The organism is Candidatus Nitrotoga sp. BS, from assembly GCF_927797785.1.
In the GTDB taxonomy this organism is placed as follows: Bacteria; Pseudomonadota; Gammaproteobacteria; order Burkholderiales; family Gallionellaceae; genus Nitrotoga.
Genome location: NZ_CAKMLL010000049.1, coordinates 1 through 44,008, shown reverse-complemented (window position 1 = coordinate 44,008; position 44,008 = coordinate 1). Strand labels below are relative to the sequence as shown.

Sequence of the window (44,008 nt, the reverse complement as noted above, 5' to 3'; positions counted from 1 at the left end):
ATGAGACAGGCACCATTGTTATTAGTTCCGTTAATTACGGTTCACTACACTAGTGTAGTACGTCATAAATACGGCTACTTATGGGCGCCTCTAAAAATTCAATTTTCTAGACAAGACAAGGCGCGAGTAAAAAATTTGAGCGCGGCATATATTTGATATGTAGCGATAATTTTTTTCTCGTAACGCAGTATTGTGACGAATTGGGGTAAGCAGGCAAGCCGCAAAGCGGCTGCTCGCAAAATTGGATTTTTAGAGGTGCCTTTATGAGAGTAACGAGACCTCCAGCCTTACTGAGGTCAGTGCTATGGGTGTTCCTTTACCTGTTCAACTGAGTGCCGATGATGATCGGCGTCTGCGGATTCTTTGCAAGCGCAAGTGAATCGAAGTACGTGTTCAGATGCATAGCAGAATCGATTTGCTGACTGCAGAAGGTATGCAAGGATATTGCGCAGAAGATTGATGCTGACCGTCGAGTTGCGGCGTGTTTGCGAGCCCGCTTTCGAGCAGCAGGCGTGGGCGGTTTGATGCAAGATGCTGCGCGCATTGAGTGCCACGCACGGCGCGCCAAGCGGCCAACGTGAACGAGCTGGTGCGTGTCACGCTTGAAAAGACTCCCAAGAGTGCGATGAAGGACTCAAACCGCATCGGACCGAGTCCTTCAAGCTTTCTAACGCCCCGCGTTTTACCGAGAAGCTCAATGGCAAAGTGCTGTCTGTACCGATTAACTCCATCGCCATCAAGAGCGGTTGCAGTTTCTCAAAATGGTCGAACGCCTTTTACACGATACCACCGACAAGTGCATCCGCCGCGAAGAGTTCGCCAGTGCGACTGACTTGGAGGCTGCTAGTTGCTGAGCGAGTGGATTCTGGAATCACTTTTACATAGAGTCCATACAGAAGCGGGTTCCTGGTTTTAGCTCTTCGTATATCCGGTAATCCGTTTCTATCATGCCAAGAGCTTCATACGTATTTTGGGCAAGAATATTTTCTTTCGCCACATAAAGGCGAAATCCGCAAACACCAGGATTATTATTCGCAGATTCTTTAATAAACTTGTAAAGTTTAGTATAAGCCCCTTTTCGGCGTTCATTTGGCTCGACGTAGACACTTTGAATCCACCAAAACATACCATTTCGCCAATCGCTCCATTCCGTAGTCACCATGAGTGATCCAATAACTTCATTGTCACTTTCTGCAACCACATAAAAACCAAGGTTGGGATTATTTAAAAGTTTATCGACGCCCTTTGATACTACTTCCGGTATTAATTCTTTCTGTTCTGTTTCTAGAGCCATGGCTCGATTAAATTTAGTTATAACTAAAGCATCACGAATTTCAGCAAAGCGAATCAGTATTTTTTTAGGCATTTTATTAATTATTCTCATGTTAAAACATCGTGCTAACAAATGGGCATTCATAACTACCCGAATTTTCAGGACTTACCGCTGCATATTTTTGACGAGTCGCTATAAATCAACCACTTGTTTTTGTTATAAACATACGAATATGCCACCTTGGTTCTTCCATCCTGTTTGACCGGATTTGGCGCGAGCTTCCACGCGCAATGAATGCCATTTTTAAACGCACCTTCCCACTTTGATGCGCTATAAACCTTGTCGCGAAAGCCTGGCGAATAGCTTGCAGTTATCTGCCACCACGCTCTCTGCAGAAGTGTCGAAGTTCCTGATCCGCCATTGTCGGAAAAGGATCCATGCATGCAGGATTTGAGCCGCCTTATTACAGAAGGGAGTCCCCACCACCTGATTAATGGCTATATCATCATAGATCAGGGGAAATATCTTGGCATCAGTACCGGACACGACCTGATGCGTGAGATCACGCAAATACAGATCAATGCAGCGCGTTATGCCAATCCGTTCACACAGCTTCCTGGCAATGTGCCCATCAATGAGCAAATAGGCCGATTGCTGTAAAATGATACGCTGCCTTGAACGTGCTTTTGCGATTTGGACTATTTCAAGCCAGCGATCCATAATTATTATAGTATCGAAGATCAAGATCTGTCCGGGACAGTTCATTCACGCCACTAGATTGCCATAGCAGCAGCTGAAGCTGTGGCAATCAAAGAAAACTAACGGCAACAGCCTGGTAACTATAAATGAACCCTACAACAGGTAAAGATTTTCGTTCGCCGCATTTTATTAATCGTGAGCTAGGTCAACTTGAGTTCAATCAGCGCGTGTTGGCGCAAGCAGAAAATGTCAACATCCCGATTTTGGAACGACTGAAATATCTGTGTATTGTCAGTAGCAACTTGGATGAGTTTTTTGAAATTCGTGTCGCCGGGTTAAAGGAACAAGTTAAACTTAAAAGTGTTACAGCTGGGCCAGATGGCATGGATGCACGCCAGACACTCAAGCAAGTACGGGAGCAGGTGCATCGTCTAATCGAGCGACAATATCGCATACTGAACTGCGATATTTTGCCTGTGTTGGATATGCATGGCATCCGTTTCCTGCGCCGCACTAGTTGGAGCGATGCTCAACGTGCCTGGATCAAACATTTCTTTTTGTGTGAAGTCATGCCTGTTCTTACTCCAATCGGCCTTGATCCATCGCACCCTTTTCCTCGTGTATTAAACAAAAGTTTGAATTTTGCTGTCGAGCTGGTAGGCAAAGATGCTTTCGGGCGCAACTCTGCCAAGGCTATTGTGCAGGCACCACGCGTGTTGCCGCGCACCATCTTGTTGCCGCATGAAATTAGCGGCTGCGCGCAAGGCTTTGTATTTCTTTCATCTATCTTGCACGCTCATGTCGGCGAGCTGTTTGGAGGAATGGAAGTATTGAGCTGCCACCAGTTCCGCGTTACGCGCAACAGCAATCTGTTTGTGGACGAAGAAGAGGTGAAAAATCTACGTATCAGTTTGCAGGGGGAATTGCCGCAACGGCATTTCGGTAATGCTGTGCGTTTGGAAGTTACAGACAATTGCTCGCCGCAGGTAGCCGCGTATTTGTTGCAGCACTTCGAGCTGGGACAAGATGATCTGTATCGCGTAGATGGCCCGGTAAATTTAGTACGCCTGATGGGAATTCCAGATCAGGTCGCGCGCGATGACCTGAAGTTTCCTGCTTTTGATCCTGGCATACCTAGCGATTTACTGAAGAAGGGCGCGGATATGTTCAAAGTCATTCGCAAGAGGGATATATTACTGCATCACCCTTTTCAGTCGTTCAAACCTGTTATCGATCTTATCCAGCAGGCCGCTGCCGATCCAAGTGTGGTTGCCATCAAACAGACCGTGTACCGCACCGGCGTGGATTCAGCATTAATGGAAGCACTTGTTGCCGCTGCCCAACATGGCAAAGAAGTGACAGTAGTGGTTGAATTGATGGCGCGTTTTGATGAGGAAGCCAACATCAACTGGGCAAGCCGTTTGGAAGAGGTCGGGGCACATGTGGTGTATGGCGTTGTTGGGCACAAGACACATGCCAAGATACTGATGGTGATCCGGCGCGAGGATGGCAAGTTGCGCCGCTATGTACATCTGGGCACCGGAAATTACCATCCGCGTACTGCCCGACTTTATACGGACTTCGGTCTGTTCACGTGCGACGAGCAAATATGTGCAGACGTAAACGAGGTGTTTACACAACTAACCGGTTTGGGTAAAGCCGGCAAATTAAATTATTTGTGGCAATCTCCTTTTTCATTGCACAGCCAGATTTTGCGCGCCATACAGAATGAAATCAAACTCACCAAGGCAGGAAAACGCGCACACATTATCGCCAAAATGAACGCGTTACTTGAACCGGAAATCATCAGGGCGCTATACGAAGCATCGCAGGCCGGCGTGAAGGTGGATCTTATTGTACGCGGGGTATGCGCGCTGCGTCCGGGTGTGCCGGGACTATCCGAAAATATTCGTGTACGTTCGATAATTGGTCGCTTTTTGGAACACACACGCATATTCTATTTTCGCGATAATCTGGCACACAACGTTTATCTGAGTAGTGCCGACTGGATGGATCGCAATTTCTTTCGTCGCATAGAGGTGTGTTTTCCCGTGCTCGACAAGAAACTGAAACAACGTGTGATCGATGAAGGACTGAAAGCTTATATGCAGGACAACGTTCAAGCTTGGGAAATGGATTCGAATGGCCATTATCGCGCTAAGCGCCCCCGCCGTGCTGTACTGAAATGCGCGCAATCTATATTACTGCAACAACTCGCCAACTCGGAGCCGGAGCCGTTATAAACCATCTTTAAACACCGCCCTCACTAAAAACCCTAAATTCGGCCAATTTTTACAAAATATCATTAATAATCAATGGCTGTATTTCCGGAACCGTTTTCTTGTTCCATAATATTTATATTTAATTTATCTTATTGATTTTTTTGTAATTTATTGGATGAGGGGGTTGTCACCGAAGGGTAGAACACGGTTACCGCGATCAGCTGATGCGGCGCGATAATTTGACGAACGCACCTCAACCCTTGGCTATGCGCGTCGCCAAGTGGTGCCAGATGCAGAGTCTTCCAGCACAATTCCCGCTTCTAATAGCTCCTTACGGATGCGGTCGGATTCAGCGAAATTTTTTGATTGTTTCGCAGCAGTTCGTTCGGCAATTAGAGCTTGGACACTCTTGGACATACCCGATGGAATAAAGCCAGTTGTAGCTGTGCCCCCCATTGTTGCAGAACCCGCAATCAGTACACCGGAGGCCACATGAGTTTTTACATCACGATGCCTTCCTTGCAGATAAGCGTCAGGATTCCACTGCAGTAGGCCAAGCACTTCACCTAACACCTTAAGTGTTTTTGCCGTTTCTAACGAATTACTGCGATTAACCTCACTTGCCAGATCGAACAGGACAGCCATCGCTTCCGGCGTATTGAAATCATCATCCATTGCCGTTTTAAAACGTTTTGAGTACGGCTCGTTCCAATCGATTGAATTCGTTTCGATAGGTACAGAAATTTTACTTAATGCCGTGTATAGGCGGTTCAATGACTGCTTTGCATCGTCCAGATGCGCATCGGAATAATTCAGCTGGCTACGGTAGTGTGCGCGCAGGATAAAAAAGCGCACGACTTCCGCATCATATTTGTCCAGCACCTCGCGGATGGTGAAAAAATTACCGAGGCTTTTCGACATTTTCTCATTGTCTACGCGCACAAAACCATTGTGCATCCAGACATTCACAGATTTGCATTGATGTGCGCCCTCACTTTGAGCAATCTCATTTTCGTGGTGCGGAAACTGCAAGTCGGCACCCCCTCCGTGAATGTCGAAATGCTTACCCAGCGTTGCCAGACTCATTGCCGAACATTCAATATGCCAACCAGGCCGACCTTTCCCCCACGGAGAATCCAGTTTTACTTCTTCGGGCTCACTTTCTTTGGCATGTTTCCACAGCACGAAATCGAGCGGATCAAGCTTGCCATCATTTACCTCCACACGTTCACCGGCACGCAAATCCTCCAGCGTTTTGCCAGATAATTTGCCGTAATTGGTAAATTTGCGCACCGCATAGTTCATGTCCCCGTCAGCGGCTTGATAGGCTAATCCATTAGCTTCCAGCTTGGCGATCATGTCCAGCATTTGCGGTATGTACTGAGTGGCTCGTGGTTCAAAATCCGGTGGCAAAACGCTTAGCTCACGTTCATCCACATGCATTGCATCAATGAAACGCTGCGTGAGCGCATGGATAGATTCAGCATTCTCCGCCGCACGCTTGATAATCTTGTCGTCAATGTCGGTGATGTTACGCACATAGATTACGTCCAGCCCGCTGGCCTTAAGCCAGCGATATACCATATCGAATACCACCATCACCCGCGCATGACCGAGATGACAATAGTCATAAACCGTCATGCCGCATACATACATTCGAACCTTGCCGGGTTCGATGGGAATAAAGTCCTGCTTGTCGCGGGTTAACGTATTGTAAATTTTCAGCATCAAAAACCCTTAGAGCAAACTTTGTTTAACTATTTCGCACCAGCAAAACAGGCATGGATGCGCTACGAGCCACAGCTTCTGCCACACTGCCCATCAGCAGATGCGCAATACCCTTGCGGCCGTGCGTGCCCACTACCAGCAAATCGGCATTCCATTTCTGTGCCTCATCTGAGATGACGCTACCAATGCGGCCATCATAGGTCTCAATCAGTTTCGTTTCGACCTTTATGTCTTGCTCCGTAAGCATTTTTCTATGCGCTTCCAGCAATTCTTTACCTGTATCAATAACAGCTATCAAGCTATCCTGCATCAGAACCATATTCATACCGTCGGGCTCCCACATGATGGGGATTTCCTCACGCACATGTAGCAGCAAAATTATGGAGCTCATTTCTCGAGCCAGCTTGGATGCTTCTTTCAAAGCCTTACTGGATGTATCGCTACCATCCATCGCCACTACAATGCGCTGATACATTGCTGTCTCCTGCTTAACTTCGTTCTTTTGTCCACGAATCTTTGAGAGTCACGGTGCGATTGAACGTCAGTTTGCCGCCGGGCTGGTGCTCATAACGATCGGTACAGAAATATCCGAGACGCTCAAACTGGTAATGTGTTTCAGGTGCTGCATCACGTACGGCAGGCTCGACCCAGCCCTGCACCACAGTCAGCGACTCAGGGTTGATAAATTCGCAGAAATTGCGCGTCTTGTCGTTGTCCGGTTCCGGTACAGTGAACAGACGGTCATACAAACGAATCTCAGCGGGCAGTGCGTGTTCAGCGGACAGCCAGTGGATCACACCCTTTACTTTGCGCCCTGCCGGGTTTTTGCCCAGCGTATCTTGATCAATAGAGCAGCGAAGTTCGATTACGTTACCGACGTCATCTTTTATGACTTCGTCACAGCGCATCACATAACTGTAGCGCAAGCGCACTTCACCGCCGGGTGTCAAACGCTGCCAGCCCGCGGGCGGGTTCTCGCTAAAGTCGTCAATCTCAACCCATATCTCTTTGCTGAACGGCACCATGCGGCTACCGAATTCTGGGTGCTCTGGATGAAAGCCAGCTTCGCGTGATTGGCTCTCACCCGCCACAAAATTGCTGATGATGACTTTCAGCGGTTTGACCACCGCCATCACGCGCGCCGCACGCGCCTCTAAATCTTCGCGGATACAGGCCTCCAGCACAGTCATATCAACCACGTTTTCACTCTTGGAAATACCAATCCTGCGCGTAAATTCGCGGATGCCTTGCGGTGTGTATCCACGTCTGCGCATACCAATGATGGTCGGCATACGGGGATCATCCCAGCCGGATACGTGTTGCTCGGTGACAAGTTGCAACAGCTTGCGTTTGCTGGTTATGGTGTAGCGTAATTCCAGGCGCGAGAATTCAATTTGTCGGGGATGAGACGGTACAGTCAGCTGATCCAAAACCCAGTCATACAAAGGCCGATGGTCTTCAAATTCAAGGGTGCATAGCGAATGCGTAATACCTTCCAGTGCATCGGAAATACAGTGAGTGTAGTCATACATCGGATAGATGCACCAAATATCACCCGTGCGAATGTGATGCGCGCGACGAATGCGGTAAATCGCCGGGTCGCGCAAGTTGATGTTGCCAGAAGCCATGTCGATCTTGGCGCGCAGCACCTTGGCGCCATCGACAAACTCACCTGCGCGCATGCGCTGAAACAGATCAAGGTTTTCAGCTACAGAGCGTTCGCGGTAAGGACTGGGTTTGCCCGGATGAGTGAGCGTGCCGCGATACTCGCGCATTTCCTCAGCTGTGAGATCATCCACATAAGCCTTGCCCTGCTTGATCAACTCGACCGCAAAACCGTAAAGCTGTTCGAAGTAATCAGACGCCCATCGCACCTCACTTTGCCATTGAAAGCCCAACCATTGAACGTCTTCCTGAATAGCGCGTGCATATTCATTGCTTTCTTTTTCTGGATTCGTGTCGTCAAAGCGCAAATTACAGTGGCCCTGATAGTCGAGCGCCAAACCAAAATTCAGGCAAATAGACTTGGCATGGCCGATATGCAGATATCCATTCGGCTCCGGTGGAAAGCGTGTGACTATCTCTGAATGTTTACCACTCGCCAGATCGGCCTCAATAATATTGCGGATGAAATGGGGGGCGGATGCTAGTGTGTGGCTGATCATTATTCGATGGATCTTTCAAGACAAGAGCAATGATTTTACCCGAAAATCACCTTGCTCAAACAGATGAAGCACGGATGACCTTGTCAGCTGATACGATAAGCTGTGAAAAAAATGGGCAGATTTGATAGAATCCGGTTCACTTGGGCAATCCATTTATTCTGAATGCTTCATAAATTTCGCGTGGTGATCACGCAGGATTGACTGATAGAGAAATTTTGGTAAAGACGTGGCGTAATTATTTATACGCCCAAGCGAACAAAATCTTTCATATCTAATGACCACATAATGGACAATTTCCACCGTTTTTGCTTACGCGCAACACTATACGGAGGTGCGCTGTTACTGTGCTTTAGCCTCACCGCAGGCGCGAATGAAATCCAGGATATCAATAAGCTGTTCAAGCAAAATCAGTACGCGCAAGCGCTGAAGCGGGTCGACTCCTATCTCACCGACAAGCCTAAGAATGCACAGGCACGCTTCCTGAAAGGGCTAATTCTCACCGCACAGCAAAAAAATGCTGATGCTATCAGCATATTCTTATCGCTGACCGAGGATTACCCGGAGCTGCCGGAGCCGTATAACAACCTTGCCGTGCTCTACGCCGGGCAAGGTCAATACGACAAGGCCAAGGTTGCACTGGAAATGGCTATCCGCAATCATCCGAACTATGCTACCGCACATGATAATTTGGGCGATATCCACGCTAAAATGGCAAGCCAAGCATATGAGCGTGCGTTACAACTGGACAGAAACAATGCCACCACACAGACTAAACTGGCTCTGATTAATAATCTGTTTGCAGAGAGTAAACCCAATGCCGCTATTGTTAATGCAGTCAAGCCGCAGGCAGCTTCTTCCGGGACTGCTCCTTTACCGTCCAAAGCAGTTATTGCCGTGCCTGAAGTTACTTCGCCCACCAAACCTCCAGTAATTAAAAAGCTGGCTACCAGCAGTAGCGCTGAAGTGTTAAAGGCACTGCAAGAGTGGATCGGGGTATGGTCGTCCCAAAATACCAGAAAATATTTGGATCTCTATGCTGCAGACTTCAGGACCCCGAACGGAGAAAGTCGCGACCAGTGGGAAACCGACAGTAAGGTGCGTATCACCGCGCCCAAATATATTGAGATCAATATCAGCAATGAGAAGGTCAGTTTCCCGGATGAAAATCATGCCATCGTTACTTTTCATCAGTTCTATCGTTCCGACTATCTAAACACATCCTTCGACAAAGTCATGCTTCTGGTAAAATCAAATAATAAATGGCTAATCCAAGCAGAGCGTGCTGCAAAATGATTTAACATGCTCAACAGTCTAGCTGTCGGCGCCGCTCAGTCACTGATCTTGGCTTCTGCACTTATGTCCGTATTTACTCCCTATTCTCATACATACCGGAAAATGAAACGCTATGTCGCTAAATATCATAAGCATATAAGGGATCGCGTTACGAAACTCCACATATATCATCTGCTCAGGTGCTTAGTTGCGTGCGCTGGTGCGCCGCATCAGCTGGCAATCGTCCCAACTTTCAATAATCAATGGAGCATTCTGCATGGTCATGGTTAAGCTACACACAAATTATGGAATAATCACCCTCGAACTGGATGCTGAAAAAGCACCCATCACTGTTAGAAACTTCCTCGAATATGTTAACAGTGGCTATTACTACAAGACTATTTTCCATCGCGTGATCGACGGCTTCGTAATCCAAGGGGGTGGCTATAACTTCTCGTGGGGAACAGTCGCGATGAGCAGCATTGCAAAAATGGCACCCAAAACGCCCAATTCGCCAATAAAGAATGAGGCCGCAAACGGCCTGAAAAACGACAAATATACTATTGCCATGGCGCGTCACTCCGCCCCTCACTCCGCCACGTCTCAATTTTTCATTAACCTGAAGAATAATGACTCCCTGAATTACACCTCATCCGATAAGCAAGGTTTTGGCTATTGCGTGTTTGGCAAGGTAGTGGGTGGCAAGGAAGTTGTGGACACTATCAGCAAGGTGCCGTCTGGTGATCGCTTCGGGCTCGAAAACGTCCCATTAGAAGATGTTGTTCTCAAAAAAGCGGAAGAAGTACAATAACGAAAATTGGCAAAGTGCAAAAGCCAATTTCAGATCATTTACGAGGAAACTACAAAATGAAATTTCAAGGATTATTAGCTACACTGATGCTCAGCTGCCTGCTATTGTGCACGGCACAAGCAGCGCCCACTTCTAAACAACATTCTGCTCAAAAAGGAAAAATTAATATGGTCAAACTGCACACTAACCACGGTAATATCACCATCGAACTGGATGCTGAAAGAGCGCCAGCCACCGTCAAAAATTTTCTCGACTACGTAACCAGTGGATTTTATGATAATACGTTGTTCCATCGCGTAATTGATGGCTTCATGATCCAAGGCGGTGGCTTCGAGGCCGGCATGAAAGAAAAAGACACCAAGAAGCCAATTCGAAACGAGGCAGCTAATGGTTTGACGAACGATAAATATACAATCGCCATGGCGCGTACCTCCGATCCACACTCTGCTTCAGCGCAGTTTTTCATTAACTTAAAGGACAACCTCTTTCTCGATTACACGGCACCCAATGCACAAGGATATGGATATTGCGTATTCGGGAAAGTGGTTTCAGGCACAGAGGTGGTGGATGCTATCCGTAAAGTCAAAACAGGCAATAATGGCGGGCACCAAAACGTACCGCTGGAGGATGTAATCCTCACCAAAGCGGAAGTAGTGGAATAACTTAAAGAATGGCGGGCGTCTCTAAAGATTCAAGCTTTCAGACATAACACGACAAGCGCCAAAAATTTTTGAGCGACATATGCGATATTTTTTTGGTAGCACCGTGTTGTGACAAAACGAGATAAGCAGGCACGCCGCATAGCGGCTGCTCGCAAAATTGAATTTTTTGAGGAGCCCTCAAGTCCTTGAGGGCTCCTCTCATTCCGTGGCCTACAGTTTAATTATCTCTGACCTGCACCTTTGCGCGGAGCAACCGCGCAGCATGCAGGTATTTCTGCACTTTATGCAACAGATTGCGCCTGGAGCCGAGGTACTCTATATCCTCGGTGATTTGTTCGAATACTGGGCAGGCGATGATGACATCGACGACCCATTTAATTGCCAGATTACCGATGCTTTACACGCACTTTCCGTTTGTGGCACTGCCGTCAACATCATGCATGGCAACCGCGATCTGTTAATGGGCCAAAAACTCGCACAGGCGTGCGACGCCTCGCTGCTAACCGACCCCACGCTGCTTAACCTATATGGCACGCCGACATTGCTCACCCATGGCGACCTCCTGTGCACTGACGATATTGCTTATCAGGATTTCCGTAAACAAGTACATGAACCCGCATGGCAGCAAAAATTTCTTGCCCAGCCGCTGGCGCAGCGCAAGGCCATCATTATGCAACTGCGCGCACGTAGCGAGAATGAAAAAAAATACAAGAATAAAGATATCATGGACGTCAATCTGGATGCAGTTGCAAGCATGCTGCGGCAGTATCATTATCCGCGCATGATTCATGGGCACACGCATCGGCTAAAGCGCCACCTGCATGCGGTGGACGGCCATAGTTGCGAGCGCTGGGTACTGGGAGATTGGCACGATACAGGAAACGCCTTGCGCTGCGATGCAATGGGGTGCAGCCGGGAAACGATTACTTTTTAGCACGGCATAAACTCTCGCACGGCACGCCATCGTTATTCTTATCCAAAGACTTCACATTACAATGTGACAGATAAAAATTCGCTTCGTCGCAAGAATTCATTTGTGAACAATATCGCTTACTACCGCAGGTATTGTTCTTCACAGCATATTGCGGCCTAGACACTGCATGTGTTTTGCGCCATTTTCTCGGTGGGATTGGATCGATCTGCGCCCATAACCCGCGCTTGGCTTCGATAGCACCATTCTGCAATACGAGCAATGTTTTACCCCTGTTAGAACGAGAAGAAGCCCACGCCATTCCGCGCTGCACTTGTTCGTAGTTAACATTCAATTCATCTACTTTGATTAATGCTACCAACCGGCCATAATCATCTATTGCCTGGCTATCCACACGTACCTGTTTATTTAGCACCAACTCGGCTAGCGATTGCTTGGACTCTTCACCGAACGCCTGCGCTTTTTCTGGCGCATCGATCTCAGCCAGCCTCACTTTAATCGGCATATTGTCGCGCAATATGAGCACTGTATCGCCATCTATTACGCCGATTACCTTGGCTGAAAATTCTTCAGCGTAAGCTACGTTGAGCGTACACAGTAGAAATAGAATAGCGACAAATCTATTGTTAAGGACGCGCTTCACAGCAACACACTTTTCACCAGCGCCAAGCACAATAGAGCGTAGCCAGCCGCGAGAATGTCGTCGAACATGACGCCTAGACCACCGTGCCATGTCTGGTCAAAGTAACGGATGGGCGGTGGCTTGACGATGTCGAAAAATCGGAACAGCAAAAATGCCAATAGCTGCCAAAAAAATCCTGCTGGTGTAAAAAACAACACCAGCAGGAAAGCGACAATTTCATCCCACACCATCCCGCCGTGGTCTGGCACACCCAGTGCCTGGCCGGTTTTTTCGCACACCCACACACCCACAACGAAGGCCCCGATCAACCCTAAGATAAATTGCACATCAGTCAGATGCGCTGCAAGAACCCAATACATCGGGAAAGCAACCAATGTGCCCGCCGTGCCGGGTGCTTTGGGAAAAAGGCCACTGCCGAAACCGAAGGAAAGGAAATGTGCGGGGTGACTTAAGATAAAGCGCCACGAAGGTTGCACGCGGCAATCAGCGGAAGTGGTCATAGCCGAATTCCTCAATGTTAACAACACTGCCATCCGCAGCGCGCACTATGCATTTTTTTTCCGCCGTGATGGTGCCTATGCGTGTCAGCCGCAACTCGAGATTAACAGCAATTTTCTCCACTTCGGAACGATGCGCAACGGATACGGTAAAACAAAGCTCATAATCATCGCCCCCGGCCAGTACACAATGCTTGCCCAGTGGTTGCTCAAGGTATAGTTGCATTGCGCTGGAAGCTGGCAAAGCGGCGAATACAATCTCGGCGCCAGCATTAGAGCATTCCAGGATGTGACCAAGATCGGCCAGCAGGCCATCTGAAATGTCGATTGCACAGTGCGCCACGCCGCGCAGTGCCAACCCAAGTGCCACACGTGGCATGGGTTGGTGCAACGCCGAAGTACAGGCTGCAATATCCTTCGCCGTCAATTGCACATGCCCTTGCATATGGGCCAAAGCCAGCGCAGCATCACCCAATACACCGGACACCCAGACATCGTCACCAACCTGCGCACCCGAACGACGCAGCGCCGCGCCGCGCGGTACTTCACCCATGATCGTGACGCACAAATTTAGCGGCCCACGGGTGGTGTCACCGCCTATCAGCTCAACGTGATGTTCATCTGCCAACGCAAACAACCCCGCGCTGAATTTTTCCAGCCATATCTCATCAACCTCGGGCAGCGACAAAGCCAAAGTCGCCCAACGCGGCTGCGCTGCCATCGCCGCCATGTCAGACAGGTTGACTGCCAGTGCCTTGTAACCCAGAGAAAAAGGATCCGTATCAGGAAAGAAATGCGTTCCGCTCACCAGCATGTCGGTTGACACTGCCAGCTCCATACCACTCCCAACATGCAGAAGCGCAGCATCATCGCCCACGCCCAACACTGCCCCGGGCGTGGCGCGGGTGAAGAATCGACGGATTAAATCAAATTCAGAAGCCATGAGCTGATTTTACCGCAAACTTGCTGCCAACCCTGGCAGCAATACGCCTGCATACACAAGCCAGATGCGGTCAGCTCTATGCCATGATCATGGCAAGCTATCAATAAACTTTTTCATGGAAAGTTTAAGCGTTGAAAAATTCGGGTTAACCATTAAACGGCGTAACGTACCGGCTTTAAGGTTTTCCTCTGTTAACTCGCCCTGCAAATCTTGTGCTGGGTTTTTATTACACGCATCATATTTTTTAATATCATCCGGATAATAGTGAGTGCAATTTGAATACTCTCCCATCATTCCGTAGTACGCATCATCTAAAGGCAAGGTAGTCGACGTGTGTGCAGCACTTAAGATTTTTTGTTCAGGAAAAACGCTGTTTACCAACTCCACTTGTTCTACTGGAATATCGGGAGGAAATTTAGTGGTGTCAACCGTATAAAGTACCAACTTATTGGAGGTGTGGCGAGCATGGGCCATAAAATCTACAGTGGCCGAAGTATAAACGGTCGTGTCGTCCTGACTGGTAGCAGTAAACACGGGAATATCTACCGCATGCTCATGCAGCTGGGCTTGCACTTCCTGCGTCAATGCATATATCTGGGCAGCGGCATTTTTAGGGAACGATTCGTATCGGTAAAGAGCCTTGTCAGGCATGATGCTGAGCCATTTTGCTGAGGGCATCAACCAACTATAAATTTTATGTACATTGGCCAAGGCAGCTAATGGCGTAACTTTGAATGCAGGGGAAAACAGGAACAATCCGCGTACACGATTATCCCTCGATGCCTGGTAAACACTTAGCGTGCCGCCGGTAGAAAACCCTGACAGATAGATTTCATCAACCTCGGCAGCGAGTTTATCGGTACCATAGGCTTCCGCCTTTGCCCACTCTTGCCACCTTACATCCAGCAAGTCCCCCGGTTGCGTGCCGTGTCCAGGCAACAACACCGCCATGACACGGAAACAATTTTCCTGAAAAAAAGTTGCCAGTGCGTGCATGGAATAAGGTGCATCGGTCAAACCATGGGTAAGCAGAACACCGCGTCGATAGGGTTTTTCATGTCCTTTTGGGCAACTCTCTGCCGGCTTTAATTCAAAAGGCGCATTGCCATCGAGCACTTTTTCCATCTCGGCCCCATTACTGCCAGAACGTACTTTTGTAATCATGGCGCGGCTATCTGCCACATAATCCGAAAACGACAATTGGCCGCTATTGAACTGAGTATTTAAGCCAGAGGGCTGATGCCTCGCCTCCAGTGGCGGAGTTGTTCCGCACGCTTGCAACAGCAGAAGCGGAATCCCTAAAAAAATAGTTTTAAGTCGTTTCATCGCTGCACCTCCTCATGGTCTCATTGCTCTTCGCATAGTATAACTGCGTTACAAATTTTATCTGTGACTTGACCCATCGCAGCGTGGCAGGCTGGGCTGAATGAAGTGAGACTTAACAGTTAGCGCTTAAAAATCATCAGAACAACCATACTATTGCAATCCAAGGTAATTACATTATAATTATTTTTTGGCTCAATTATTTAATAAAATTTTGTTATGGCTCATTTAATTAAAATCGGTAATTCTCAAGGCATCAGGATTCCTAAATCGCTTATACAGCAAGCCCACCTTGAAGGAAAAGAACTTGATATACAGGTTGTAAATCAAGGGATTCTGGTTACTCCAAGTAAAAAACCAAGAGAAAATTGGCAAAAAGCCATAGAAACAATCCTTGCAACAAATGGCTTAGATGCAACAGACAGTGAATGGCTAGATGCCTCATTAACATCAGATGATGACCTGGAGTGGTAATGACATCCATCAACCGATTTCAGGTTTGGCTTGTCAGTTTAAATCCAACCAAAGGCACAGAAATAAACAAAACAAGACCTTGTGTTGTCATTTCCCCGAATGAAATGGCAGCATTATCAACTGCTCTAGTAGCCCCAATGACCACTAAAGGTTTTGATTTTCCATGCAGAATTAAATGTAAATTCAAAAATAAAAACGGGTTAATACTTTTAGATCAAATTAGGGCTGTTGATAAAACACGATTCATAAAAAAATTAGGCTCAATAGATGAAAACACTCAAATAGAGTTATGCAATACTCTGCAAGAGTTGTTCGCTCATTAAAATTGAGCTAACGAGCAAGGTTAGAATGTGATCCAAAGCGAGCCACGAACTAAACCGTTTAGGCATTCGGGTCTAGATGTATAGGTAATAAATCTAAACCCTGATGGGTTATTGCTTCTATGCAAAGATCGAAGCCATGACTGGAGAAAAGCGGGAGGCCACGCGGCAGGCCGCGAAAGAATCATGACGAATCCCCAGCGAGTAACGTAGGACAAGGGGAATTGGGATTATGATGACAAACGCCTTGAATAATCCTGGCCCCTTTAATTCCTTTAATTCCCTTAAGTATTAGAAGCGTCCTTCACTTATAATCGAGTCCCCATCACCTATCCAACGGACTTATCACACCCTTGCCGCCTTTGTTCAACACATGGGTGTAGATCATTGTGGTGGATACATCCGAGTGACCGAGCAGCTCCTGCACGGTGCGGATGTCATAACCCGCTTGCAGCAAATGCGTGGCGAACGAATGACGCAAAGTGTGTGGCGTTGCGGGTTTAACCAGCTCAGCGTCGCGCACCGCTTGTTTCATTGCACGCTGAACACCCTTTTCATCCAGATGATGACGGCGTGTTTTGCCAGAGCGCGGGTCAACCGATAAATTTTTGGACGGAAAAATATATTGCCAGCCCCACTCACGTCCCGCATTGGGATATTTTTTGTCCAGTGCGAAAGGCAAATATACCTCGCCAAACCCCGCTACCCGATCTTCTTCATGCAAAGCTTTAACCTTAACCAAATGTGCTTGCAAAGTTGCCACAATCGATTCGGGCAACATCGTCACCCTATCTTTAAAGCCTTTGCCCTCACGCACAATAATCTCATGCCGCGCAAACTCCACATCCTTCACCCGTAGCCGCATCGCCTCCATCAAGCGCATCCCGCCACCATACAACAACGAAGCGATCAACAAATGCGAACCACGCAACCGCAACAACACTGCCTGCACCTCGCTCACCGTTAAGACGACGGGTAATTTTTTCGGGGCTTTGGCTTGTGTGACGTTATCCAACCAAGGCAATTTAATTTCCAACACTTCACGGTATAAAAACAACAATGCTGATTTCGCTTGGTTTTGGGTTGAAGCGGAGACCTTGCCCGCGACGGCAAGATGCGTCAGAAACGCCTCGACATCCTGTGCAGCCAAATCTTTCGGGTGGGTCTTGCCGTGGAAGTAAATATAACGTTTAATCCAGTCCACATAGCTTTGCTCAGTTCGGATAGCATAGTGCTTCACCCGCAACTTATCGCGTACTTGATCAAGCAACTTGGGGGATGTATCCATGTCGTTTTTATCAAAAAAATTAGGGTGTGCGAAATTTGCACACCCAATTAAAACAGTGTATTACATGGGTAATTCCGGATTATACACCTCGAAGGTGTCTTTGCCGGCGCGTTTTAGGGTGTCTACTTTACGTTAAGCTCAGATAGACGTGCGCCACACTCACAGGTAGTAGTGAAGATTAAAACCGCATGGAATTATTTGAAGGCGCAGGAACATTGGCAAGGAAATTGCGGAATTTACAGGTGGTAAAAAACATGATATTGAGCGAAGCGTAGTTCACGCTGCCGCATAACTGAATTCGTTGATGCGGACATCGTGAACTACGCTTCGCGCCATATGACAAGTTTTCGGGTCTGATTTTTTCAATCGTCGTGCATGGGGGCAGCCGGAATGGGGAGGCATCACGCGGCAAAAACTGGGGGTTGCGGGGCACGTCTATCTGCGCCTAACGCCTCGTTCGAGGGGACAAATTGCCCAAAGAAGCGCGGCGATTTTTTCCACATTCATAGTGGGCAATTCGCCCCTCAACTCGAACCACGTTAGGCGCCTGAATCCCGCACCAGCACAACCATGACGTTACCTTACGTCTTTATCTCCTACGCCCGGGCCGACAGGCCATTCGTAGACCGCCTCTCAGCAGAACTCCAGCTCGCAGGTGTTAAAACCTGGGTTGACACTCAGGATATCTCACCTGGCGAAAACTGGGACAAAGAAATTGAGAAGGGCCTGTTTGAAGCGGGACTGCTTCTACACGTAGCGAGTGAGCATTCGGGTTCGTCCGAATGGCTCAGTGCCGAGTTGGAAGGTTTCTTGCGCTCAAAAGGTCGAGCGATACCTTTAATCATTGACGATGCTGGCCCTAGCGCTTTGCCTGAAGCGCTCAAGCGCGTCCAGTGGGTCGACTTCAGGGCCAGTTTTGAGCAAGGCTTAGCGATTCTTTTAAAGGGAATAGGAGCGCTTCGCAGTGACCAACCTGTACAGCCAAAGGCTGCAAAATCTAAAGGGTACGCATTTATCAGCTATTCAACTGATGATTCACGCTTTGTGAAGGAACTAAAAGTGTTTCTTACAGAACGCGGGTATAGCTTTTGGGATTTTCACACAAGCAAGCGCAACTACCAAGTTGATTTCACCCTTGAGCTTGAAGAGCGAATTCAGAACGCAGAAGCAACCTTGTGCGTAATTTCACCCGATTGGAAGAAATCGAAAACAGCTCTTCAGGAGATGCATTTTTCCTATGAGATGAATAAACCCGTCTTTCTACTGCGAGTTAGAAACCCTGGTCCAACGCTTGCCATCTCTGGTCGAACATTTATTGATTTCTCGAAGAACAGAGAAGATGGTTTTGTGCGATTGGCAGAGGAAATGCAGGATGTTGGACTATAAACAGGCGCCTAACCATTCGCTCAACCGGACATTTTGCTGCGGTCGGCCTTTGGCCATCATTTCATTCTTGGCCAAAATCCAACCTCCACAAAATGCCGGTTAGCTCAAACGTTAGGCCGCACAATCGCAACCCAGCCGGAGACAGACAGTGTTTGGACTTAGTAAACCGGAACGCTTCAGTAAGGCAGTGGCGAAGCTTCTGCAGACTGACTACTACCTAAGCAAGCTGCAAGCGGAGGCGCTAGCCGCCGAGCTAATCACCCATGTCAAACCCCACATCGAATTGCCAGAACAGGCAGCCCTACCAATAGCGGCAGTAGGTGCAAAAATGCTCTATGACGCAAAGCATCTTGATCGAGCCGAGCAGTTGAATCGACGGGTCCGCATAGTGGGGGCCGAGCTACTTCGACAAGGAAAAATTCACAAAGGACAACTCGCTGAATTGCTCTCACATCTCCCTTCGCTCCAAGAGGCGAGTGACGATGAATTAGACCAGTGCCCGAGCAATACCCCGCCGACGCGCGTGCAATGTGTCCGCGCTGGATGGGCTTTTACGTTCTACTGGCAGATCTACAGCACAGATCCGGCACTAAAAGCGAAGGCCTCACCAGCCGAAGACAGTAGTATCACGACGCCCCTGCTATCAGCATTCGCTAATTCACGAACCAATTTAGAATGGGTGAGCGCGCAATATCAGCGGGGCAATGGCTCGAATGATGTGCTTCGCCGAGCCCTTGGTGGTTCGCCAGAATACACCCTTTATTGGTTTCGTATGGGTCAAGTGGTAAACACCCTATTGGACACTGGCATTAGTCCAGAAGAGAAGCCTTACTTGCTGGGCGAGCTAGCTGTCCGCGGGAACGTTTCCGCAGCTGGCGTATCCACGATTGACTGCGACCGGCTGCTCGACACCGCCAGACAGGCGCGCGACTGTCATCGGAAGGTTGACTCACAGGAACGGCTCATGCGATTGGTATCGGGTCTTCATGAGTGCCTGATAGAGATCGCCGCCAAGCATGACAATCTTGAAGAATTTGAACGGAAATCAAAGGCGCATGGCGGCGTCTTCATTAGCTACTCTCATGCCGATACGCCTCTTGTACAGACATTGACCAAGCGACTGGGTGATAAGGAGATTGCATATTGGCTTGATGAGAACGAAGTGACGCCAGGTAACTATGTATCGAGTACGCTAAGCGAGGGCATTGACAGCAACTGCGTGTTCCTACTCGTAGTTTCACAAGCCTCTCTTCGTAGCGAGTGGGTCGCGTTTGAAATAGATAGGGCACTTGGGAGAGCAAAGGACGGCGCACAAATTTGCATTCCGGTGCTTGCGAACGGGGTGACGCACGGTGACCTACCAGCGAAGTTGCAAGGGGTAGTCTCTTTCCAACTTGGTGAGTCAATAGAAGGTACGCTCCCAAAGCTGATTGAGGCCGTTCAAGAGCACCTAGTTCAGGGAGAATACACGAGGCGATCGCGGTCGCGAGCTGATCGCAGTGCGGCCTAACCCCTTGCTCAAGCGGAGCGCCAACGGCATGTCACGCTGGCCATCAAGCGCTGGGCCTGCGGCCCATTTTGGAATAAAAGGGGTCAAATAAAAGAAATAAAAGGGGCCAAATAAAAGGGGTCAAGTCTTGCAAATAAAAGGGGTCAAGTCTTGCATTAATACATTTCTTCATGCTAACCTACTTACATGGCACGTCCTCTTAGAATCGAATTAGCCGGTGGGGTTTATCATGTAACGTCACGCGGAGACAGGCGCGAGGATATTTTCCTTGATGATGCTGATCGCCTGGCGTGGCTGGCGTTGTTTGGTCAGGTATGCCAGCGTTTCAATTGGGTGTGCCATGCCTGGTGTCTGATGGATAACCATTACCATGTCGTCGTGGAAACGGTCGAGGGCAACCTTGCCCAAGGCATGCGCCATCTCAATGGGGTTTATACACAAACATTTAACCGCAACCATGACCGTGTGGGCCATGTGTTTCAGGGGCGTTACAAGGCAGTCATTGTCGAAAAATAAAAGGCAAAATAAAAGCAAAATAAAAGGGGTCAAGTCTTGCATTCATACATCGCCTCATGCTACATTGCCTCATGCTAACCTACTTACATGGCACGTCCTCTTAGAATCGAATTAGCCGGTGGGGTTTATCATGTAACGTCACGCGGAGACAGGCGCGAGGATATTTTCCTTGATGATGCTGATCGCCTGGCGTGGCTGGCGTTGTTTGGTCAGGTATGCCAGCGTTTCAATTGGGTGTGCCATGCCTGGTGTCTGATGGATAACCATTACCATGTCGTCGTGGAAACGGTCGAGGGCAACCTTGCCCAAGGCATGCGCCATCTCAATGGGGTTTATACACAAACATTTAACCGCAACCATGACCGTGTGGGCCATGTGTTTCAGGGGCGTTACAAGGCAGTCATTGTCGAAAAGGACAGGTATTTGCTGGAGTTGGCGCGCTATGTTGTACTCAATCCGCTGCGGGCGCGCATGGTGAAGGATGTTGTCAACTGGCCATGGAGTTCGTATGCGGCCATGACGGGCACGCAGGCCGCGCCGGAGTGGTTGCAAACCGACTGGATACTTGGTCAATTTGCCGAAGAGCGTAGTCGCGCTATCAATCTATATGTTGATTTTGTCCGGGCGGGCGTGGGGTTGCCAAGTGTGTGGGATCAACTCAGCGGGCAGGTGTTTCTGGGATCGGAGACGTTTATAAAGCGCATGCAACAATTGACTGATAAAACAACGATAGGTGAAATACCGCGCGCGCAACGCCGCCCATTGGCAAAACCACTGGACTATTACCAGAACAAACATAGTGACGTAAAAGCCGCGATGGTTGCTGCCTACGCCACTGGCGACTACTCTATGCAAGCGATAGCAGATTTTTTTGGGGTGCATTATGCTACGGTGAGTAGAGCGGTCAATCAGAGGAAGAAAGTGGATGTATGAGTGCAAAACCTGCCCCAACATTTGTGTTAATTTCGAGGAGAGGTAAGAGATGACATTAAAAATAATTGGCGCTGGTATGGGTAGAACCGGAACTGCATCATTGAAAGTGGCTCTTGAAACGCTGGGTATTAGTCTCTGCTACCATATGAGTGAGATTCTAAAGAATCCTGATTGTATTCCAGATTGGATCAATGCAGCTGAAGGCAAAGCTAATTGGGACAAAATATTCAAACGATACTCTGCCACCGTTGATAACCCGGGATGTAACTTTTGGAAAGAGCTTGCAGACTACTATCCTGAAGCGAAAGTAATCCTGACCGTTCGTGATGCAAACAAATGGTTCGACTCTACCAATGAAACGATTCATTCCGCAGAGTTTGCCAGTTTCATTAAAAACAGTCCGTTTGGAACAATGGCGCAAAAAACGATTTGGGATAAGATGGAAAATCGTATGCAAGACAGACAATATATGGTCAATTTTTTCAAAAATCGTACCGCAGAAATAATTGACTATATCGCACCAGAAAGATTGCTTGTCTATCAGGTTGGTGACGGCTGGGAACCGCTTTGTACTTTCCTCAATATTCCAGTGCCAGACACGGAATTTCCTCGTATCAACAGTCGAGATGAGACCAAAGAGATGCTGGCAAACTTGATTGCCAGCAGTGGGGAGCAACTTAAAGAGGCTATGGCTGCGGCTGGTAATCAGTTGCACGGACACTGATCCAAAGTGGCTAACAAGACACTCCAGGGCGTTCGGCCTAGCGGCGTCAATGTACCAATTTTTCCAACGTGTCACTATCAACGGAGGTAACAGATGGCTATTCAATCACTTTCCAAGCCCGTTTATGTCCTGCTCTTTGCCCTTGGTTCGCCGTGGGCATTAGCTTCCCAAACAATCGATGTGACCAGGATGAAGGCATGCGCGCTTACGCCCGCCGAAATCAAGGCCGCGCTCCGTTTAGACGTGAGGCCCGGCGTACCCCACAACGTCGTAGAGGAGATGCCGTCCCCCGGGGGCAAGAGTTTCTATTGCGAATATGCTTACACCTCCCCAAACTATATAGGGTTTATCGGCCTACGTCAGGACTGGCTCCCTCTCGACTCTCTGGCGAAGTCGCTTGCAGAGCTGGACAAGTTTGTCGTTGGCAAGAATGAAGCCGTTTCGAACGATCCGGACAAGGCGCACATAATCCTAAACCCGAACACGCCGAACCAGATGACGCTGTACTATGTGCGCAAGAACGTGCGCACCGATGTGCTTGTGTTCTTCAACGAACTCAAGGCCAAGGAGATGCGGCCCAAACTGTTGAAACTGAAACGGGTGCCCTGAGAAGCCGAGTGGCTGGCGTGACCTCGGATGAACAAGAATCTACGGGGCTCACCATTGAAATGTGGATGCCCCCTCAATGTGCTTGAAGCGTGCGCTATATGCATTCGCTAGTATTAGGCACCGAATGTACAAATTTATTATTAGAAGAAGGTAGATTTGAAAGCATTTAGATTGGTTAGTCTGTTAGAGGGTACCTCTTATTTACTTATACTAAGTATTACGCTTGGTATGATTAGTCGGGATTATGTTTTCCCTGTAGGTGCCGCGCATGGAGTTTTATTCATCGCATATCTGATGTTATCTACTCATGCTTCGCATAAACGAAATTGGCCTTTAATTGTTTGGCTTCTTGTTTCTATGGCATCTATTGTTCCTTTTGCCTTTATAGCCGTCGAAATCTTTCTTCGTAAAGAGTTGGGCAAAGTTGAGATATCGAGCCAAGCTTAGAGCAAATAACACATAACAAGCCAATCAAACGGGACTGACAACAGTTTGCTATTTTCGTACCTCAACCTTTTAGCAAACAGTTTCTAGTCGCTTGTTGGGGCAATGTAATGTAAAAGCCGCGATGGTTGCGGCCTATGCCACTGGCGATTACTCTGTGCAAGCGAAAGTGGATTTTTCAGGGTGCATTGCGCTACGGTAAGTAGAGCTGTAAATCAGGGAAAGGAAGGGAATATATGCATGCAAGACCTGCTCCTCTAGCCATATGTGCTCAGAAATCGACGGGACTAAGATGCATCATAAAGCGTGGCATCGCAGTTTGAGTTTCCTCCGCGTAGCGGCTTCGTCCAACTAGTCATCCAAGCGGACGGCTGCGCTACCACTTAATTCCAGCGTTAATGTTCTTGTCGGAGATATGAGTATTGTTTGAAAATGACGATATAGACAAATACCCTTTTGAAGAAATTCCTCTGGATAGGGATTGCTTACTTATGAGCGAAATCTACATGGAGGAGTTTGATGAAGCGCTTAGAAAGATGCTTCGGAGAGAAGAATGTAACCCTTATGAGGTCGGCTATGTAAGCCCGGTTGCAGTCAGAAAAATAAACAGCAATTCTCTTGATCTATCTTGGTATCCCAATACGTTCACGCGGTTTCATGAGGTTTCAATAACCCTACCAAGAGACATAATCAAGATATGTGTGAGCTGCTGGCAGTATGATATTAAGCCCTATATATTTGTTGATCACGAATGGCTGGAGCATCTTCACCTGCGAGAATATTCTGTCTTTGCGTTGGTAGACGCTATCGGTGTTAAAAATGCGATAAGAGACAACGCCCTTAATAAAGATAAGCTGATAGAGTTAAGAGACAGAATAGATGAGCTGGCAGATAAGGAAAGCGAAATTTCCTTCATTTCGTTTGCTGACAGCCTGATACTCAAAACCAATTGGGACGTTGGATATTTTCATAAAGGTATCCAATGCTCATACAAGCCCGAAAAAATACTCCATGTAATAAAAGAACTTGATCGCATTTACCAGGAAGTACTTGGTCTGCCGATTTATGCAGTTCTTACCCAGGGCTACAATGAGTACTATGGCGAACCATTGCTTCATATATCAAAAAATAAAAATCATGTTTGTTTGAATAGCTTGGGCGTGCCTTTTGCTGAACTTCTTGCTATCGAACGTTCTGCGAAAGCGGCAATTAAATCAGGTGTCCATTCACCCATGCAGCTGTATTTGGATGAGCAGCTTTATCACTCATTGCGACTCAAGGTCGAATTCAAGAAAAACGAAAAGCCTAAGAACGCCTACTCATCTATTATGAAATCTAGTCAGCCAAGCTATTTTTATTCATCCTGCGAATTGCTAATAGAGAACCTTGATGATCGAGAAAACGAACATTAACAAAACGCCGTATGGGACAAACCTACGCTACGCTTCGGTTTGTCCCATAGCACGAAGTTAGAACTAGCACTCGTAGTCGAGTGCTAGTAGAGTAGAACGAGCGACGTGTGTCGCATTTACGAACCAAAAGGAAATGACATGAATACAATGGAGATTGCCAAGAAGCTAGTGGAGCTTTGCAAACAAGGGAAAAACTTGGAAGCACTGAGCACGCTCTTCGCGGATGACGTCGTCAGTGTGGAAGCGGTTGAAATGCCGGGCGCGCAGCAGGAAGTGAAAGGACTCGCGGCTGTAAAAGGGAAAGGCGAGTGGTGGGTTGCTAATCACGAGATCCATTCCGCCGCGGTCACCGGCCCTTGGCCGCATGGAGACCGGTTTGTGGTCGGATTCCAGTATGACGTGACGAACAAGCCCTCGGGAATGAGAATGAAGTTGGACGAAGTGGGCCTCTATTCCGTTCATAACGGAAAGATCGTACGCGAGGAGTTTTTCTACGATGCGGGTATGTAGCCGACCATTCCATAAGCTGCCCAACAAGGCGCTGCACCGGATGTAATTGCACTGCCTATGGATAACTTAGCAGCAGAGGCCGAAGCACATGTATGATTTTGAACTCCCAACTCTCATATTAACAAGGCAAGCTACGGCGACGTTAGTGCGCGCGTGCTTGCGGCGTTAACAATCTAAAGGAGAGCAGCGATGAATCACAGTCCAAAAGCCCTATTCATCTCTCATGGCGGGGGACCGCTGCCGTTACTTGGAGACACTGAATAAAGGGGTCAAGCATTGATAAAATATTTTTACTATAGTCGCCTATCAATATGCCAAGACCCATTCGAAAGCTTCAGGGTGATGTGAATAGCGTTGGTAAACGCTTACATGCTTTGATATCCACTAAGACCGTGCTGTACTGTAGACTACTGCTTCAATGCTGGCTTATGAAAATGTTTCCTGATGTTATGTTGGGCAGCGTGAATATTTCCTTTTCAGGAGGATTAGGTATGAAAGTGCAAGCGATAATACGTGCGGTTACATTAATTGTAGGAATACTATTTAGCTCAATATCCTATGCAGATCCGGTTTGGATTGACGTTAGGAGTGTACTTGAAAATAAAATTGACAATATTGAAGGTGATATCCGCATATCACACTCGGATATAGTGGCAGGAGTAAGCAAGCTCTATCCTGATCAAAGATACAGATATTCGATTGTATTGTCGTGGTGGTGTAAGGGCGGGTAAAGCATTGTCTGCTTTAAGGAATGCCGGCTATACCAATGTACAGAATGTGGGCGGCATTAATGATGCTCGCAAGCTAAGGACGACTATTAATTAAGTGAAGCAGTGTCTTCGTTAGGCGTTAATGAGCAAATGCATCTAGCTCATTACAGCTTGATATTCCGGTAAGTTGGGCTGAAGAAATGAAGTCCAACATTACATGAGAATGGGTGAATAGATGCGTTACCGATGTGCCGATGTGGCGGAGCACATAAGGCCGGGTTCTCGTAGCGACTAAAAAGGCAAGCACCTTCGTACCTGCCACGTGAGTGAGAGGTTGGGCTTCATTTCATTCAGCCCAACCGGGCAAATGAGAAAGTCATATATGAACCTTCGCCCCATACAAGTTCGACTGTATCAAATACTCGAAAGCGAGGTTAAGCAGGATCTTGCCGCGAAGTTATGCACCATTCTGGTCTCCACGGTAGTCTTGCTTAACATCGTTGCTGTCGTGCTTGAATCCGTAAATACCCTATATCAACAGTGGCGTATCTATTTCGAACTTTTCGAGTTATTCAGCATCATCTTGTTTTCTATCGAGTACCTGCTACGAATCTGGGCGAACGGAGCCAGCCTTCCATCGGGCCAAGGTAATTCGTGGCGTGGCCGCAAAGCCTATATCCTGAGTTTTTATGGTTTGATCGATCTAGTAGCTTTGGCACCCTACTTTTTGCAAATGCTCATGCCCGGTCTGGATTTGCGTGTTATCCGTGCGGTTCGACTGCTTCGTGTGTTCAAGATCTCACATTACAGCACCGCAATAGAAGACCTGGTGCAGGCTATTTATGAAGAGCGGCGCTCATTTGCCGCAACTTTGTACCTGTTGCTGATTACAGTCTTAATTACTTCTTCACTTATGTATTATGCTGAACATGAAGCACAACCAGAGATATTCGCTTCCATTCCCGACGCAATTTACTGGGCAATAATCACGCTGACCACGGTTGGGTATGGTGATTTTACGCCAGTGACATGGTTTGGCCGTGTCATATCGCTTTTTACCGCATTTCTCGGCGTATGCACTGTTGCCATCCTAACCGGTATCGTGGCTTCGGCATTTGCAAACCAGATGGCAAGACGTAGAGTTATTTTTGAAACGGAGCTTCGCAAGGCTTTTGTCGACGGCGTAATCTCCCCCCAAGAAGATCAAATCCTTGACCAGCTTGGTAGAGCATTCAATCTTTCCACAGAGGAAAAAGAAAAGATGATGGATAAAGTTCGCCAAGAATTAAGCAAACGCGAAACATAAACATTCATCGAACACCACACGGCAATGCCCAAAATTCAATTCAGTCCAAGCGGGCTAGCCTTATTTGTTATGGTTATGGGTGCGCCCATTTTCTAATGATTAGACAATAATCGGACTTCGATTTTCCGGCACGCAGTAGGCAACAGAGTCAGGCATTGCAAAACTGGCACTTATGGCAAAATCACTTAGAATAAATTTAGCCGGCGGGTTGCGTCATGTGACTTCGAGAGGCAAAGCAAAATGCAATATTTCAAGACTTAACCCACCTGTAATGTTGGGCTTCATTTCATTCAGCACAACCTACCGCGCTTGGTGTTACCCGTTACTCTCCTGAGCGCTTACTGCCTGTTCAAGGTCTTCAGCCACTACCACTCGGTTGCGTCCCTCTTGTTTAGCCTCGTACAAAGCTACATCAGCACGCTCCAGTATAGCTTCCCTGGTTTCGCCCGGCCTCAACATCGCCACCCCGATACTGATGGTCAACTCGATAAGGTGCCCCTTTGCATGGAATGGGGATTCCGCGACATCCTGACGAATCCTTTCGGCGATGATCATGGCCAATGCCATATCAGCATTCGCCAGAATGACTGTGAATTCCTCTCCCCCGAAACGCCCTACCATATCGAAATCTCGTACTGCCGCCTTGATGCGCTCCGCAGTAAGCCTGAGAACGATGTCACCGACCAAATGTCCATGGGTATCGTTAACCCTCTTGAAAAAATCCAGATCAATCATCATGGCGCACAGCGTCTTTCCTGTTTTAGCTGCGCTATTCACGTGGCTTTCAAGTGCTTCCATCACATGACTGTAGCTCATCACACCAGTGAGTTGATCAGTTGCTACTTTTTGCAACAGCTTGGCTGATTCAACCCGTAATTCTTCTATCTCTTTATGCTGATCCTCACAATCATTCAGATGGTAACCCTTTATTGTCAAGTGCAAATCCAAAGCGGTGAACTTCAGGATGCAAGGCATCAGTATCCAAATAGTCTTGGGGGCGTTCAAAAAACAGGCAATTAGGCGCTCGACTAAAATCTGTTGCGTGATTTGGTTCTGCAAGTGAAGAACGCTCATCGAAAGTCCGCTATGAGCATGAGTAGTTGAAAGAGCAAGGCGCTCCGCAAAATAGTCAGGCGTACCCAATCCTTGGCCGAAGCGCCGCAACTGGTCGGCCCAAATTTGCTTGAAGACCGACACATCTAATTTTGGTTCGATCAGGGAAAACTCCCTAAAACGTGCCAATACGCCGAAGCAGGCATTTACAAGCTCCTCGACCTTGTCTCCGATGACTTCCCTGCGAATTCGCTCTGCGAGATCACCATACTCGGGATGGATGTCAAACGCCAAAATGGTTTCTCGGATACGTTTATCGTCAAATCCGTACGTAACACAGATAGATGTGGGTTCAGCGTTCATTCTGGGAATAACCTCATTTTAGGGTTTGAATGATCCATCATTTTTTTCTGGCATGCCGTCAAAATGCCAAATGCACTAACACTGTAGCTGCTCTATTCAATTGACTTGGAATCATAACATTGCTGATACTGTGCTGCCTAAAGTGTTAGAGCCGGTAGAAAACAGATCATCTGTGCAGTATGAAAACTGACGGGATATTGTAGCGATGAAGTGCACAACAAAGCTGTGGATAAGCTCGACAGGTTGCAGGTTTTACTTTGTAAGTATTCAGGTTTCCGGGACGACTACCACTCAGGAACACATTACACTGTCGGTCTGGTGCAATTGCGGTAGACCAAATATTTCACAGGAATAAGCCATGCACGCCACTCTGCCTTTGCTACAAGCCACTGAATTCCCCGCCCTGCGTCGTCGTACACTGGAGATTTTGCAAGTTAATCTGGGCTACAAGTGCAACCAGACTTGTGTGCATTGCCATGTGAATGCCGGACCGAATCGTACCGAGATGATGGATAGTGCAACACTGGCGCTGATTCCGCAGGTGTTGGCGGCGCGTGACTTGCACACGCTCGATCTGACGGGCGGCGCGCCGGAATTACATGAGGGTTTTCGTGATCTGGTACGCGCTGCTCGCGCGCAAGGCTGCAAGGTGATTGATCGTTGCAACCTCACCATTCTGTTCGAGCCGGGACAGGAAGATCTCGCCGAATTTCTCGCCGCGCAACAGGTCGAGATCGTCGCCTCGCTGCCCTGTTACTCGCTGGACAATGTGGACAAGCAGCGCGGCAAGGGCACGTTCGACAAGAGTATCGCTGCAATGCAAAAGCTCAATGCACTGGGTTACGGGCAGCCTGGCAGCGGCCTGACGCTGAATCTGGTATTCAATCCGCAGGGTGCCGCGCTGCCGCCAGATCAAGCTGCGTTGCAAGCCGATTACAAGCGCGAGCTGTTCGAGCATTTTGGCATCGTATTCAACCAGCTTTTTGCCATCACTAATATGCCGATCCAGCGTTTCGGTTCCATGTTGGTCTCCAAAGGCCAGTTCAACGATTACCTGCGCCTACTGAAAGAAAATTTCGCCGCTGCCAATCTCGACACAGTGATGTGCCGCAACTTGGTCAGCGTGGGTTGGCAGGGGTTTCTTTTCGATTGCGATTTTAACCAGCAGCTGGAACTGGCCACCCCCGGCCAAGGTCGTCCGCATTTGCGTGATTTGCTGCTGCAAGATTTGCAAGGCCATCCGATCCGGGTTGCCGGACATTGCTACGGCTGCACTGCCGGACAAGGAAGCAGTTGTGGAGGCGCATTGAAAGAAGAAGGAAGCCTTGTCACATGAAGCGCGCATTACTCGCTCTGCTGATTCTCGTGCTGGTCGTCAGCTTCTTTGCCTTCGATCTGGGACGCTTTTTGACGCTGGAATCGCTCAAGCAGAGCCAGCATGATTTTGCCGCGCTCAAGGCGCAGTCACCATGGATGGTCGCGGCAGTCGGTTTTGCGCTGTATGTAATCGTCGCTGCGCTTTCCTTGCCCGGCGCATTGATCATGACCCTGGCCATGGGTGCGTTATTTGGGTTGGTGATGGGTACGCTGTTGGTGTCATTCGCGTCCAGCATCGGCGCGACCTTGGCTTTCCTCGCTTCACGCTTTGTGTTTCGCGACACTGTGCAACAACGCTTCGGCGACAAGTTGAAAGCAATTAACAACGGAATAGCCAAAGATGGCGCGCTCTATTTGTTTACCCTGCGCTTGATTCCCGTGTTTCCATTTTTTCTCGTCAATCTATTGATGGGGCTGACGCCGATGCGCACCCGCACCTTCTATTGGGTCAGCCAGGTGGGAATGCTGGCGGGCACATTGGTGTTCGTGAATGCGGGGACACAACTCGCGCAATTACAAAGCCTGTCCGGCATCCTGTCGCCGGGATTATTGTTTTCGTTTTTACTGTTGGGAGTTTTTCCGATGATCGCCAAAAAAATCACGGCCTGGCTGCAACGCCGCCGTGTTTATGCCAAGTGGAATAGCCCCGCACAATTCGACCGCAATCTGATTGTGATTGGCGGCGGCGCGGGTGGGCTGGTATCTTCCTATATCGCGTCGGTAGTCAATGCCAAGGTGACGCTGATCGAGGCGAACAAGATGGGGGGCGATTGCCTCAACTACGGCTGCGTGCCGAGCAAGGCATTGATCAAAAGTGCCAAGCTGGCGCATCAAATACGTCACGCTGATCATTATGGGCTGGAGACGAACGAGGCAAAGTTCAGTTTTCGAAAAGTGATGGCGCGTGTGCATGAGGTAATCCGCACCGTGGCACCACACGACAGCGTAGAACGCTTTACCGGCCTGGGCGTGGAAGTATTGCAAGGCTATGCGCGCATTACCGACCCGTGGACGGTGGAAGTAAAGCTGAACGATGGCGCAATTCAAGTACTCACCACGCGCAGCATCATTATTGCCACTGGCGCGCGGCCTTTCGTGCCGCCGCTGCCCGGTTTGGATGAGGTAGGCTACGTCACCAGTGACACGTTGTGGGACGAATTCGTCAAACTTGACACGGCACCCGCGCGCCTTGTGGTGTTGGGCGGCGGCCCAATCGGTTGTGAATTGGCACAGAGTTTCGCGCGATTGGGATCGCACGTCACCCAGATCGAGAAGGGTTCGCGCATCATGGTTCGCGAAGATAGCGAAGTCTCCGAGTTGGCACGCGCATCGCTCACCGCAGACGGGGTGGACGTGCTGATCGACCATAAGGCTGTGCGCTGCGAGCAGGAAGACGGACACAAATACATTGTGGTTGAACAGGATGGCAAATCGCGCCGCATCGAGTTCGACGCGCTATTGTGTGCGGTAGGCCGCGTGGCGCGACTGACAGGTTATGGCCTGGAAGAACTGGGGATTGAAACCCAGCGCACCGTGGTAACCAACGACTATCTGGAAACCATATATCCCAACATTTTTGCGGCGGGTGATGTGGCCGGGCCTTACCAATTTACCCATACCGCCGCCCACCAAGGATGGTATGCGACAGTGAACGCGCTGTTTGGTGACTTCTGGAAATTCAAGGCGGATTATTCAGTAGTGCCTTGGTCAACTTTCATTGATCCGGAAGTCGCGCGCGTCGGGCTCAACGAACAGGAAGCGCGCGAGCAAGGCATCGCTTATGAAGTAGTGAAATACGGCATAGACGAACTCGATCGCGCCATTGCCGATGGCACAGCATATGGCTTCGTCAAGGTGTTGACCGTGCCCGGCAAGGACAAGATCCTCGGCGTCACCATCGTTGGCGAGCACGCTGGCGATTTGCTAGTCGAATTCGTATTAGCAATGCAACACGGACTGGGGCTGAACAAGATACTCGGCACCATCCACATTTATCCGACTCTGGCTGAAGCGAACAAATACGCGGCTGGAGAATGGAAACGCGCCCATGCGCCGCAAAAAGTGCTGGCCTGGCTAAAGCGCTATCACACATGGAAACGAGGCTGAACGATGCGTTTGTCCATCATCGTGCCAATACTTAATGAAGTGGAGCAATTGCCGGAATTGTTCGCGCACTTGCTGCCTTACCAGCGAGCCGGTTGCGAGATCATATTTGTCGATGGCGGAAGTACAGATGGGTCAGCAATGCTGACTGAGGTGGCCGGATTCACTGCATTACGCACTACTCGTGGCAGAGCAAATCAAATGAATGTTGGTGCAGCGCAGGCCAGCGGTGATGTGTTGTTGTTCCTGCATGCCGACTCGCGCTTGCCACAGGGTGCAGCTCGCCACATCGAGCAAGCTTTGGCAAATAAAGTGCATTGCTGGGGGCGTTTCGATGTGTGTATTACCGGTCGTCCCTTTATGTTGCGCGTGGTTGCTCGCTTGATGAATTGGCGCTCGCGCTTGACCGGAATCGCCACCGGCGACCAGGCTATATTCGTGCGGCGTGATATGTTTGCGCACTTGCGGGGATTTCCTGATCAGCCGTTAATGGAGGATGTGGAATTGAGCAAACGGTTACTGACGTTATCGCGTCCTGCCTGCATCGCGCATTGTGTGACGACATCCGGTCGGCGCTGGGAGACGCGCGGAGTGTGGCGCACTATCCTGCTGATGTGGCGTTTGCGCTGGGCATATTGGCGCGGTATGGATGCGAGCGAGCTGGTAAAATTGTACCGATGATATCCACCCGCATTATTGTCTTTGCCAAAGCCCCGCAGCCCGGTTTCGTCAAGACGCGCCTGATTCCCTTGCTGGGAGCTGAGGCAGCGGCCGAACTGGCGCAGCAAATGCTATCCAACACTTTGTTCCAAGCGCTGGCTGCTGATATCGGCACGGTCGAGCTATGCAGTACGCCCAAAATTGACGATAGCGCTTGGCAGGGCATTGTATTGCCGGCTGGTATAGAAATTACCGATCAAGGCGAGGGTGATCTCGGTGCCCGACTGGCGCGTGCCTCAAAGCGCGTCCTTGAAAATAATGATTGCGTTTTATTGATTGGTACAGACTGCGTAGAAATGTCCACCACCTTGCTGCGGGAGGCTGCTCTATCATTGCACGAACACGATGCAGTCATTTATTGCACCGCCGATGGTGGCTATGCGCTACTGGGGCTCAAGCACTACAGTGCCGCTCCCTTCATTGACATGCCGTGGAGCACCGATACAGTTGCCAGCACCACTATCACGCGCATCGAGCAACTTGGCTGGTCGCTGCATGTGGGGCAATTGTTGCACGATGTGGATACGCCGGAAGATTTGAAATACTTACTACCAGACATAGAGGCTCCATGACATTACGAAACTTAGCGCTACTGATAGGGTCAACTCTCTCTTTACTAGCGCAAGCAAGCGATAAAATCAGGCTCGATCATTTCACCAAAGAGTCTGCGGATGTCCCGTCTCCGTGGCAAGTGGTGCAACTCAATAGCAAAGTATCGCCCACCCGATACCGCGTTACCCGATGGGACGATATATTGGCCATCGAAGCCACCGCCGAGCAAAGTATGGCGCTGCTGGCGCGACCGGTCGAGGTCGATTTGAATCGCACGCCGGTGCTGTGCTGGCGCTGGCGCGTGGATGCCCCGTTAGTCAAGGCCGACATGGCCACCAAAGAAGGAGATGATTATGCCGCGCGCGTGTATGTCTCGTTTGCCATGCCTGCATCTGCGCTGAGTTTTATGACACGCGTCAAGCTCAAACTGGCGCGCAGTATCTATGGTGATGCGGTGCCCGATGCCGCGATCAATTATGTGTGGGACAACCGTTATCCAGTCGGTACGCGTAAACCCAATGCCTATACCGACCGTACTCGCATGATTGTGGCCGAATCCGGTACTGCTAATGCAGGAAAATGGGTTGTTGCACGGCACGATGTACAGAAAGACATGATTACTGAGTTCGGAACAGAGCAGGCGCGCCTGATTCAGCTCTCCGTTGCATCTGACACCGACAATACTGGGGAACGTGCTCATGCCGGTTTCGCTGATTTTCAGTTTATTGAAAAAAAGGCAACATGTTTTACAGAGAATGTTGCAGTCAAGCCCTGACCCATATAGATTGTACCCAGCAGTAGGGTAGCAATAGTCAGTTTCACTTAGTTACTTGCCAAGAGGAAAAACATGAACAATTTACTGGAACAGTTGAAATCCATGACCACCATCGTGGCAGATACCGGCGATATCGAGGCGATTCACCATCACCAGCCGCAGGATGCCACCACCAATCCTTCATTGTTGCTCAAAGCTGCCTCACTGCCGGAATACGTCCCGCTCATCGAAAATGCCATCGTCTGGGCCAAATCACAAAGCAAAGATCATGAGCAGCAGGCGCACGATGCCATGGACAGACTGGCGGTAGATGTCGGCGTGGAAGTACTCAAGCACATTCCAGGACGCATTTCGACCGAAGTGGATGCACGGCTTTCCTTCGACACCACAGCCACGGTGAACAAGGCTCGCAAGCTGATCAGTCTTTACAATGCAGCAGGCATACCCAACGATCGCGTGCTGATCAAGATCGCCTCCACTTGGGAAGGTATACGTGCTGCGGAAATCCTTGAACGCGAAGGCATTAACTGCAACCTCACCCTACTGTTCGGTTTCGCCCAGGCTCGCGCCTGTGCAGAGGCAGGCGTGACACTGATCTCCCCGTTCGTTGGACGCATTCTTGATTGGCACAAGGCTAAAAGCGGACATGACTTTGAGGCGGAAGCGGATCCTGGCGTACAGTCGGTGCGCAAAATATATGCGTATTACAAGATGCACGGTTATAAGACCATTGTTATGGGTGCGTCGTTTCGCAACATGGGCGAAATTTTGGCGCTGGCCGGCTGTGACCGCCTCACCATCGCGCCCTCTTTGCTGGAGGAACTGCAAGCCACGCAAGGTGAACTGGTACGCCAATTGAACGATACCGGAGCGACCGAACCGCAACCGCCCCCCATGTCCGAAGCGACATTCCGCTGGGATATAAACGCGGACGCCATGGCCACAGAAAAGCTGGCAGAAGGCATACGCGGTTTTACCGTGGATCAGATCAAACTGGAAAAAACACTGGCAGCAAAATTTTAAGGAAGCGACGAACCGACCGTTCCGGCTTGCCGGATTTACAAGTCATATATCACTTAAAAGGATAGGCCACATGAAAACTCTGGATCCTTGTACGCTGGTTTTTTTTGGTGCCGGTGGGAACCTGAGCCGACGCAAACTGATTCCAGCTTTATTTCATCTGGAAATCCTGAAACGTCTGCCTGACCACTTGATCATCATGGGTTGCGATATTACCCACTACACTTCTGAACAATGGCTGGATTTTGTACATGACATCTTGCGTGAACTGCATGGTGCGAAAATTGACGAAGCGGCACTGCAACGGTTTTGCGCACGCCTGTATTATTTCGCCATCCCAGTCGGTGATGAGGATGCTTATGCGCGACTACAAACCTTATTGAACGACGACCCTAAATTCCCACCAAATGTGGTGTATTACATGGCGGTGCGCCCCGCTGATTACCCCGGCATCGTGGACAAGCTAGGCAACGTCGGATTGTTGAAACAACACAACGGCTGGCGTCGCGTGGTGATTGAAAAACCGTTCGGTTACGACCTGCTTTCCGCTCAGATCTTACAAGCCAGTCTCTATCGCCATCTCGAAGAACCGCAGATCTATCGCATTGATCACTACCTCGGCAAGGGCACGGTGCAGAACATCATGGTGTTTCGCTTCGCAAACCTGCTGCTGGAACCGTTGTGGAGAAACCACTACATCGATCATGTGCAGATCACCCATTCCGAGACGCTGGGTGTGGAAGGACGCGCCGATTACTACGAAGGTGCAGGCGCGCTACGCGACATGGTGCAGAGCCATCTGATGCAACTGCTGTCGCTGGTGGCGATGGAGCCACCGTTGAGTATGTCAGCGGAGCATTTGCGCGACGAAAAAGTAAAAGTACTGAAAGCCATCCGTCCCATCACCCAGAACGCGGTACACGCCCATGCTTTTCGCGGCCAATACGCCGGTGGTGTAATCGATGGCAAGACCGTGCCCGGTTATCTGGAAGAGAAGAATGTCGCACCGGACAGCACCACCGAAACTTATGCGGCAATGAAACTGTTTATCGACAACTGGCGCTGGGCTGGCGTTCCATTCTATTTGCGCACCGGCAAACGCTTGGCGGAGGGTAGCTCGGCGATCTGCATCCGCTTCAAAGAGCCGCCGCAAGATTTGCTGCGCCACACCCGTAAAGGTCCGCCGCAGCCAAACTGGATTATGCTTGGCATCCAGCCAGACGATTGCCTGAAAATGGAGTTGCAGGTCAAGGTGCCGGGGCTGGATGTGCAAACGCGCACCATTAGTTTAGATGCGACTTATCACAAAGATGGAGAGGAAGATTATGATGCTTACGAAGGGTTGATCCTCGATGTCATCCTCGGCGACCATTCGCTGTTCTTGCGCATCGACGAAGTCGAGGCAGCTTGGCGCGTGGTTGATCCGGTGCTCAAGGTGTGGTCGATGGAGCGCAGCTTTATTAACACCTATCCCGCAGGTAGCTGGGGGCCGCGCGGCACCTACCGCCTGTTCGATCGTGAAGATCAATTCTGGCGCCATTCCTTGAGTCCGGAAGGCGGCAAACTGGAGGCATATTAAAATGAGACCATTCCTGACCGGCGATATCGGTGGTACCAAGACCCGTTTGGCGTTAGTCGAGGTGAACGGTAGTCACGTTGTAACCCACCGCGAACATAGTTATGCCAGCCAAAGCCATGACGATTTTGAAACGTTGCTGGATGACTTTTTGTCAGCGGGCAATAACGTTGAAAATGCGGTTTTCGGCATTGCCGGGCCGGTACAGGGCGGTGTGGCGCAAGCGACTAACTTGCCTTGGCGGATTGATGCTGCCGCGCTGTGCCAACGCTTCGGTTTTTTGCACTGCCATCTGCTGAATGATTTGGAGGCCACGGCTTACGGTTTGCCTGCGTTAGGCGATGTTGATTTCTTGACACTGCAAGCGGGATCGCCCGATGCCCAGGGTAATGCGGCGGTGATCGCTGCCGGGACGGGGTTGGGTGAAGCAGGTTTGTATTGGGACGGCCTATCCCATCGCCCCTTTGCCTCGGAAGGTGGACATGCCACGTTCAGCCCGCGCAATGCGCTGGAATTTGACTTGTTGAATTATTTGCAGCAACACCATCATCAGCAAGGCAGAGGGCATGTCAGTTGGGAGCGTGTCGTTTCCGGCATGGGGTTGCTTGATCTGTATGCATTCCTGCTGGACTACCGGCATGTATCAACACCGGCATGGCTGGCAGAAGAAATGAGCGGCACGGATACGGCAGCGGCTATTTCCGCTGCGGCACTGGCAGGCAGTGATGCGATATGCGTGGAAACGATGGAATTATTCGTCAGCTTATATGGCGCGGAAGCCGGTAATCTAGCACTCAAGGTGATGAGCCGTGGCGGCCTGTATATTGGCGGTGGCATCGCGCCGAAAATACTACCGCTGTTGCAGGCAGGGGGTTTCCTCGAAGCCTTTCTTGACAAAGGGCGGAGGCGACCGCTACTGGCAGCGATACCGGTCAAGGTAATCCTGAATGATCGCGCTGCACTGTATGGTCCGGCTTTGTTCGCCGTACAACAGGCAGGCATGTTGGCCTAATAACTGTCACCGTGCCGAATATCTTGGCACAAACCGTATGTCTGGAGACAGGGTATGCCGGATCGTATTGAATGGGAGCGCAACCCCATGCCGCAGGAAAATTTATTTTATTGAAGGAGTAAATAATGCAGATCGGAATGATAGGGTTGGGGCGTATGGGTGCAAACATGGTGCGCCGTTTGAGCCGCGCCGGACACCAATGTGTGGTGTTCGATCGCAGCAGCGAAGCGGTGCAGGCAATGGCAAAAGAAGGCATGACACCCGCTGACAGCGTGCAGGACTTTGTGAATAAATTAAGTACACCGCGCGCCATCTGGCTGATGTTACCGGCGGCGGTGGTCGATGCCAGCATCGCAGAACTTTCTCCGCTGCTTAGCGCGGACGACATCATCATTGATGGCGGCAACTCCTATTACAAGGACGATATCATCCGCGCCAAGAGCCTGTCAGCGCAGTCCATCCATTATGCGGATGTGGGCGTCAGCGGCGGGACTTGGGGACTAGAGCGCGGTTACTGCCTGATGATTGGTGCCGAGCAGCAAACGGTAGCGCGCTTGCAACCTATTTTTGCCGCACTGGCGCCGGGTGTGGAAACCGCGCCGCGCACCGAAGGGCTCAGCGGCCAGCCTAGCACGGCCGAGATGGGTTATCTGCACTGCGGCCCCGAGGGTGCCGGGCACTTCGTCAAGATGGTTCACAATGGTATTGAATACGGCATGATGGCCGCCTATGCCGAAGGCTTCAATCTGCTGCGTCATGCCAATGTAGGTGGTGTGTCACACGAGAAAGATGCCGAGACCACACCGTTACGCGAGCCGGAAGCGTTCCGCTACGACATCAACGTGGCCGAAGTGGCCGAGCTGTGGCGGCGTGGTAGCGTGGTGAGTTCCTGGTTACTTGATTTGACCGCGCACGCGTTGCAAGCCGACCCAAACCTGCAAAAGTTCGGTGGCAAAGTGTCGGATTCCGGCGAAGGACGCTGGACCAGCATCGCCGCCATCGAGTCAGGTACACCCGCACCGGTACTCACCGCCGCTTTATTTGATCGCTTCAATTCGCGCGGAGAAGCGGATTACGGTAATAAATTATTATCTGCCTTACGCTATGAATTCGGTGGGCATCATGAAAAAAAATAGACGGCAATTTTCCAATACCTTGCTTCAGGCTTTTTGAATGCTTGAGTAAAAATGTTTGAACATACGACCAAACCCTATCCCAAATTACATAAGAGCATTGATCATGTATGAAATTGTTAAAGACTATTACGGCAAGCAACTGCAAACTTCCGGTGACCTGAAAACCTCTGCCTGCTGCGATGCGTCTCAAGTGCCGGACTGGCTCAAACCGCTGCTGGCGCGCATTCATCCTGAAGTGATGTCACGCTATTACGGCTGCGGTTTGGTTTGTCCACCGCTGCTGGAAGGCTGCCGCATTCTCGATCTGGGCAGCGGATCCGGGCGTGATGTGTATGCGCTGGCGCAACTGGTGGGCGCGAGTGGTCAGGTGGTCGGTGTGGATATGACCGAGGAGCAGCTTGCCGTTGCGGAAAGTTATTGCGCCTATCACGCCGAGGCGTTCGGTTTCGACAACGTCATTTTCAAACAAGGCTACATCGAGAAGCTCGATGAGCTTGGGTTGGAAAGCGGCAGCTTTGATGTCATCGTGTCGAACTGCGTGATCAATCTTTCGCCGGACAAGGATGCGGTACTGCGCGAAGTGCATCGCTTGCTCAAACCGGGCGGCGAATTCTATTTCTCCGATGTCTATGCCGACCGCAGAGTGCCGGATGCGGTGCGCAACGATCCGGTGCTGTATGGAGAATGTCTGGGTGGTGCGCTGTATTGGAACGATTTCATTAATCTTGCCAAACGCCATAAATTTGCCGATCCCAGGCTGGTTGAAGACAAGCCGCTCGACATTACCGATGCCAAGCTGGCTGAGCGGGTCGGCAACATCCGCTTTTTCTCGGCCACTTACAGATTGTTCAAACTGGATAGCCTGGAGCCCGCCTGCGAAGATTACGGCCAAGCGGTAATTTATCGCGGCACGATACCCGATCACCCGCATCGCTTTGTTCTGGACAGCCACCATGATATCGAAGCCGGGCGCATATTCCCTGTGTGTGGCAATACCTGGCACATGCTGCATGACTCCCGCTTCAAAGAACACTTCGAGTTCATCGGCGACTTTAGCCAGCACTACGGCATTTTTGCCGGATGCGGCAATGACATGCCTTTTGCACAATCTGAAAGCGCGCAATCTGAAAATACTGTCGCTGCCAGTTGCTGCTAAGCCAGTGCAAGGCGCATTCGTTGTAGCAGAAAGATTGAGGCGCGGCATTGAAAGCGCGGTTTGGAAAAAACGTCAGGTTACGGTAAGCGTCAGCGTTACTGAAATGACGGATATAAATACAACATCCGCAAACCTTATTGAATCCGCCGATCAAGCTCTTTCTCAAGCCAAGCATAAAGGACGTAATCAGGTGGCACAAACTCCGTAACATTGGCTGTCGTCGAAAAACTCATACAGCGCCTTCGTTTTTCTAGACTAATGAGCTTATTTGGCTGGCACGCCGGACTTGGTTAAATACTCTGCTTCTGAAAATAAGTGTTGCTCAATAGATCGCAACTCGTGTGGACCGTCAGCGCCATACGATACACATTTTTCGTAGGTGCTCACAGTGAAGCAAATGCTTGAGCTCGGTGCATCCATCATTCTACGAATCTGCGTACCAATAGAGCCGTCATCCTTGAGAAAAATTGAACGTTGCACGAAATAGGATGCAGGTAGCTCGAAGAATCGAATGCTGTAAAGTTTGTTTAGAAGATCCAGCAATTGCGGTGTCTTGTATTGAAATGACACTGAAGTGGAATCCCGCTTCAGTGTGGCGTTACCCTTGCCTGAGAGTTCTATTTGCTGAATTGGCGCTTTGCGCATACCCGGATGTCGCGTCAAAAGAACACGGACATCGTCGAGACGGTATTCTGCTGGAGGAGAAGCAAGCCCGACGCTAGTCTCTGCGGCGATCACGCTGCTCCCTACCAAACCACCTATAGTCATCATCAGGAAGATAATCAATAACTTGAGCAACTTCAATAATACAGACTCTTCAAATAAAATGAAGAGGTTCCGTTTCCGGAAATTTATATTACTGAAGTGGTCTGGCATCAAGACTTACGGCGTCTTGCCATAAAACCGGCAATAGCGGCACCAACAAAAAGTGCCAGCGTACCAGGCTCTGGTACATTATTCGCCGTAACCCGTGTATAACCGAGATCGGCCAAAATACCAATCTCAATCGCGCTGTAGTTACGTGCTTCGTTACCGAAATCTCGGTTGTGTTTCATCATGGAAGCAGCGTAGGCGGGGTTATCGGTGTTGAGGTGAGAGCCGGAGCTACCTTGGCTGTATGGATTGGGAGCATACAGATCAACCTGGTTACCCCCGTTAGCTGCCAAGGCGTTGGCACCATTGAAACACATGCCCGTGGTCTTGGCAGCGTCATACACACCTTGATTCGTTTGGAAGTTTCCTGAATTAATAAGACTTCCTGAGCCACAATTTGTCATGAACTGGTCAAATTTTGACCATGTTCCTGCAGACCCATTGTTGCCATTGCCATCCCCGTCGTCACCGGCCGGAGTGATGCCGCTAGAGAATCCCAAAGCATGAGTGAGTTCGTGAAATATGGCTGCAAAAAAGTCAAATTGGGCTGGGCCAACGGGATTCACATTTGGATCCAATTCCCAGGCAGCACCGAAATTCACATCCACGTTGCCATCAGCATCTGCACCGTTCAGATCGATGGCACCATTACTCAATAGTTTATTGAGGACGACCTCACCAGCTCCAAAGCCTGCTGCTATTATTGCGTTAGAGCCCGCAGATGCCAGAGTGCTGGAACCCGGATTGTCAGAACCAGAAGCATTAAAATCAAGTGTAGCCATATTGGTAAAATGACTGCCGAACATCGTCGAGAAAAGGTTGCCCGCATTGATCATTGCTCCCTGTCGAGCGGCACCACTCGACACATCAAGGAATGCACCACTGAAGGTGAAGTTGAACATGAGACCAGCGTGGGTGACGGGACTAAAGGTTAGACAAGCAGCTAGCAAACTGCTCCCGGCTGTTGTGCGCACAAAACGGTTAAATGACATAATGTAAAGCTCCTTTTTCAGATTAATTATAGGGATACAACCCATTTTTTTATAAAAGTTATTGTTTGACTTTATGTCTAGGACAACGCATAAGCAAGAATAGAAAAACATAAGCAAGAATCATACCGTAAAATAATAATCTTTTATTTACATATAGTTAAAAATATAGCGTTCTTGAAAAACGTAGTGGGTGTAAAATATTTCGACACTGCAATTTATCTTCTAGCATGCAGCTATTAGGGTCACAACTAGCATAATTGCTCTGGAAACATAGGACTTAATTACTGATAATTGAGTGTTGCATCCCCAGAACCTGACCTTTAATTGAAAACAATACGATCTTGAGCAACGGAGGAAATGTAATATATTTCGACACTACAGTTTATTTTCTTAAAAAAACAGAAGGTGACAGATTTATTTATCCCCCCTCCTCACCACATTAACCTTCTTGGAAGGTCTGCCAGGTCCTCGTCGTTGAATTCGACTACAAATTATCTATTCTGCAGCCTCGGCAAATTTCGTATTCCAGTTAACCACCCTAAAAATGCTCGCAGGCGCACGGGGTCACCCATTAGCCTCCCCTAAGTCAAGAGCGCAAAAAAATACTCGCAAACAGCCGCGATAAAAATTTACTGCTCTGGCCATCACCTTTATTTTGCAAAACGGTTTCGCGCCCTTTGCTTCATCGTGTGGTTGCGTGAATCGCACCAGTCACCCATGTGGATCAAGCGAAAGTGGTGTTGCTCGTTTCGCCCTGACAGTCAAACTGTCCCAGAAGCATCTCGGTACCGTCTCGCGTCCAATTGTTGGGCAGATCTGTGGCTACCATTGCTGGTTCCAACCCCTTGTGGCTCGCGACCCGGACGATCCATTTCCTGCAAACGTGTTGTGATGGCAAACGACCGGTGTCCAATCAGTTCTGGTGGCTCGTTGTCCAACCCCTAATCCTGGCTCACCGACCGTTGCCAATCATTAAGTGAAGCAACGCTCCACTGAAAATAGCGCTCCTGTCTTTAGCATGTGATAGCACGCTCTGGCCAGCTTGTGGGCGATCGCCTTGATCGCGACCACGCCGTTACGCTTGGCTTTCTTACGCTGATAAAATTTCTTTGCCGCCTCGTTGTAGCGTATCGCGAAATTGGCCGCTTCCACAAAAGCCCACGCCAGGTAGCGGTTGCCGTTTTTGGTGTAAGTGAAATGGGGTAGTGAAATGGTAGTGAAATGGGGTCAGACTCGAATGGCACTTACTTAAGGATTGATACATAAATAAAACAGTAAGTTACGTAATTAAAGAACTGGACAAAAAACACTTGGTACAATTTAGAACTGAGTTATACGGCAATAAATCGCTGGCTTCTTAGGTGATTTTCCGGTCATTATTATCTGCAAGTTACTCTTTTTTCAATGTACTTGGCTTAAGTAAGTGCCATTCAGATCTGACCCCGTCTACTACTCAAAGGGTTTTTCGAGGAAATCATGTGCGCAAAGACATATTTGTTTAGAATATTCATTTGGTGATTTAATCAATAATTTTTTGAACGGAGGAAATATGAATTCTATTATTGTAAGCATGGTTGCGACAGCAGGCTTAGTTGTTTCAGGTTTCGCACTTGCAGGAGATATGCCGGCAGAAGGTAAGGCTAAATGTGGTGCGTGCCACAGCATCGACAAAGCTACCATGGCGCCGTCTTTCATGGAAATTTCTGAGAAATTCAAGGGCGATAAAGATGCATCAAAAAAAATCGCTGCTAGCATTACCATGGGTGGTTCGTTTGGCTGGGAATATGGGAATATGCCAGCCAGAGGTTTGGGCGCAAATGATGCTGAAATCCAGTCTCTCTCAAAGTTTATAGCTGGCTTGGCTAAATAAGATTGAAATTGCACCGTGCTAAAGCAGTAAGTAGCACGTCAATTAAAATTTAACTTGCTCAACTTAAGGGCACCTCTAAAAATCCAATATTTCTGATGAATGGAGCGCGTCCCATTTCG

The 44,008-nt window shown here is 49.2% G+C and carries 46 protein-coding genes; 32 read left to right on the top strand and 14 right to left on the bottom strand.

The features are described from left to right. Positions 1–393: 393 nt before the first annotated feature. Together MJ769_RS05390 and MJ769_RS05385 are read right to left on the bottom strand one after the other, a co-directional pair. Positions 394–600, bottom strand: coding sequence for a hypothetical protein (locus MJ769_RS05390; RefSeq protein ID WP_239234963.1), 207 nt, complete (start codon positions 598–600; stop codon positions 394–396). Positions 601–877: 277 nt separating this feature from the next. Next, positions 878–1,384, bottom strand: coding sequence for a GNAT family N-acetyltransferase (locus tag MJ769_RS05385; RefSeq protein WP_239234961.1), 507 nt, complete (start codon positions 1,382–1,384; stop codon positions 878–880). A 330-nt stretch (positions 1,385–1,714) separates the two neighbouring features. On the opposite strand from MJ769_RS05385, the gene MJ769_RS05380 reads away from it, so the two are divergent. Both MJ769_RS05380 and ppk1 read left to right on the top strand, forming a co-directional pair. Continuing rightward, a complete protein-coding gene (locus tag MJ769_RS05380) occupies positions 1,715–1,933 on the top strand; it encodes a hypothetical protein (protein WP_239234960.1) in 219 nt (72 codons plus the stop codon). A gap of 185 nt (positions 1,934–2,118) precedes the next feature. Then, positions 2,119–4,215, top strand: a complete 2,097-nt coding sequence (ppk1, locus tag MJ769_RS05375) for a polyphosphate kinase 1 (RefSeq protein ID WP_239234958.1) — start codon at positions 2,119–2,121, stop codon at positions 4,213–4,215. A gap of 243 nt (positions 4,216–4,458) precedes the next feature. Here the strand turns inward: ppk1 and cysS are convergent, their stop codons facing one another. The 3 genes from cysS to MJ769_RS05360 are packed head-to-tail and all read right to left on the bottom strand — an operon-like array spanning position 4,459 to position 8,087. Further along, on the bottom strand, positions 4,459–5,922 hold the full coding sequence (gene cysS, locus MJ769_RS05370) for a cysteine--tRNA ligase (RefSeq protein WP_239234957.1): 1,464 nt from the start codon (positions 5,920–5,922) through the stop codon (positions 4,459–4,461). Between the two features lie 25 nt (positions 5,923–5,947). Next, complete coding sequence (locus MJ769_RS05365) at positions 5,948–6,397, bottom strand: universal stress protein (protein WP_239234955.1); 450 nt, start codon at positions 6,395–6,397, stop codon at positions 5,948–5,950. Positions 6,398–6,410: 13 nt separating this feature from the next. Further along, positions 6,411–8,087 carry a glutamine--tRNA ligase/YqeY domain fusion protein gene (locus MJ769_RS05360; RefSeq protein WP_239234954.1) on the bottom strand — a complete coding sequence of 559 codons (1,677 nt, stop codon included), beginning with the start codon at positions 8,085–8,087 and terminating at the stop codon, positions 6,411–6,413. A gap of 285 nt (positions 8,088–8,372) precedes the next feature. On the opposite strand from MJ769_RS05360, the gene MJ769_RS05355 reads away from it, so the two are divergent. From MJ769_RS05355 to MJ769_RS05340, 4 genes are all read left to right on the top strand, one after another. Continuing rightward, the gene (locus tag MJ769_RS05355) at positions 8,373–9,380 is read left to right on the top strand and encodes a L,D-transpeptidase Cds6 family protein (protein ID WP_239234952.1); all 1,008 of its coding nucleotides are present in this window, start codon (positions 8,373–8,375) and stop codon (positions 9,378–9,380) included. Positions 9,381–9,642: 262 nt separating this feature from the next. Further along, positions 9,643–10,170: a peptidylprolyl isomerase gene (locus MJ769_RS05350; RefSeq protein ID WP_239234951.1), complete on the top strand. Its 528-nt coding sequence runs from the start codon at positions 9,643–9,645 to the stop codon at positions 10,168–10,170. Positions 10,171–10,337: 167 nt separating this feature from the next. Next, positions 10,338–10,832, top strand: coding sequence for a peptidylprolyl isomerase (locus tag MJ769_RS05345; protein ID WP_239234964.1), 495 nt, complete (start codon positions 10,338–10,340; stop codon positions 10,830–10,832). Positions 10,833–11,037: 205 nt separating this feature from the next. Beyond that, entirely contained in the window at positions 11,038–11,766 is a 729-nt protein-coding gene (locus MJ769_RS05340) for a UDP-2,3-diacylglucosamine diphosphatase (RefSeq protein ID WP_256445688.1), read from the top strand. Here MJ769_RS05340 and MJ769_RS05335 read toward each other — a convergent pair. The 4 genes from MJ769_RS05335 to MJ769_RS05320 all read right to left on the bottom strand — a co-directional run bounded on the left by MJ769_RS05335 (position 11,756) and on the right by MJ769_RS05320 (position 15,172). Further along, positions 11,756–12,406, bottom strand: coding sequence for a thermonuclease family protein (locus MJ769_RS05335; RefSeq protein WP_239234949.1), 651 nt, complete (start codon positions 12,404–12,406; stop codon positions 11,756–11,758). The two genes, MJ769_RS05340 and MJ769_RS05335, sit on opposite strands and share 11 nt — an antisense overlap. Further along, a complete protein-coding gene (locus MJ769_RS05330; protein ID WP_239234948.1) occupies positions 12,403–12,906 on the bottom strand; it encodes a phosphatidylglycerophosphatase A family protein in 504 nt (167 codons plus the stop codon). The genes MJ769_RS05335 and MJ769_RS05330 overlap by 4 nt, the downstream gene beginning before the upstream one ends. Beyond that, on the bottom strand, positions 12,890–13,846 hold the full coding sequence (thiL, locus tag MJ769_RS05325; RefSeq protein WP_239234947.1) for a thiamine-phosphate kinase: 957 nt from the start codon (positions 13,844–13,846) through the stop codon (positions 12,890–12,892). The genes MJ769_RS05330 and thiL overlap by 17 nt, the downstream gene beginning before the upstream one ends. 87 nt (positions 13,847–13,933) lie before the next feature. Next, positions 13,934–15,172 carry an alpha/beta hydrolase gene (locus tag MJ769_RS05320; RefSeq protein ID WP_239234946.1) on the bottom strand — a complete coding sequence of 413 codons (1,239 nt, stop codon included), beginning with the start codon at positions 15,170–15,172 and terminating at the stop codon, positions 13,934–13,936. Between the two features lie 216 nt (positions 15,173–15,388). Here MJ769_RS05320 and MJ769_RS05315 point away from each other — a divergent pair, with 216 nt between their 5' ends. Together MJ769_RS05315 and MJ769_RS05310 are read left to right on the top strand one after the other, a co-directional pair. Further along, positions 15,389–15,643, top strand: coding sequence for an AbrB/MazE/SpoVT family DNA-binding domain-containing protein (locus MJ769_RS05315; protein WP_239234945.1), 255 nt, complete (start codon positions 15,389–15,391; stop codon positions 15,641–15,643). Further along, complete coding sequence (locus MJ769_RS05310; RefSeq protein WP_239234944.1) at positions 15,643–15,966, top strand: type II toxin-antitoxin system PemK/MazF family toxin; 324 nt, start codon at positions 15,643–15,645, stop codon at positions 15,964–15,966. Before MJ769_RS05315 ends, MJ769_RS05310 begins: the two co-directional genes overlap by 1 nt. Before the next feature lie 322 nt (positions 15,967–16,288). Here the strand turns inward: MJ769_RS05310 and MJ769_RS05305 are convergent, their stop codons facing one another. Beyond that, positions 16,289–17,251 carry an integron integrase gene (locus MJ769_RS05305; protein WP_239234943.1) on the bottom strand — a complete coding sequence of 321 codons (963 nt, stop codon included), beginning with the start codon at positions 17,249–17,251 and terminating at the stop codon, positions 16,289–16,291. A 570-nt stretch (positions 17,252–17,821) separates the two neighbouring features. On the opposite strand from MJ769_RS05305, the gene MJ769_RS05300 reads away from it, so the two are divergent. The 12 genes from MJ769_RS05300 to MJ769_RS05255 all read left to right on the top strand — a co-directional run bounded on the left by MJ769_RS05300 (position 17,822) and on the right by MJ769_RS05255 (position 27,311). Next, complete coding sequence (locus tag MJ769_RS05300; protein ID WP_239234942.1) at positions 17,822–18,637, top strand: toll/interleukin-1 receptor domain-containing protein; 816 nt, start codon at positions 17,822–17,824, stop codon at positions 18,635–18,637. Positions 18,638–18,785: 148 nt separating this feature from the next. Beyond that, on the top strand, positions 18,786–20,147 hold the full coding sequence (locus MJ769_RS05295) for a toll/interleukin-1 receptor domain-containing protein (RefSeq protein ID WP_239234941.1): 1,362 nt from the start codon (positions 18,786–18,788) through the stop codon (positions 20,145–20,147). Between the two features lie 186 nt (positions 20,148–20,333). Beyond that, positions 20,334–20,663 (top strand): transposase, encoded by a 330-nt coding sequence (locus tag MJ769_RS05290; RefSeq protein ID WP_239234940.1) that lies wholly within the window; start codon positions 20,334–20,336, stop codon positions 20,661–20,663. 87 nt (positions 20,664–20,750) lie between these two features. Next, the gene (locus tag MJ769_RS05285) at positions 20,751–21,596 is read left to right on the top strand and encodes an REP-associated tyrosine transposase (RefSeq protein ID WP_239234939.1); all 846 of its coding nucleotides are present in this window, start codon (positions 20,751–20,753) and stop codon (positions 21,594–21,596) included. A gap of 49 nt (positions 21,597–21,645) precedes the next feature. Beyond that, on the top strand, positions 21,646–22,320 hold the full coding sequence (locus MJ769_RS05280) for a sulfotransferase family protein (protein ID WP_239234938.1): 675 nt from the start codon (positions 21,646–21,648) through the stop codon (positions 22,318–22,320). A 93-nt stretch (positions 22,321–22,413) separates the two neighbouring features. Beyond that, positions 22,414–22,929 (top strand): hypothetical protein, encoded by a 516-nt coding sequence (locus MJ769_RS05275; protein WP_239234937.1) that lies wholly within the window; start codon positions 22,414–22,416, stop codon positions 22,927–22,929. 156 nt (positions 22,930–23,085) lie between these two features. After that, positions 23,086–23,376: a DUF3817 domain-containing protein gene (locus MJ769_RS14710; RefSeq protein WP_445083071.1), complete on the top strand. Its 291-nt coding sequence runs from the start codon at positions 23,086–23,088 to the stop codon at positions 23,374–23,376. A gap of 419 nt (positions 23,377–23,795) precedes the next feature. Continuing rightward, a complete protein-coding gene (locus tag MJ769_RS05270; protein WP_239234936.1) occupies positions 23,796–24,785 on the top strand; it encodes a hypothetical protein in 990 nt (329 codons plus the stop codon). Positions 24,786–24,923: 138 nt separating this feature from the next. Next, complete coding sequence (locus MJ769_RS05265; RefSeq protein WP_239234935.1) at positions 24,924–25,295, top strand: nuclear transport factor 2 family protein; 372 nt, start codon at positions 24,924–24,926, stop codon at positions 25,293–25,295. Between the two features lie 428 nt (positions 25,296–25,723). After that, entirely contained in the window at positions 25,724–26,026 is a 303-nt protein-coding gene (locus tag MJ769_RS05260; protein ID WP_239234934.1) for a hypothetical protein, read from the top strand. Further along, the gene (locus MJ769_RS14705) at positions 25,995–26,120 is read left to right on the top strand and encodes a rhodanese-like domain-containing protein (protein WP_445083070.1); all 126 of its coding nucleotides are present in this window, start codon (positions 25,995–25,997) and stop codon (positions 26,118–26,120) included. The genes MJ769_RS05260 and MJ769_RS14705 overlap by 32 nt, the downstream gene beginning before the upstream one ends. A gap of 267 nt (positions 26,121–26,387) precedes the next feature. After that, entirely contained in the window at positions 26,388–27,311 is a 924-nt protein-coding gene (locus tag MJ769_RS05255) for an ion transporter (RefSeq protein WP_239234933.1), read from the top strand. A gap of 315 nt (positions 27,312–27,626) precedes the next feature. Here MJ769_RS05255 and MJ769_RS05250 read toward each other — a convergent pair whose 3' ends face one another. Then, entirely contained in the window at positions 27,627–28,727 is a 1,101-nt protein-coding gene (locus MJ769_RS05250) for a GGDEF domain-containing protein (protein ID WP_239234932.1), read from the bottom strand. A 358-nt stretch (positions 28,728–29,085) separates the two neighbouring features. Here MJ769_RS05250 and arsS point away from each other — a divergent pair, with 358 nt between their 5' ends. The 11 genes from arsS to MJ769_RS05195 all read left to right on the top strand — a co-directional run bounded on the left by arsS (position 29,086) and on the right by MJ769_RS05195 (position 40,362). Beyond that, on the top strand, positions 29,086–30,063 hold the full coding sequence (arsS, locus tag MJ769_RS05245) for an arsenosugar biosynthesis radical SAM (seleno)protein ArsS (RefSeq protein WP_239234931.1): 978 nt from the start codon (positions 29,086–29,088) through the stop codon (positions 30,061–30,063). Then, on the top strand, positions 30,060–32,210 hold the full coding sequence (locus MJ769_RS05240; RefSeq protein WP_239234930.1) for an FAD-dependent oxidoreductase: 2,151 nt from the start codon (positions 30,060–30,062) through the stop codon (positions 32,208–32,210). Before arsS ends, MJ769_RS05240 begins: the two co-directional genes overlap by 4 nt. Positions 32,211–32,213: 3 nt before the next feature. Next, entirely contained in the window at positions 32,214–32,888 is a 675-nt protein-coding gene (locus MJ769_RS05235) for a TIGR04283 family arsenosugar biosynthesis glycosyltransferase (protein WP_239234929.1), read from the top strand. Beyond that, positions 32,801–33,499: a TIGR04282 family arsenosugar biosynthesis glycosyltransferase gene (locus MJ769_RS05230; protein ID WP_239234927.1), complete on the top strand. Its 699-nt coding sequence runs from the start codon at positions 32,801–32,803 to the stop codon at positions 33,497–33,499. The genes MJ769_RS05235 and MJ769_RS05230 overlap by 88 nt, the downstream gene beginning before the upstream one ends. Next, a complete protein-coding gene (locus MJ769_RS05225; RefSeq protein WP_239234925.1) occupies positions 33,496–34,254 on the top strand; it encodes a DUF3047 domain-containing protein in 759 nt (252 codons plus the stop codon). Before MJ769_RS05230 ends, MJ769_RS05225 begins: the two co-directional genes overlap by 4 nt. Positions 34,255–34,326: 72 nt before the next feature. Further along, on the top strand, positions 34,327–35,277 hold the full coding sequence (tal, locus tag MJ769_RS05220; RefSeq protein ID WP_239234923.1) for a transaldolase: 951 nt from the start codon (positions 34,327–34,329) through the stop codon (positions 35,275–35,277). Positions 35,278–35,347: 70 nt separating this feature from the next. Then, positions 35,348–36,853, top strand: a complete 1,506-nt coding sequence (gene zwf, locus MJ769_RS05215) for a glucose-6-phosphate dehydrogenase (protein ID WP_239234921.1) — start codon at positions 35,348–35,350, stop codon at positions 36,851–36,853. A gap of 1 nt (position 36,854) precedes the next feature. Further along, positions 36,855–37,862, top strand: coding sequence for a glucokinase (gene glk, locus MJ769_RS05210; RefSeq protein WP_239234919.1), 1,008 nt, complete (start codon positions 36,855–36,857; stop codon positions 37,860–37,862). A 125-nt stretch (positions 37,863–37,987) separates the two neighbouring features. Next, positions 37,988–38,998, top strand: a complete 1,011-nt coding sequence (gene gnd, locus MJ769_RS05205) for a phosphogluconate dehydrogenase (NAD(+)-dependent, decarboxylating) (RefSeq protein WP_239234917.1) — start codon at positions 37,988–37,990, stop codon at positions 38,996–38,998. Between the two features lie 103 nt (positions 38,999–39,101). Beyond that, positions 39,102–40,154 carry a methyltransferase domain-containing protein gene (locus tag MJ769_RS05200; protein WP_239234916.1) on the top strand — a complete coding sequence of 351 codons (1,053 nt, stop codon included), beginning with the start codon at positions 39,102–39,104 and terminating at the stop codon, positions 40,152–40,154. A gap of 34 nt (positions 40,155–40,188) precedes the next feature. Beyond that, positions 40,189–40,362, top strand: a complete 174-nt coding sequence (locus MJ769_RS05195; protein ID WP_239234914.1) for a diguanylate cyclase domain-containing protein — start codon at positions 40,189–40,191, stop codon at positions 40,360–40,362. A 56-nt stretch (positions 40,363–40,418) separates the two neighbouring features. On the opposite strand, the gene MJ769_RS05190 is transcribed toward MJ769_RS05195, so the two are convergent. The 3 genes from MJ769_RS05190 to MJ769_RS05180 all read right to left on the bottom strand — a co-directional run bounded on the left by MJ769_RS05190 (position 40,419) and on the right by MJ769_RS05180 (position 43,171). Further along, positions 40,419–40,925, bottom strand: coding sequence for a hypothetical protein (locus MJ769_RS05190; RefSeq protein ID WP_239234912.1), 507 nt, complete (start codon positions 40,923–40,925; stop codon positions 40,419–40,421). A gap of 104 nt (positions 40,926–41,029) precedes the next feature. Next, the gene (locus tag MJ769_RS05185) at positions 41,030–42,019 is read right to left on the bottom strand and encodes a PEP-CTERM sorting domain-containing protein (protein ID WP_239234910.1); all 990 of its coding nucleotides are present in this window, start codon (positions 42,017–42,019) and stop codon (positions 41,030–41,032) included. A gap of 972 nt (positions 42,020–42,991) precedes the next feature. After that, the gene (locus tag MJ769_RS05180) at positions 42,992–43,171 is read right to left on the bottom strand and encodes a hypothetical protein (protein ID WP_239234908.1); all 180 of its coding nucleotides are present in this window, start codon (positions 43,169–43,171) and stop codon (positions 42,992–42,994) included. 397 nt (positions 43,172–43,568) lie between these two features. Here MJ769_RS05180 and MJ769_RS05175 point away from each other — a divergent pair, with 397 nt between their 5' ends. Then, the gene (locus tag MJ769_RS05175; RefSeq protein WP_239234906.1) at positions 43,569–43,889 is read left to right on the top strand and encodes a c-type cytochrome; all 321 of its coding nucleotides are present in this window, start codon (positions 43,569–43,571) and stop codon (positions 43,887–43,889) included. Positions 43,890–44,008 lie beyond the last annotated feature (119 nt).

Bases quoted from the DNA above. Each gene is read 5' to 3' on its own strand.
- zwf (WP_239234921.1), top strand. From the start codon at position 35,348: ATGAAAACTCTGGATCCTTGTACGCTGGTTTTTTTTGGTGCCGGTGGG.
- MJ769_RS05290 (WP_239234940.1), top strand. From the start codon at position 20,334: ATGGCACGTCCTCTTAGAATCGAATTAGCCGGTGGGGTTTATCATGTA.
- MJ769_RS05175 (WP_239234906.1), top strand. From the start codon at position 43,569: ATGAATTCTATTATTGTAAGCATGGTTGCGACAGCAGGCTTAGTTGTT.
- ppk1 (WP_239234958.1), top strand. From the start codon at position 2,119: ATGAACCCTACAACAGGTAAAGATTTTCGTTCGCCGCATTTTATTAAT.
- MJ769_RS05385 (WP_239234961.1), bottom strand. From the start codon at position 1,384: ATGAGAATAATTAATAAAATGCCTAAAAAAATACTGATTCGCTTTGCT.
- arsS (WP_239234931.1), top strand. From the start codon at position 29,086: ATGCACGCCACTCTGCCTTTGCTACAAGCCACTGAATTCCCCGCCCTG.
- MJ769_RS05305 (WP_239234943.1), bottom strand. From the start codon at position 17,251: ATGGATACATCCCCCAAGTTGCTTGATCAAGTACGCGATAAGTTGCGG.
- tal (WP_239234923.1), top strand. From the start codon at position 34,327: ATGAACAATTTACTGGAACAGTTGAAATCCATGACCACCATCGTGGCA.
- MJ769_RS05190 (WP_239234912.1), bottom strand. From the start codon at position 40,925: ATGATGACTATAGGTGGTTTGGTAGGGAGCAGCGTGATCGCCGCAGAG.
- MJ769_RS05345 (WP_239234964.1), top strand. From the start codon at position 10,338: ATGGTCAAACTGCACACTAACCACGGTAATATCACCATCGAACTGGAT.
- thiL (WP_239234947.1), bottom strand. From the start codon at position 13,846: ATGGCTTCTGAATTTGATTTAATCCGTCGATTCTTCACCCGCGCCACG.
- MJ769_RS05355 (WP_239234952.1), top strand. From the start codon at position 8,373: ATGGACAATTTCCACCGTTTTTGCTTACGCGCAACACTATACGGAGGT.
- MJ769_RS05235 (WP_239234929.1), top strand. From the start codon at position 32,214: ATGCGTTTGTCCATCATCGTGCCAATACTTAATGAAGTGGAGCAATTG.
- MJ769_RS05365 (WP_239234955.1), bottom strand. From the start codon at position 6,397: ATGTATCAGCGCATTGTAGTGGCGATGGATGGTAGCGATACATCCAGT.
- MJ769_RS05285 (WP_239234939.1), top strand. From the start codon at position 20,751: ATGGCACGTCCTCTTAGAATCGAATTAGCCGGTGGGGTTTATCATGTA.
- MJ769_RS05255 (WP_239234933.1), top strand. From the start codon at position 26,388: ATGAACCTTCGCCCCATACAAGTTCGACTGTATCAAATACTCGAAAGC.
- MJ769_RS05225 (WP_239234925.1), top strand. From the start codon at position 33,496: ATGACATTACGAAACTTAGCGCTACTGATAGGGTCAACTCTCTCTTTA.
- MJ769_RS05380 (WP_239234960.1), top strand. From the start codon at position 1,715: ATGCAGGATTTGAGCCGCCTTATTACAGAAGGGAGTCCCCACCACCTG.
- MJ769_RS05350 (WP_239234951.1), top strand. From the start codon at position 9,643: ATGGTTAAGCTACACACAAATTATGGAATAATCACCCTCGAACTGGAT.
- MJ769_RS05185 (WP_239234910.1), bottom strand. From the start codon at position 42,019: ATGTCATTTAACCGTTTTGTGCGCACAACAGCCGGGAGCAGTTTGCTA.
- cysS (WP_239234957.1), bottom strand. From the start codon at position 5,922: ATGCTGAAAATTTACAATACGTTAACCCGCGACAAGCAGGACTTTATT.
- MJ769_RS05240 (WP_239234930.1), top strand. From the start codon at position 30,060: ATGAAGCGCGCATTACTCGCTCTGCTGATTCTCGTGCTGGTCGTCAGC.
- MJ769_RS05330 (WP_239234948.1), bottom strand. From the start codon at position 12,906: ATGACCACTTCCGCTGATTGCCGCGTGCAACCTTCGTGGCGCTTTATC.
- gnd (WP_239234917.1), top strand. From the start codon at position 37,988: ATGCAGATCGGAATGATAGGGTTGGGGCGTATGGGTGCAAACATGGTG.
- MJ769_RS05265 (WP_239234935.1), top strand. From the start codon at position 24,924: ATGAATACAATGGAGATTGCCAAGAAGCTAGTGGAGCTTTGCAAACAA.
- MJ769_RS05200 (WP_239234916.1), top strand. From the start codon at position 39,102: ATGTATGAAATTGTTAAAGACTATTACGGCAAGCAACTGCAAACTTCC.
- MJ769_RS05320 (WP_239234946.1), bottom strand. From the start codon at position 15,172: ATGAAACGACTTAAAACTATTTTTTTAGGGATTCCGCTTCTGCTGTTG.
- MJ769_RS05260 (WP_239234934.1), top strand. From the start codon at position 25,724: ATGAAAATGTTTCCTGATGTTATGTTGGGCAGCGTGAATATTTCCTTT.
- MJ769_RS05275 (WP_239234937.1), top strand. From the start codon at position 22,414: ATGGCTATTCAATCACTTTCCAAGCCCGTTTATGTCCTGCTCTTTGCC.
- glk (WP_239234919.1), top strand. From the start codon at position 36,855: ATGAGACCATTCCTGACCGGCGATATCGGTGGTACCAAGACCCGTTTG.
- MJ769_RS05315 (WP_239234945.1), top strand. From the start codon at position 15,389: ATGGCTCATTTAATTAAAATCGGTAATTCTCAAGGCATCAGGATTCCT.
- MJ769_RS05300 (WP_239234942.1), top strand. From the start codon at position 17,822: ATGACGTTACCTTACGTCTTTATCTCCTACGCCCGGGCCGACAGGCCA.
- MJ769_RS05310 (WP_239234944.1), top strand. From the start codon at position 15,643: ATGACATCCATCAACCGATTTCAGGTTTGGCTTGTCAGTTTAAATCCA.
- MJ769_RS05250 (WP_239234932.1), bottom strand. From the start codon at position 28,727: ATGAACGCTGAACCCACATCTATCTGTGTTACGTACGGATTTGACGAT.
- MJ769_RS05280 (WP_239234938.1), top strand. From the start codon at position 21,646: ATGACATTAAAAATAATTGGCGCTGGTATGGGTAGAACCGGAACTGCA.
- MJ769_RS05360 (WP_239234954.1), bottom strand. From the start codon at position 8,087: ATGATCAGCCACACACTAGCATCCGCCCCCCATTTCATCCGCAATATT.